Genomic DNA, 56,836 nt, shown 5'->3' with positions numbered 1-56,836 from the left:
GGGGAATGCTTCTGCAGATTCTCCTCGAAATCCTCAAAAATCAATTCATCGTGCACTTGTAACAGCATGCGCACCGGCACTTTTTCGAACACCTCAATCATCGCCTTTTTCACCAGATCACTGGCAGTTCCCTGAATCGGGGCATTAATCGCAGCGCGCTCGCCGAACTTTTTCAAAGCCATGTTCTTGGACTGAAGCTCGTCGATGTAACGACGGCGACCGAACAAAGTTTCAACATAGCCTTTTTCGTGAGCCGTTTTTACCGTGCCATCGATATATTCCCGCACGTTTTTAAAACGGTTGAAATAGCGATCGATAATATCCTTGGCTTCCGTGCGTGAAATGCCCAGGTTTTCTGCCAGACCGAAAGCCCCCTGCCCGTAAGCAATACCAAAGTTCACGGCCTTGGCAGAACGACGGTGTTCAGCAGTCACATCTTTCAAAGCCACCCCAAACACTTCCGCTGCTGTGGCCGCGTGAATATCCAGGTCTTCAGCAAAGGCTTTGCACAAATTCGGGTCTTCAGAAATATGCGCCAGAATACGCAATTCGATCTGGGAATAATCCACCGACAAAAGCTTCATGCGAGGAGCCGCAATGAATGCCTTACGCACCTGCTGGCCGCGCGCGGTACGAATCGGGATGTTCTGAAGATTTGGCTGCGTGCTGGAAAGACGGCCCGTGGTGGTCAGAGCCTGATTAAAGCTTGTGTGCACACGCTCGTCTTTAGGATCAATCATGGTTGGCAAAGCGTCCACGTAAGTGGATTTCAGCTTGGACATCTCACGCCATTGCAAAACCAGCTTTGCGATCGGATGTTCCAGTCCCAACAGAACTTCTTCATCTGTGGAATAACCGGTTTTGGTTTTTTTGCCCGCGGGCAGACCCAGCTTTTCAAACAGGATCACACCCAGCTGCTTCGGACTTCCGACATTGAAGGCCTCGCCAGCGGCTTCATGAATTTGTTTTTCGATTTCTGCGATGTCTTTCGCAAGGTCCTCGCTTTGCTTGGCCAAAAGGTCCTTGTCGATACGAACGCCCAAACGTTCCATGGACAGCAGCACTCTTGCCAATGGCAAATCCAGCTCTTGATAGACCTTTTCACCCTGCACCGTCTGCAACTGGGATTTCAAAGTCGTGGCGAAGTTCAAATGGGCATTGTAAAGCTGTGCGGGTGAAGCCAGATCCGGCAAAACATCTGCCATAAAGCGAGTATAAATCTTGCCAAAGTCGGAGGTGTCCCCGGCTTTCAAAACATAAGCAGCCAACTGGGAATCCCAAGCCGCCACCGGAGCTTTCGCGCCAATCTTGTGCCAGAACGACTTCAGGTCATAGCCATGCCATTGAACCTGGAAAGTATCAGTCAGTTTACCAAGGTACTCGTGATCAGAAACCTGGATGATTTGCGATTCAGTTCCGATGAACACCCCACGCATGTCGCTAAAGCCCCAAAGGCTTTGGTGCTCGGCCAGGAAGTCGGCAAGTTCACGGGTCGTCATGCTCTTTTCGGTGAACTGACGCTCTTCTTTGGCAATCACGATCGTTGGTGCCACGTCATCGGCAATACTTAAAGGCATCGCCGGTGCGGCGGCCTTTATCAGTGGTCCCGCCGGAGCCGCAGGCGCGGAAGCTGAAGGCGCTGCCGGAGTTGTGTCCACCGTTCCGAACAGACTTTTTTCGAAAGATTTGAAATTCAGCTCGTGCAGGAAGGCACGCAGCTCGTCTGCCTTGAAAGGCTTCAACTTGTACGCTTCCAGATCATCCGGCATCGGCACATCGCAAGAAATCGTCACCAGCTTTTTGGACAAAATGGCATTGTCTTTGGAAGCAATCAGTTTTTCGCGAACGCTTTTACTTTCAACTTTGTCGATGTTTTCATAGATGTCTTCGATGTGTTTGAACTGCTCCAGAAGTTTGATGGCGCCCTTTTCTCCGACACCTTTCACACCAGGAACGTTGTCCGAAGTATCCCCTACAATGGCCAGATAATCGATAAACTGATCCGGGCGAACACCCCATTTTTCAAGAACACCTTCGGCATTGTAGCGAACACCCTTCATGGTGTCGTACATAGTGACGTTGTCTTCGATCAACTGGCCAAAGTCTTTATCGCCGCTGACGATGAACACTTCCATGCCATTGCGACGACCCCATTTAGTGACTGTGCCGATAATGTCATCGGCCTCGAAGGATTCGACTTCAAATGCAGGAACTCCCAGAAGATCGGCCAGTCTTTTGATGTAAGGAATTTGTTGAGCCAGTTCATCCGGCATTTCTGTGCGATGAGCTTTATAACCGTCGTACATCGCTTTACGGAAAGAAGGCTCTTTGCGATCGTAACAGAACACCAGATACTCGGGCTTTTCCTCTTTCAAAAGCTTGATCATCATGGAAAGGAAGCCGTAGACGGCGTTGACCGGGACTCCGCTTGGAGACGACAGCGAACGAATCGCGTAGAAAGCGCGAAAGAACATGGCACTGACGTCAATAAGGTAGATTTTCTTCATGAAGGCCTCCGGATGTAAACCAAAGGTCTACACCGCACAGGCCTGATTGTCGATGATTGATGCCTATTTCAATTCGGCTTTCACGCGAGTGAAATCGATTTGTTCCAGGGCATTTTTATCCAGCTCGTTTTCCGCAGCCGGAGTGTATTTGACCTCGTCACTGCAAGCTTCCGCCTGACGAAGAATGATTTCCAAATCACCACGGATGGAAGACTCGACAGAACGGCGTCCTTCTTCCCAAGCTTCGATGTCACCAATTGAACAATGCAAACGACGGGCAAGATCGGATCGGCTCCAGCCCAAACGCAGGCGTAGGTCACGGAGAGATTCTTTATTCCAATCAAGCTGCTGAGTATTATCTAGCATATAAACCCCTGGGATCACTTAAAAAAGTATCCCTTTATAGAGCAGGAATACTATTTGTATTATACCCGGAAAACACCAGATAATGCGATGAGCTATGGACTATTGCTCTGGGAAAACGAAAACCAGGTCGTGTTCGCCCGCCAGATCCAATTTATCGCGAGCCTGGCGCTCAATAAATGAAGGATCCTTAGCCTGCTTAAGTTGGCCGGACAACGCTGCAATGTTTTGACGCGTCTGTTGGATCTCAAATGTTATTCTTTCGAAATCACGGTGCAAACCCCACAGGCGGAAGGCATTCCCATTCACCACAATGGAAATGGAAAAGATCAGCAAACAAACCAGCGCCACCTTCGTGGGACTGTTCAGAAATCGACGTAAACCAACCGCAAACTGTGTGTAAGACATGAATTCATTCTAGCTATATACCCAGACGAAGGCTACAGGACCGAAGCCTAGGTCCAGCCTTCTCTTTATAGTTTTTATTGATAGTTCTCATATTTAATATCGATTCGATTTATACATCAATTTCGCCGATCTTAATGAAAGCAAGAGAGGTGTTATGAGAGCGTGGGCAGACTATCTTAAGACGGCACAAACCGAAAACCCGGTTTTTGAGGCCGTTCGCCACAATGACTATAACGAGGTCATGACTTATCTGAAGAACCTGGGAAATCCCAATCTGAAAAACCACAAGGGTCACTCGCTGCTGATGCTGGCAGCCTATAACGGCCACCTTTCCCTGGTGAGCCTGCTGATCTCTTGTCACGCGGACGTCAATTCGCGCGACCAAAGCGGCAATACCATTTTGATGGGTGTGGCTTTCAAGGGCCATGACAAGGTCGCCCGTCAGTTGCTACGCGCAGGCGCGGATTTGAATGCCCGCAACCCCAAGGGTCAAACGGCCCTGAGCTTTGCCGAGGCCTTTGGGCGCGACGATCTGGTGCGCCTGTTCAACGAACTTCAATCTGAACCACCCGCCCAAGGATCGCGTTTCTGGCGCCGTCTGCAGGCTTTGTCCCAATTCTTCATCCCCGCACGAGGTTAATTTATGAAAAAGACACTAACAACATCCGCAGGCATTCCCGTTTCTGAAAACCAGCATAGCCTTACTTCCGGCCCGCGTGGTCCGGTGGCTTTACAGGATTATCACCTGATTGAAAAGCTTGCCCATTTCAACCGTGAACGCATTCCTGAACGCGTAGTGCACGCCAAGGGTTCTGGCGCCTATGGCACCTTTACGGTCACCCATGACATCACCCGCTTCACCAAAGCCGCGATCTTTGCAAAGATTGGCAAAAAGACGGAAGCCTTCCTGCGCTTTTCAACCGTCGCCGGCGAAAAAGGATCTGCCGACACGGAACGCGATCCCCGTGGCTTTGCTTTGAAGTTTTACACCGAAGAAGGCAACTGGGACATCGTCGGAAACAACACGCCGGTGTTCTTTGAACGTGATCCATTGAAGTTCCCCGACTTTATCCACTCGCAAAAACGCGATCCGCAGACAGGATACAAGAACCCGGCGCGCATGTGGGATTACTGGTCGAAAGCGCCCGAGGCTTTGCACCAGATCACGATCTTGTTCAGTGACCGCGGCATTCCCGATGGCTATCGCTTTATGAATGGATACGGCAGCCACACGTTCAGTTTTATCAACGACAAGAACGAACGCGTTTGGGTGAAATTCCATTTCAAATCCATGCAAGGGATTAAAAATCTTTCCGTCGCCAAAGCTGTCGAACTGGCAGGATCTGATCCGGACTATGCAGGTCGTGACTTGTTTGAAGCCATCGAACGCAAAGAGTTCCCGCGCTGGGCTTTGAAAGTTCAGATCATGACCGAACGCCAGGCGGAACAATTCAAATATGATCCGTTTGACTTAACCAAGGTGTGGCCACACAGCGAGTTCCCTTTGTTGGATGTGGGTGTGCTGGAACTAAACCGCAATCCAGAAAACTACTTTGCGGAAGTCGAACAAGCCGCCTTTTCCCCAAGCAATGTGCCACCAGGCGTGGGTTTTTCACCGGACAAGATGCTGCAAGGAAGACTGTTCGCCTATCCGGATGCTCAACGCTATCGTCTGGGAGTAAACTATCAGTATCTGCCAGTGAATCGCCCGCATTCGGAAGTAAACAGTTATCACCGCGATGGCAGCATGAGATTCGACGGCAACGGAGGACGACAGGACAACTATGAACCCAATGGTTTTGGTGGCCCCGTACAAAACGAAAGCTTCAAAGAGCCTGCCCTGAGTTTATCAGGCACTTTGGATCGCCATGACTCCCACAAGGACAATGACGATTTCACACAAGCCGGAAACCTGTATCGAATGCTCAGCGAAGAAGAAAAAGACCGCTTAACCACAAACATCGCAGGCACCATGAAAACCATCTCAGAGTACCTGCAAACCAAAAACATAGAACACTTCAAAAAATGCGACGCTGACTACGGCGCAAGAATCGCCTCAAAACTAGGCCACACCTAACCCAGCTTGTGAGTCTGCTCAGCAGACTCACAAGCCCCCGCCCCAAAACGCAAAAAAGCCCGCGAAAGCGGGCTTTTGAGCCAGTCCCCCAAAGCACCCCCATAACCAAGGTCGCTCAAAAGGGTTCGAATGCAAGGCGGAGGGTTCTCTCCGAAACGGAGGCGTGCTCCAAGCACGTCGGAGAGAAGGAGAGAGTCCGACAACGAAGTCAGTCGGACCCTTTTCAGCGACCGCGCCTATCGGAAGGCGGCTTTATCCCAGTACATACCCATACCACCCAAGTCTTCTTCGATTCTCAGAAGCTGGTTGTATTTCGCGGTTCTTTCACCACGGCACAAGCTGCCTGTTTTGATCTGATGACAGTTCAGGCCTACAGCCAGATCTGCGATCGTCACGTCTTCAGTTTCACCAGAGCGGTGGGACATGATAGTGCGGAATTTATTACGTTGAGCCAGATTCACAGCTTCGTAAGTTTCAGTCAAAGTACCGATTTGGTTTACTTTCACCAGCAAAGCATTACCCGCTTTTTTCTCAAGACCCATGCGCAGACGTTTTGGATTGGTCACGAACAAGTCATCACCGATCAACTGCATAGTCGAGCCCATTTGAGCTGTGGACTGAACCCAGGAATCCCAGTCGTCTTCCGCGAAGCCGTCTTCGATGGAAACAAGAGGATATTTCTCTGCCCAGGATTTGTAGATGCCAAGAAGTTCGGTTGGGCTGATATGACCACCCTGCCATTCGTATTTGCCTTCTTTGAACATTTCAGTTGCAGCAACGTCCAACGCCAGGAACACGTTCTGACCTGGATCGTAACCAGCGTCCACGATCGCGTTCATCAGCAAATCAAGAGCTTCCTGATTGGAGCCCAATTTCGGAGCGAAGCCACCTTCGTCACCTACTGCCGTGGAAAGACCTTTTTTCGCCAGGATCTTTTTCAGAGTGTGGAAGATCTCAGTACCTGCACGCAGGGACTCAGCGTAAGAGTTGTTCACAGTTGGAACGATCATGAATTCCTGAATGTCCAAACCGTTATTTGCGTGCGCGCCACCGTTCAGAACGTTCATCAATGGAACCGGCAAGCGAGAAGCCTGGGAACCACCAACGTAACGGTAAAGCGGCAAACGACAGTCCTGAGCTGCTGCTTTTGCAACCGCCAAAGACACACCCAGGATCGCATTCGCACCCAGGTTGGATTTGTTTTCAGTGCCATCGATGTCGCGAAGGATTTTATCGATGTAAACCTGTTCAGTTGCCTGAAGGCCCACGATTTCCGGAGCGATTTTTTCACGAACATTGTCGACAGCTTTGTAAACGCCTTTACCCAGGAAACGGTTTTTGTCGCCGTCGCGAAGCTCGCAGGCTTCGTGTGCGCCTGTGGAGGCACCGGATGGAACTGCGGCGCGGCCCATGTTGCCGTCAGCTGTTGTAACTTCAACCTCTACAGTCGGGTTTCCACGGCTGTCCAGGATTTCACGAGAGATGACACTGATGATTTCAGACATGTTGATTTCCTTCTTTGTCGGCGTTTTTATTCATCGTTTTCTTAACCAGATCCATGCTTTCAAAGACCGTGCGCGGGTACTGGGTTTTTACGAACTCCCAGTCAACGCGTCTCATGGCCTCTTTCACCGCCGGGGTCATTTTCCCCTGGGCCGCAAGCATGGTGATCAGCTGCTGGGCGCGCACCATGTAGTCATGCAGGCGCGCCAGATTCTGACTCAAAACATAACCCGGAGTTTCGCTGTCGAAATTCAGGTGGGACAAAGAGCCTTCATGAGGCAGCAGCGAGGACGCTGCATTCTCGGGCGCTTCCGCCTGAACGCCGGTGGCGGACTTCAGATTCTGCTTTTCAATTGTACGGATTCTTTCTTCAAGGTCACCGACATATTTCTGCAGATCTTCACGTTCACGCTGGGTGCGCTGAAGATCATCGATCAGACTTTGGAACAATGCCGGGCTGACCTGGTGGCCGACCGACTCGCTGAAGATCGAACTTTGCTGGGTGGACCAGTTCAGCTGAATGGTGATGCCTTCCCAGTTACAGACTGCCGCAGGCTGACCGACGTAAACCGGCAGGGACTCAAACGCCGCCTTCAGGTAAGTCGTCACCAGCGGGTATTGTTCTGCCGGCAAAGGCAGATCAAACGAGATGCTGGCTTCATCACGGCGAAGATTTTCAATCGGTGGTTTTGGAGAGATAAAGTAAGAAAGGAACTGCTCTGGTTGATTAAAGATTTCCTGAGGATGCGGCATCATGCGCAGGACGCTGTCGAGCACTCCCCACGCACGCAACTCCGGCCCTTCATGTCCCGCACGCTGCAGGATATTTTCTTCGCGCTTCAGCGGAAGGCGCAGGACGGTTTCCAGAAAGTTTTCCATTTCAGGCGCAGTCATCCAATACGACGAGTCCTTGAGCAATTCCATCGGAAGATGGATCTGCTCATACAGCGGGCTGAGGTCTTCGCCTTGCTGCTCCAGAACGGTTAGAACTGCGTTTGAAATCTTACAACTAAAGTGCACGAAGAAGGTCTTAGCCTAGTTTTTCCACTCTTTAAACACAAAAAAACGAACGATTTTAGCGTCCGGATGACGCGGTATAGCCAGAAGAAACAACCAGGCACCTTTTAAGGGGAAGCGGTCAAAACTGGGTGGGCGCAAGGCGGAGGGTGACCCGCACAGCGCAGGCGTGCTCCAAGCACGTCGGAGCGAGCAGGTTGCCCGACAACGCAGTCGAACGCCCGGTTTTCACCGCTTTAGGCTGCTTTTGCGAACTTGGATTTTGGGAATGGGAGGTTGTTGTCGATGATTTCTTCCATAAACGACGGTACGTTGCCTGTGGGCTGGAGCTTTCCTTCCAGGGTTCCATCGGGACGGCGTGTTAGGCGGGACATTTCAAAGATCGGGATCACGTTGTATGAACCATCCGCACTGAATCCGCGCACTTCGCTGATTGCTGCGATACGGCGAGATCCGTCCGAAAAACGTGAGACCTGGATAATAATTTCAATCGCCGAAGACACTTGAGAGCGCAAAGCCTTCTCACTGATCTTCGCATCGCCACCTTGAGCAAGGGCTTCCAAACGCACAATCGCATCTTCCGGCGTGTTGGCGTGGACCGTTCCCATACATCCCTTGTGACCGGTATTCATGGCGTTCAGCAGTTCCATGGCTTCGCTGGAACGAACCTCCCCGACAATAATTCGGTCGGGACGCAAACGCAGAGCGGACTTCAAAAGATCCTTGATCGTGACTTCACCCTTACCCATGGCATCGGCCTGACGGGTTTCAAACATCACCACGTGCTCGTAATCCACCTGCAGCTCGGAGGAGTCTTCAATCACCATCACACGCTGCCCTTTCGGAATGCGCGTGCACAAAAGCGAAAGCAATGTCGTCTTACCGGAACCGGTACCACCGCTGACGATGATGTTTTTCCCCAGGAACATGCAGATGTCCAGGAAACGCGCACCATCCTCGGTGATCGCACCGAAGCGGATATAGTCAGCAAAAGTGATTTTGTTGTTCGTGAATTTACGAATGGAAAGTGTCGTGCCCTTGCGGGACATTGGCGGAATCACCGCCGCAATACGTGAACCATCCGGAAGACGCGCATCCAGACGAGGCGATTCGTCATCGATACGGCGACCCACGCTTTGCGCGATGCTGTTCACCGCTGCACGCAGATCGTCTTCAGACGGGAAGGACTCGGAAACTCTTTCGAGCTTACCCTTTCTTTCCACGAAGATTTCCTTATGGCCATTGATAAGAATTTCGGACACACCCTTGTCTTCCAGGTATTTCGCAACAGGACCGAGATTCTGCTGAATGGTCTGTTTGAAAACGTTCGACTGGTCAGACATGGGTGCCTTTCCTCAGATAAAAAATTACTTGGATGCCGGCATGCGATCAGGCGCTGCCGCATCGGAATAGATGATGAACTTCCCCTGCACTGCCGTTTCCGGGCACTGGTAGGAGAAAATTCCATCTGTCTTTGGTGTCACATGGAAAGTCTTCTGTTCGCCAAACACCGTATTGTGATGCTCAGAGAAAGCATCCAGCACGAAGCTGACGTTTTTTTCCTTGTTGTTCACGTTCACCACATGAATGCGATAGTTGCCACCCTTTTTAAGGCGCACCTGCGCAGGAACGAAACCTTTTTCCGTATTCATGATGACGATATCCTGAGTCGGTTCAACCGAATCAAACACCTTGCTGAGAATATTGACGGACTGATCCTCCTGCACGCTGGCGGGCAGACGATCTTCGTTTTTAACCTTGTTGAACTCTACCTGACGGCGGGAAAAATCCACTTCCCACGCATTCGCGACAGAAGTCAGCAACAACAGGCAAAGAACCTTAGTGCAACTCTGTGCGATCCTGGAACTCACAAAACTCACGGGCCACCTCCATAGCGATATAATTCACGGATCTTGGATCCATCATGTGGAGCTTCTGAACCAGAAGGTCTTTGTTGCCACGGCAGCCGTTGATTGTCTGGAAAGCGTCACTCAGGATTTGTGGGTTTGCCATCATCTCCCGCGTCACTTCGGACCAATCAAGTTTCAATACAGGGTCAATCGCCCCTACTGTGTAGAGAGCATCGAACACTAATTGCAAATCGCCTTGCAGAAACATCGAATCCTCCTAATTGCTCAAGGGCATCCAGCCCACATGGTGTTTCTATCGGTAGGAGTTCATTAGAACTTGAGTCAATTTGAGGCGATTTTTGAAGACTTGAGGAGATCTATCGTTTGACGCTGGCCCAGAGTCGAAACAGACCTGGGCCCGGTCCGGTCGAGGGAAATTACTGTTCGGAGGCGGCAGAATCTGCCGGTTTTTCAGACGGAGTTTCGTTTTTATGGGTCAGAATGCTGCCAGCGATCTCAGAAGGGGATGTCGTGTCCTTCATCATGCGCAGCTTTCTTTCACTGACAGCGTCCTTGGTGACTTCGATTTTTGCGTCACGAATACGTTCAGCAATCTTCCTTTCAAATCCGTCATTTTTCGCATGGGGCTTGATTTCCGCCAGCAGATTCTCGAGGAAAATGACGTACGTCACTTGTACGACCGGCTTAAAAGCACGAGGATTCTTCAGGGCATTGATCGCTTCGTCAGTAAGTTGACTGATCGTTTTTTCCCAGGACTCCAGTTCATCTAGATTTGAACGCAAAGGAGACACAACTTTCTCGATCATCTCGTCATCATTTGGGCGTGCATACACTGCCTGTAGTGCCTCTTTCAGTGGCACAGCTTTGCCGCTGGAAGACTTTTTCGATTCTTTAACCTTCTCACTGACCAGCTGATTCATCTGATCCAGATCCTTCAGTGCCAATTGAGAATAGTTAAACAGCAGGCCAGCATGCGCCGTACCGCCAAGAAACATAACTGCGAACATTGTTAAAAGGAAATTTGATTTATTCATAGAAGTCAGTTTAAAGGGGTCTTAGAGTGAGACAAGTCCTAATTAGCAGGACCTTGGACCGGGATTTTTTCCTTCCCTCTAAACTGAAAATGATGTCAATATAAAGGGGCTCAAAAAATTACAATCATCCATCTTGGAGGAAGACATTGAAAGCACTTAAGTTATTTGGAATTTCAGCACTGGCACTTACATTGGTAAACTGTGCCCCTTCAGCTAAACAACTCAAGGAAGCAGTAGAAAAAGATCCGAGCATCGTGTTCGCGGCGATCGAAAAAGATCCAGAGCAATTCATTGAAGTGGTGAACAAAGCCGCTCAAAACGCTCAACGTAAAGCTCAGGAAAAAGCTGTTGCCGAAGAAGGCAAAAAGCGTGACGACGAATTCAAAAACCCATTGAAACCGGCTATCGAAGAAGGCCGCGTTATCTTTGGCCCTAAAGACGCTAAAGTTACTATCATTGAATACTCTGACTTCGAGTGCCCATACTGCGCTAAAGGTCACGCAACTGTTGATGAAGTGATGAAAGCTTACCCTAAGGACGTTCGCGTTGTTTACAAGCACCTTCCTTTGGATTTCCACCCAATGGCAATGCCTGCAGCTCAGTACTTCGAAGCGATCGCTTTGCAAGACGCTGCTAAAGCTGAAAAGTTCTACAACCTGGTATTCGAAAACCAAGGTGAGTTGAGAACTAAAAAAGAAGGCGCATTGAAAGATGCAGCTAAAAAAGCTGGCGCGGACATGAAGAAGCTTGAAAAAGATCTTAACTCTGAAGTGGTTAAGAAACGTATCGAAGCTGACATGGAAGAAGCTCGTAAATTCAACTTCTCCGGTACTCCAGGCTTCCTGATCAATGGCGTTTCCCTGCGTGGCGCTTATCCGTTCGCTGATTTCAAAGAAATCATCGACCGTCACTTGGCTGAAGCGAAGTAATCTTTTTTAAAGATCGAACTTCAAAAACCCACAGTTTGAAAAAACTGTGGGTTTTTTTATTTGCGCCGTACAGGTCCAGCCACTAAAGTAATCGTAACTACACCAAGGAGCTCCTATGAGCGCACACGCAAAATCAATGATTCTTAAGGCCCAGGACGACCTCGATACGGCCAAGAAACATTTGTCCGACGATACCCAGCACGATTTGGTGGGTTACAATCTGGCGCAAGCCTGCGAAAAGTTTCTGAAAGCTTTGTGTGAAATGCGCGGTCTGGAATACCCTCACGATGATGAGGGCCACGATCTGGATGCCTTGATGCAGGTTCTGGAAGAAGGCAATTTTTCTGCCATTTCATCCCACGCGGACGTCATTGAACTGACCCCTTACAACTCCCCCAGCGCCCACATCCGCAAAGACGAGCGCCTGGACATGGAAGAGTACATGGGTTACGTCGAGAACTTGAAAAAACTGGTTGGCGAACAGCTTCGCCTTCTTTAGCTATTTGCCGACAGCGTTGCCGGAAGGGGCCTTTTCACCAGCCGTGAGAGGCCTTTTAGAGGCGTTGCTGAGCTTCCACATCCCCCGTTCATTTCGCCACAACACCTGAGTTTCCCCCGCACGCTTCAGCTTTACCATATAACAGACTTCATTAGCTTCGGCTCTGCGCGGGCGCTCCATCGGCAGACACAGACGCTGCACTTGCGGACTGCCGCCGTCTTTCAAGTACACGTAAATGTCTTCCCGGGTATTTTTAGACAGATCCACGGCGAAGGAATCCAGCACACAACGCAAACCCGGACACTTAAGCAAAGTGTCCAAAGATTTTTGAGCCTCCAGCAATGACAACAGCTCCATTAGCGTGTCCCCTTTCCGCTTTTGCCCAGCGAGGATTTTCCGGAAGATGATTTTCCGGCACCATACGATCCCACGGGCGCCTTAGCCACTTTACGGCATTCCGGCGAAAGCACATATTCATCAAAGACCGCGTACCGCGTGTTCAACTGGGCACAAGCGCTGGTGTCGGCAGGACAAGTCTGCCCCTGCTTCGCCAGATTGGCGTTGAACTTGGCTTGTGCTTCAGGCGATGCCATCACGCTGCAATTGATGCCTTCGTCCCACCCCGCATCGACATAGTCAGCCCAGCGGAATTCACGAATTTGGGTCCACTTGCCTTCAGAACAGCGGAAGTACGGATTCGGCCCCTCGGCCAGTGCATGATAAAACAAAATACCCTGATAGTTGGCCATGGCATCGGCATAGGAAATGGTGCCCGTGGACCCACCGCCTGAATAACCTTTTTCAGATCCCAGACTGGAATGCAGGGCCGTGGACATGCGATAGCCGCTTTGGCGATAAGGTGTGTAAAACTCAAAACCCTGATCAATGAAGTGGCCGAACTTATCCGTACCCACCAGTTGGCCGTTTACTTTCACCGTGGAGGCCAGCTTCAGACGATTGAAAATCCAGCCGTTGTCCAGTACGCCATCATAGGCCGATTGCTGTGCCGTCAGCTCGCGCTTGGCGACCTGACTGTTGTCTTCCGCCCAGGACTCCAACGAACCGATAAAAAACCGGGCGTCGTTAAGGTCATGAAACAAAATACGCAATTTGCGTGGATCGTTGCAGGAAATGCCTTCAGAGCTTGCTTCGGCCTGCAATTCCTGCAGACGTTTGTTCATCTCGCGATCAAAAATTTCAGTGCTGTCAGCAAGATTCTTGTTTCGTCCGGTCAGATTGTCGGTTTCTTTGGCTTGCGCAGAAACCACAAAGACGAAAAGCAGAGATGGCAGAAGGACTGAATACAGAAAGCTCATAGGACTTCTTATCGGAGGAATGCCGAAGTCCTATGAGCGCAAAACAGAAAACGAACTAAATTCTTATTTGAAGGCGTAAAGCAGACTGCCACCCTTGATCAGGTTGATAACCTTATCGCGGTTGGCCTGGGAAACCGCCGGGCAACCCCAGCTGCGCCCTTGGATCACGTTGGAGTCCTGAACGTAACTTGCCCCATGCACGACAATCGCGCGCGAGCGGGCATTGGAATTCGTCGTGGACAGACCATCCAGGCGCAGGGAATAACCGTTGCTGCCCTGATAGGTCTCTGCCGTTTTATAGAAGCCCAAAGAGGATGCGTTGGAGCCTTCAACGTTGCTGAATTTTTCTGCGAAGCCGTCGTGATTGCTGTCAGAACCTTTTCCGTGGGACACGTGAACGTTCCACACTGCGCCCGTCTTCATATCAATGAAGTACCAGCGTTTCTGTGTGGACTTCTGACTGAAATCCAAAATCGACATCACCGCCTGATTTTTGAACTTCGCCTTGTTTTCGTGGAAGTACAAAACCGCTGTTTCCAAAGCCTTGGTCGGAACAATGTGATTTGGATCCAGATGCTGATACTGACTTAGCACATCGTCGTTCGGGTTGGTCGCCACTGGTGGTGGTGTTTCAGGTTCCACGATTCCTGGCGTTTCTGTGCTTGGAAGCTCAGTGCCGCCTTGTGCGGAGTTCCCTTCACTCGGTTGTTGAGCCGAGGGTTCATTGTTGGGGTCATCTGGCAGAACCGGAATACCAGGTCCGCAGGCTGCCAGCAGAAGTGTTGTGGTAAGTACCGCGAGTGTTTTAGTGCGTAAGAAAGACATCGTGCCGATCCTCCGTTGGTTGTTCACAGAGGAAATCGGTCACTCATATTCAAAACTTTAAAGACTGTTGAATTGGCTGAATATTTATCAGCGTTTCAGAGGGAAAGTGTCAGCTTTATTGACACTTTCCCGACCAAAAAACAGGTCCAGAAAAACTGTCGAACAGATGCTCTGCTGGCCTTACTTCAGCGACGCAATGTCGATGACAAAGCGATAGCGCACATCCCCCTTCAGCATTCTTTCGTAAGCTTCATTGATCTTGTCGATGGCAATCAGTTCAATGTCTGACGTGACACCTTTGGCAGCACAGAAATCCAGCATCTCCTGAGTTTCCGCGATGCCGCCGATCAAAGAACCCGCAAGACTGCGGCGTGCACCAATCAGCGGAAACGCGTGAATCGCTTCCGGCTTGTCTGGCACACCCAATAGCACCATCGTGCCATCACGTTTCAGCAACTGCAGATGCGCGCCCAGATCAATCGGTGCTGACACGGTGTTGATGATCAGATCAAATTTGCGATTGTACTTTTTGAAAGTTTCTTTTTCCGAGGTCGCCGCATAGTCATGCGCTCCCAAACGGTGAGCATCGTCTTTTTTCTTGTTCGAAGAACTAAGTACTGTGACTTCAGCCCCCATCGCAGCCGCCAGCTTGACCGCCATGTGACCAAGGCCGCCCAATCCCATGACCGCGACCTTGCTGCCCGGGCCCACTTTCCAATGGCGAAGTGGTGAATACGTGGTGATCCCTGCGCACAACAAAGGTGCCGCTTTATCCAAAGGAAGTTTTGGTGAAATGCTCAGGACAAAATCCTGATTCACCACGATTTGCGTGGAATACCCGCCTTGCGTGACGGTCTTGCCGTCTTTTTCCAAAGAATTGTACGTACCGACAGAGCCGTTTTCACAGTATTGTTCAAGCCCCTCATCACAAGAGCTGCAGTGACGGCAGGAATCCACCAGACAACCCACACCCACGGCATCACCGACTTTGAATTTCTTCACGTTGCTGCCGACCTTGACAACCTTGCCGACGATTTCATGTCCGGGCACCATCGGGAATTTCGAACCGCCCCACTCGTCACGCACCTGATGCAGATCCGAATGACAGACTCCACAATAGTGGATGTCGATCTGAACATCGTCGACACCGGGATCACGGCGTTCAAATTTAAAAGGTTTCAGTGGTTCTTTGGATTGATAAGCCGCATAGGCATTGACTGGAATCATACGAGTTCTCCTTCACAAGAGATGAGGTTAGGCTCGTATTGAGGTCATGACAACCCATGACCCTGAGATAAAAACTTTGCCCCACAAACAATGTGGGGCTGCAGGAAATTACATTTTCAGGGGCAAAACTGTCTCTGAAAGCTCTACAGATTCTGGAGTCAGATCCACAACGAACGGAGACACGCGCAGGCCTTTTTGATGAGCCTCACGCAGCAAACGCCCGTATTCAGGATCAATGTCATCTGCCGGAGAGAACGTGCCGCAGTCGTGGCGCTGGATGGTGAAAACGATTTCAGCCGTGTGACCTTGTTCCATCAGCGCCATCAGCTCGCGCAAGTGCTTTTGCCCGCGTTCAGTCACGGCATCTGGGAACTTGGCTGTGTTTTCTTCTGCCAGGGTCACGTTTTTAACTTCGATGAAGTGCATTTTGTCGCTGTTGTTTTTCTTCAGGGCGAAATCCAGGCGGGTTTCAGCGCTGATTTTGTATTCCGGCTTCACTTCGTCAAAGGCCGCCCAGTGAGCAAAGCCACCCACCACTTCTTTTTTGTGGCCGACAACATGATGAAGGGTTTCACGTACAACTGTATTTGGAGTCGCTGTGTTCACGCCCACCCAAGAGCCCCCCGGAGACTTGATCATTTCCAGAGTGTATTTCAGTTTTCGTTCCGGATTGGTGCTTTCAGAGAACAGACAGTGCTGTCCTGGATTGTTCACGCTTTTCAAACTGCCGGTGTTGGGAACGTGAGCGGTCACCTGCTGCCCCTGGAACTCGATATCCGCAAAGAAGCGCTTATAACGCTTTAGAAAAATACCTTCTTGCAGCTTGCTGTGAAACTTCATAGGAACCCCAATCTTCAAGTCAAAATCAACACCCTGAAATTAGTCCCTGAAAGGGCCTTTTGTCGACCCCTTTCAAAGCCCCCCTCCCCGACCCGCAACCTATTGGAAACCGTGGAAAAATCACACTGTTACGTGGCATCCTGTGACAGCTGATTTTCAATACCGTTTATGCTGCGTGTTATCCCGTGCAAATGCTCTAGGGTGCGTCTAGAACGAGGTGTTTTAGATTTAGATATGAACAACGAAAGGAACTCTCGCAACATGGCAACTGATGTGAAACTGCCCGAGCTTGGAGAAGGCGTTACTGAAGGTGAATTGGTAAAATGGTTGGTAAAACCAGGCGATGCGGTCAAAGCTGACCAGGCTATCGCAGAAGTATTGACTGACAAAGCAACAGTAGAGGTTCCGTCACCGGTTGCGGGTGTCGTAAAAGATCTTAAATTCAAATCCGGCGACGTAGTAAAAGTCGGCGCGACTATGATCACTCTTGATGGCGCAGGCGCTGCAAAACCAGCAGCAGCTCAACCAGCGGCGGCGGCTCCGGCGCCGGCAGCTTCCACTCCAGCTCCGGCTGCAGGTGGCGGTAAAGTTCAGGATGTTAAACTTCCAGAACTGGGCGAGGGCGTTACTGAAGGCGAACTTGTTAAATGGTTGGTAAAACCAGGTGACTCTGTAAAAGCAGATCAGGCGATTGCTGAAGTTCTGACTGACAAAGCGACTGTGGAAGTTCCGACTCCAGTGGCTGGTGTTGTAAAAGAATTGAAATTCAAATCCGGCGACGTAGTCAAAGTCGGTTCCACCATGATCATCCTTGAGGGTGCAGGTGGCGCGGCAGCTCCGAAAGCGGCTCCAAGTGCTGGTCCAGTGCAGTCTGCGCCTGCACACTCCGCGGCTCCCGCCGCCAAAGCAGCACCAGTGGCGACTGCTTCCAGCGACATCTTCCCACCTGTGGCAGATTCCAAAGTATTGGCGACTCCGGCGACTCGTCGTCTGGCTCGCGAAATGGGCGTTGATATCAACTCCCTTTCCGGAACTGGCCTTGCAGGTCGCGTGACTCGTGAAGACGTTATGTCTTCCGGTGGTGGCGCAGCTCCGGCAGCAGCGAAAGCGGCTCCAGCAGCAACTGGCTCCATCTCTATTCCTAAGCCTTCTTACCAGGGCCCGGCGGGCGCAGCTGAAGAGCGCGTTCCTCTGATCGGTATCCGTAAGAAAATCGCTGAAAACATGCAGCGTTCCAAGCACGTGATCCCGCACTTCACCATCATGGATGAAGCGAAAGTGGATGCGATGGTTGCTCTTCGCGAAAGCCTGAAAGAACACGCAGAGAAAAACGGCACGAAGATCACTTACCTTCCTATCGTTATGAAGGCCTTGATTGCAACGATCCGCGAATTCCCGATGTTCAATGCATCCATCGACGATGCAGCTGGCGAAATCGTTTACAAAAAGTACTTCAACCTGGGCTTCGCAGCCGACACTCCAAACGGCCTTGTCGTTCCAGTGATCAAAAACGCAGACCAGAAATCCATCCTGGAAATCTCCAAAGAGATCCTGGATCTTTCCAAGCGTGCTCGTGACGGCAAGTTGAAACCGGATGAAATGAAGGGTGCAACCATCACTGTGACGAACATCGGTTCTATCGGTGGCACTTATGCGACTCCTGTGATCAACCACCCTGAAGTGGCGATCCTGGGCATGTACAAAATCGACGAAAAAGTGGTTCTGAAAAACGGCCAGGTTTCCGCGATTAAAGTTATGAACTACACAATGACTGCCGATCACCGTTTGATCGACGGCGCTGTGGCTGCAAGATTCCTTGCTGCCTTCATCGGCCGCATCGAAAACCCAGGCAAACTATTGGTGGAGCTGATTTAATATGCAACACTTTGACGTAGTAGTTATTGGTGCGGGTCCGGGCGGTTATGTGGCTGCGATCCGTTCCGCACAACTTGGTTTTAAAACAGCAGTTATCGAACGTGAATTCCTGGGTGGCGTGTGCTTGAACGTGGGTTGTATCCCGTCCAAAGCCATGATCACTGCGACTCACCTTTTGCACAAAGCTCAGCACAATTTCAAAGAAATGGGCTTGAACATCAAAGGTGGCATCGACGTGGACATGAAACAACTTGTGAAATGGAAACAATCCGTTTCTGACAAGATGTCCGGCGGTGTGAACCAGCTTCTTAAAGGTTATGGCGTCACCATCATCAAGGGTGAAGCTGAATTCAAGACCTCCAAAGAAATCTCTGTGAAGTCTTCTGCCGGCACTGAAGCAGTTCAGGCGAAATACTTCATCGTGGCAACAGGTTCCCGTCCGATTGAAATCCCTGGTTTCAAATTCGACGAAAAAGATATCTGTTCTTCCACGGGCGCATTGGCGTTCGACACCATCCCTAAGCGCGTGGCGGTTATCGGTGGTGGTTACATCGGTCTGGAAATCTCTTCTTACCTGCGTAAGTTGGGCACTGAAGTGACTGTGATTGAAGCTCAGACAGCATTGCTAGCGGGCGTGGTTGATCCGGATTGCGCTCAGATCGTGACTCGCAAACTGACTAAAGCGGGCGTGAATGTTCTTTACGGAGCAAAAGCCAAAGGTCAGAAAAAAGTCAAAGACGGTTTTGAGGTAACTGTTGAGATCAACGGCAAAGACGAAGTTGTTAAATGCGACAAAATCCTTGTAACCGTAGGCCGTCGTCCAAATGGCGATCAGGCGAATCTGAAAGCGGCTGGCATTGCTGTTGACGAGCGTGGCTTCGTAAAAGTCGATGCTCAACGCCGCACGAATGTTTCAAACATCTTCGCTATCGGTGATATCTGTGGTCAGCCAATGCTGGCGCACAAAGCATCCCATGAAGGTGTCCTTGTTGCTGAAGTGATCGCGGGCCATAACCGTGTTTACGATGCGAAAACAGTTCCAGCTGTTGTCTTCACGGATCCTGAAATCGCAGCAGCCGGCATGACTGAAGCTGAAGCAAAAGCCAAAGGTCACACAGATCTTCTGATCAGCAAGTTCCCGTTCGCAGCCAACGGCCGCGCGGTGAGCATGATGGAAACAGACGGTTTCGTGAAAATGATCGCTGATAAGAAAACCCACGTATTGTTGGGCGTTCACATCGTCGGTCCGGAAGCTTCCAACCTGATCTCAGAAGCAGTTCTGGCGATCGAAATGGGCGCTCGTATCGAAGACCTGGCTCTTTCCATCCACCCTCACCCAACTCTGGGTGAAACCATGATGGAAGCCGCTGAGGCGACTTTGGGTCACGCGATCCATATCATTCAAAAACCTTTGAAAGCCTAAGCTTTCTGTAAAAAGGCCGGCCGCAAGCCGGCCTTTTTCATTTCTGCCATCGACCAACAGACACCGTACATATGATCGATAATTCCTACAGGCCATCGTGAGCTTTTTGCCTGCTCCCCGCCCATTTGCCTTACAAATCTGTAAGTAAGTTCAAAAGTGCAACCACTTTCAGTCCATATCCGGTATGAAATATACCTAAATACGGATTAGATTATGGAATTAGCTTTAAACACACAGACATCCATCTATCGCTCACACCTGGTGGAGCTTTCCTCCCTGCTTAAATGCCTGGGCATTGAGATGCGCGCCTATGACAACCCTCAGATGCGTTTCTTCACCAAGCTGTCCCCTGCCAAGCAAGCGGCCGTAACCCAAGCCCTGGAAGCCTATGTGGGCGCCCTGCGTTCGGAATATTTGGAAAATAGTTTTTCGAACGAGCGTTTTGTTCTGCAGTTTCTGTTTCGCATGGGCATCGTTCCGCCGTCGGATCTGCACGACACTTTGGACAAGGAAAAGTACATCCAGATCTATAATGCCGATCAATTCCAGATCTTCCGTTCGTTAAGCTGTTATGACCGCTGTTCGTTCACACTGGAGCAACTGACGACCCACACCTGGTTCGACCTTTGGGAGCGCGACAGCCTGTTTTACTACGCATGCTTTGGATTGGCGGCCACCGCTTTGAAGATCGTGCAGTTCACAAAACTGCGTCTAAGCTTCCCGTTTCATCGTGTGACCGAGATCAACTCGGCCAATGAGTTCTCATTTGATTATCGTATCAAATCCCTGAGCGCCTTGACCCGCCAGGGAAAGCTGCAGGCGGCCCTTTTGATCGAAGACTGGAAATTTTAGCCATTCTGACACCGAAAAACGTCGGCACCATTCCTGCATAATTGCGGGGTACAAGATTTTTGTAGTCACAATGACACCTTTTTTGGGGGAACCGATGAAAAACCTATTCTTTGCAATGCTAATTGTCTTTGGCCTGGCACCATGGGCTCAGGCAGATATTTTGGAAAGCCAGTACCAAGACGCAGAAACAAGCTACATCCGCCCAGGACCGCGCCCAGCGCCTTATCCAGGCAATCCACGCCCGGATCCATATCCGCGCCCAAATCCACGTCCTCCGGCTCCGTATCCGAATCCTTACCCACCAGCCGGTCCTCGCGTTGAATACATCACTTGCGAATCCTGGAACTATTACTATCAAGAGTGCTACTTCAGCCCGTACAACGTTCAGTCCGTGCGACTGTACAACGTGATCTCTTACGATGCGTGCCTGTACAACAATACATTCGGTATCTATAACGACCGTGTTTGGGTGAACCGCGGTTGCCGTGCGGTTTTTGAAGTGATTCACTACTAAGACTTCCGCAAATCAATAAAACAAAAAGCCGACCCCTTAACAGGTCGGCTTTTTTATTTTCAAAGCAGGCTTTTTAACGAAGTCGCAGTACCGAACGCTTCTGGTTCAACTGCTGCAAACGTTCGACGACCCGGCTCTGGCGACTCTTTGTGGTGCGATCCAAAAAGCTGACTCCTGCGCTGGAAGTTTTCAGCACCGACGTCACATCAGCAAACACAGCCACCCCGCTTTGTCCCGGCAGCAGGCCGCTGTAAACGCCGCCATAGCCAGTCACACCTTGGGCGTTAAATCCAGTGAACAGATTGGCCACGATGCCAGCACTTAGCGAATCCGTGCCCAGTGCATACCCGAGCACCACCTTGGGAGCCTGCAGATCCAGATTCAGATACAACTTTGAGACACGGCTGTCACTCAGCGGGATCGAATACCATTCTTCCGCCTTCACCCCCATGACCGGAAACAGAGTTCCGTTGGGCAGGCCTTTTTCAGCCTGCAGGGCCGGAATCTTGGTGATTCGGGAAAAGTTCAGTACCAGATCTATATCGGTAATTCCGGGCACCAGAGACGAAACATTGAGCATTCCCAGCATCTCCACTGGGTTTTCTGGATTATAAATCGGCAACTGCACACTCATGATCTGCAGGTTGTTGGAGTCCACCTGGGTTTTTAGCGAAACATACACGTCGCCTTGGGTGATTTTGGTGGATAGGGCGGCGCCCTTGATAAGGCCCTCTTGAGAACAGGCGGCAAGGCTTAGCACCGCCACCGTGGAAAACATCAGTTTTTGTATCGTGGATGAAATCATTGAAACGTTCTCCTGGATGTAGACGTTGACGGACCCCACCAGTTTCGGAAAATGCGACCTAGACTAAAGGGGAGCTTGCCAAATCTTTACAAAACAGACACAGAATTAGATTATTGTTTCAGTGGCTTCTGTCTCAGGTTAAGAATTCAGCCCGGGGGAATTTAATGAAAATCCAAGTCGTTCTAACTGCATTGCTGTTGTTATCCACAAATGCTTTTGCCCAAGAAGCTATTACGTTACAGAAGACCCTGCCCGAGGTGGGCGGCAATCTGTCCGGGATCACATACAACCCCGACAGTGATTCTTATTTTCTGATTCAGAATAATTCCGGAACCATCTTTGAATACAAAGAGGACTTCGCAAAACCTGTGCGCATCATTCGTGTCACCAACCTGCTGGATGACGACACCGAAGACATCGTGTATCTGGGGAAAAACGAATACGCCATCAGCACGGAATCCAATCACGTGTTGATTATTAAGATCAATGAAAGCCAAACAACTGTTGATGCGCGTGAATCACGCGCAGATGTTCAGTTGATGCAACTGCCGGCACCATTAAAAAACAACATGGGCTTGGAAGGCGTTTGTTATTCCAAGAACCGCAACGTGCTTTTCGCGGTTCAGGAAAAGAAACCGAAACGCATCTTTGAATGGAACCGCCCCACTCATGGCAATGACATTCTGGATTCCACTGCACTGGGATTGAAAGAGCCGTTCGATACAGAACGCCTTTTGAAACATGTAATGAGCGATCTTTCCGCCTGTGTCTACGACGACGCCAACGATCAACTGCTATTGCTCAGTCATGAGTCTTCCCGTGTGATGCGCGTGAACCGCCAGGGACAAGCCGTCAGCACATTGGATCTGCCGACGGTGGCCCAGCAATATGAAGGCATGACATTCGCCAAAGACGGAAAACTGATCGTCGTCAGCGAACCTAATATTGTGGTGATCTTGAAATAGAACTAAAAAACACCTGCTGCCTTAAGGTAATCAACCAAACTCAAAATGGCAGCAACTCCAGTACCTAGCGCAAGTCCATAGTGAAGTTTCTTGTTTTCAGCCTTAGTCTTCGCATCATCAGGTTTTCTTATTTTTAAGATCGAATTCCAGTAAACTAAAAGTCGAAAGAGGGGGATTTACTCCAGGTAGTTGCTTTTCAAAGCGGACAGCTTTTCCGGGGTCAGTGAGAATTCCACGGAGAAGTAGCGCTCAAGGCTGCCGTAGCGTGCGTGAATGGCATCCAAGGCTGCGCTCAGGAAATGTTCTTTCACTGACATCAGATAATGCAGGTTTTCAAGGCCTTTGCTGGAAAGTTTATTTTCAACTTTATTCAAGACCTGTTCGCGGAATGGCTGCAATGTCTGCTCTGTACGCAGATAGTCTTCAACAACAGCGTCTCGCGAAACTCCCAAAGACAACAATGTCAGAGCAGATCCGACGCCAGTGCGATCCTTTCCGACGGCACAGTGCTGAACCAGCGCACCTTGCTGCAAAGGCTGCACGCGTTCAAACAGTCTTTGATAGGAGCGATTGGCGAACGGCAGTTGTTTGTACAGAGTTTCCATAAAATCGCTGGGAACCACGCGCAGATTTTCATCCGCCCAGAAATCGTGGTTGTCATTTTTCACAGCGTGAGAATCCGGATTCGCCGGATGACATTCATAGACAGCGCCGTTCCAGACAACGTCCTTATCGGCAGCGGATTCCTTCAGATCACGATAATCATGGATCTCTGTGACCCCTAGGGCTTCCAGCTGAGCACAGTCTTCAGCCGTCAAACGAGACAGGGAGCCGGAACGATAAAGACGGTTTTTTTTAACCCGTCTGCCATCCGTCGTCAGATACCCACCCATGTCTCTGAAATTAATTCCGCCCTGAAGTTTCATTCCACGCCTTTCCGTAAAAACCCATGATAACACGAAGCGCGTTTAATTCATTTTCAATTAGGTCCTTGGCCCGGCGTTTTATGGGAATCTTGTTGAATTGGCGCATCAAAAATGGAAATTTGCGTCGCATGAAAGCCACATTCGCATTTGCCCTTGCCCTGTTTCTGGGTCTTCAGGCCAACGCCGCCTGGGACCTGAATGACGTCTCTTACCTGATGCCTTTGCCGGCCCGTTTTGGCGACGACAATCTGATGGGCATCACCACCCCCGGCCGTGGCGGTCCGCTGCTGAACCCGGCATTTATGGGAACGATTCCTCCGCTGACTCCGGTGATGAGCGAAAACGACGTGGCCGAATCCCTGCGTGTGATCGCCGTGCGCATCGATCCGTGCTTCCCACTGCCAACCCCACAGTCCTGCCAAAAACAAATCCGCCTGGTATGGCAACCGCTGGAACCAGGCTTCCGCAACCGCGTGCAATCCGTCGATGCAGCCCTGCACAGCTTCTATGTGCTAAGCGATGCTGACTTTGATTCCCTGACAAAAGATCTAATGGCGTGGAAACTTCGCAACAAAGTCGAAACCAAAGGTCTGCCTCTGCAAGTGCACCCCGCTTGGGCCGTACAAGCCGACAAATCCCCGGCGTTGTTAGAGTTCAACCAAATCGTGCGCAAATACGCAGGCCCCGCAAACCTGACCCGCATCACCGCGATGGTGGTCCGAGGCGCTGGCGACATGTGGTCTTTCTCGGGCTTTGAAGTGCGCAATGGTCAGCTAAAACTGATGAAGATCCCACGCCTGGACAGATCAGCCCAAGCCTTCGTCAACTTCGCAGTCCCATCAGACCACTTCGAACGCGGCCTTATTTCCCCAGAAGCCACCGGCGAAGATTCATTCAACAAGGTCATCGGCAATTCCGCCCGCATGAAAACAGGCAACGAAGACCTGCTAAGAAAAGAACTGCGCGCCATCCACCGCGCCGAAGACCCGCACAGCTTCAACCCAGAAAACATGGACTGCGCCAGCTGCCACGTAGCCCAGCCAGCAAGAGTATGGCTGGAAAGAAACCGCACAGATCTAAATCTAGAAAGCCTGTGGAACGCTCACGCCTATAAAAACCCAGCTTATGACTTAACAAACGTAAGCCCCGACCAAAAAAACACCCAAATCATCCGCGCCTTCGGCTATTTCATGGAAAACCCAGCCATCAGCCAAAGAGTCATCAACGAATCCGCCGAAGTAGCCAAAGCCCTAAACCGCATCCTACAGAATTAAATTTGTACTCTAGACCAATGGACTGAAAACAAATATAAATTTGCTTACTTTCAAACAAAATAAAAAGATAAGGATCCCAACACAAAGGATCCCTATGAATAGCGCAATTCTTATTTTCGCAATGACTTTGCTTTTCGCCGCTCAAAATTCTTCGGCGCAAGAAGCGGACAAAAACCAAGCAACCTCCACCGAAGCTGCCGAAACTCCTAAAACATCGGCATATACAATAAAGCAGGTAATTCCCTCTCAAAACTTAGTTGTTGCAGAAACTTCCAATTCCCTTGAAACACTGAGCCCCGGCAAAACTTTTCTTGTTACGTTTCCGAACAACAAACAATGCTCTCTTATACTTAAAGGCAAAAAGGATTCATTGCTCACTCTCAGTTCGAAAGAGTGTCTAAATCGCGAAGAAATCACGAAAGATCTTCCTATAGAGTTGGCTCTGATCGAAGAAGAAAGCAATTCTCAACATACTCCATCAACTCCACAGGTAGCTATGGACGAGCTTCCAAGTTCTTTGGAGGAAAGATGGGCATCCGGTCCAAGACTCGGCTTTTCAGTTTACTATGCTTCAGCAAACCAGGCTAATTTTGAAGATGTATATGCCACCACATCAAGTGGGAGCGGTAATCTGAATGCAGAATTTGGTACGGATTCTTCAGTTGGCATTGGACTAACATTCGCCAGAATGAAACCTCAAAACTGGGGAATTTCAACGAGCCTTCTTTTAGAAGTCGGTCGTAAAATCAACACTATTAAATTCACAGGTAGTGGTGGCACAGCTTCTGGTAACTTTACCGGAACTAAGCCGAAACTTTCATTTCTGATTGGAGAGGCTGGGTTAGCTTATCGATGGAATACCTTTTATATTCCGTTCGGCTTAAACCTAAGTATCCCAACCCTAACTGACACAGACGGTTCTTCAGTTGAAATTTATGGTGGATTGGGTGCCTACTTTGGCGCAGGCGTTCTTCTAACTGAAAACTCATCCATCGATTTTATAATCCGATCGGTGGCCTTAAACATGACACAGACATCTGGCACTAGTTCTATTGATTACGGTCGCGGAAGTATGACTGGTTTCAGTCTCGGATATAAATACTGGTTCTAAAACCAAACCAACCCCTAGAAAGGCGGTTGGTCAAAAAGGTCCAGATGCAAGGCGGAGGGCTTTTTGCGAAACGGAGGCGTGCTCCAAGCACGTCGGAGAGAAGCAAAAGGCCCGACAACGAAGTCAGATGGGCCTTTTTCACCAACCGAAGCTTACTTGATACAAGAGTAGTAAACTTCGTAATTCCCCTGAGGCAGCATTTGGTCAAAGACTAGATTAAGCCCTTCCATCTTGCGAGTGCCATCATACACCTGCCCATCTTTCAGAACCAGGATGGATCTCATGGCATCCACAACTGGCGCACAAGAAAGCGTGATGGATTTCAAAGTCTTGCGCACACCTTCGGCGATACCCTGAACTTGGGCCGCATAATCAGATGCACATACGTCACCGATCACACCGCCGGTCAGTTTGGAAATCTGCTCATAGCGGAAACCGGCAGAATAACCTTCGCCTTTCAAGCACGCCTGATCATCAGGGCGGGCGATGATGGAATGGAAACTCATGGCTTTCTGGGAACCGAAGCTGTCAGCCACGAACTTCACAAAGTTCGCAGGATCATTTTTCGCACCGTTGGCAGATTCATCTTCGTCCGAGATCACCACGACAGCCAGCTGGGAATCGTTACGGATGAAGTTCGCGTTGCCACCGGATGCCGTCATCGAGCGTTCAATCGCGCGGTAAGCGGCGAAGACACCTTGCTCACTGCCAGAACCGGTTTCTGATCTTTGCAAAGTGTTGCTCAAAGTTGTGCGGGCTTCGGCGTCGTTCATGGAGGAAGTCAGAATATACTGGCCGGGTTTGTTATAAAGAGGAACCAAGCGGCCATCACCCAGGGTCTTGTGAACTGGATCGGTGGTGGTCACGGCAATCTGCCAGTCCAGACCTTTCACCACATCCAGGAAGTTACGGACCCGGGATGCCATGCTTTTTTGCTCGTATTCCATGGAACCCGAGTTGTCGATCACGAACAGAATATCCACTTTCTGGTATTCGTTCACTTTCACGTTGTTCACCATCTGTTTGTACATGGAGGAAACTTTGAAAGAGATGGATTTTTCAGAAGCATGACCCAGCTTGTCTGTTGCAGAAACTTTCAGGGTGTAATCACCACCGGCAAGTTTGGGCAGAACGATCTTGTTCGTACCGGCAGCGCAGGCTTTGGTGGAAGAACCCATAGAGCAAGTCACAGATGCCACACCCGCACCCGCATCAGTCACAGTGAAGATAAGTTCCACATCCAGGCCTTCTTCAACCGGAGCGGATGGGTATTTTGCGAACACGATGTCCGGACCGATCTGGTCAATATAGATACGGCGAACATAGCAGGAACTGGTGCGACCGTCATGATCGCGGAACTGCACGCTGACTGGCACATTCTGGTTGGTCTTGGAGCTTAGCAAAGTGCCAGAGTCCGCATAGTCCACCCAAGTGCCGCCACCGCAGGATTCATTTTCAGAAACCTTGGTGTAAGCCGTGTGGAACGGAGGATAGAAATCAAGACTGAGGTTTGTGGACGCCGTCAGAACTGCGCCTTTGTTGATATCAAAACCTTCAGGGTCTGATGGAGCCGGCACACTGCCACCGTTGTCACCACCTGAACCGGTGCTGCCTTCTTCGGTACTGCCACCGTTTGAGCCGCCACCAGAGCCCGTTTCCGGCTCAGTGATAACGCTGAAGTCACCGTTATTGAGGTCTTGCTTCACCTCAGTGCCACCGCCGTTGTCCAGACATCCTGTCAGAGCGATCGCGGCGATCAATGTGCTCATCAGTCCTAGATTCTTCATACCCTCTCCCTGCTTCTTTGTGTTCCTGAAACCATTTTGGGGGCATGTTCCGTGGCTTTTCAAACGAATCTCATTTTGAAATTTTTGTGACTAGTGCGTTTACACCTCGAATGAAATTGCTGTCCAAAGGTTGCACACTGCCCTCTGAATTGGACCTTTGAAGAGAAAGAATGACTTGGACTTAAATCGGTGGCACAAACAAATCATGGCTGATCTGATTTTTCAGGATTGGGGACTTATCAACTATGATGAGGCTCTGAAAAAACAAAATGACCTGGTGGAAAAGGTGCACACCGAAGACCTTCCGGGCGTTCTGGTGTTCTGCACACATCCTCCGGTGGTGACTGTGGGTCGCGCCACTCAGGCCGAAGATGTCTTTGCCTGGCAGGGCCCGCTGGTGGAGGTCACTCGCGGGGGACGCGCCACTTATCACGGTCCCAGCCAGCTTGTGATCTATCCAATTTTGAATCTGGCCCACACCCGCAAGGGTCGCAAAGACCGCGAGATCAATCCTTACTTGAAAGTGTTTGAAGACGCCATTGTCGACGTACTGAAAACCTATGGCCTGTCGGGTATCGAGGCACGCTCTTCATCCAAAAGCAGCTTCAACCGCACGGATGCCGATAACACTGGTGTGTGGGTCAATGATCACAAGATTGCCTCTGTCGGCGTGGGTGTGCGCAAATGGGTGGCCTTCCATGGGGCCGCCATCAATCTGACCCATGATGAAAAAGCTTTCCAAGGACTTCGTCCCTGCGGTTTCCCACCGGAAGTGATGATCAGCCTTGAACAACTGACGGGGGCGAAAGTGAATGTCAGTGAATTCAAAGAAAAGCTGAAACGCCGTCTGCTGGACGTTCTATAGAGCCGATTAAAATTTCTGCAGATCCAAATAAAAAAAGGAGCCTTCCGGCTCCTTTTTCATTTTAACGTGTGCAAGGAACTATTTCTTTTTCGTGATCAGGTGATCCACTGACCAGCGGCCAGCTCCGTGCAGAACAAAGAACAAACCGGTGAACAGATACAACAGGCCCATTTCTTTTTGACCAAACGGATCCGCCGCATGAACACCGAACACCGCCACCATCATGGTGAATACCATGAACGCAGCTGCGGGACGGGTCAACAGACCCAACGCCAGCAAAATACCGCCGGCAAATTCAGCCAATCCAGCACACCAAGCAAACAGTTCCGGCGCCGGGAAGCCCATTGAACGCACACCTTCCACCAGCATTTCCGGAGGAGGAATTTTTCCCAACCCATGAGAGAAAGCCATGGTCAGGCCGATGAACACGCGCAAGATCGTCAGCGCAAAGTCATCCATCTTGGTATTGAAATTTCGTGGGGCAATCAGTTTATTCAGCAGGGTTTTCATCAGTGAATCCTTTCTATGATGTTCATCCATAACGCAATGTGGGCCTAAAAAAGAACCGGGAACCTTTTATTTCAATTCGGGGGCGGATGCGCGGAACTTTTTCAGGATCGGCATGATAAGACCACGGCGACTCAGATCGCTGGATACGACCGATTCGAAAAGCTCAATCAGATGGTTGGTTGAGGATGTGGTGATATCACCGTCGTGAAAAGCCATGGACCAATCCGGGAAAAGACGCTCTTCCCCGATGGTTTCAATCAAAACTTTGACGGAATAGTTGCGATCATCCTCGCGGATGGCGTCCAGCACTTTGCGCACGGGAGCTTCTTCACCCTCAAGGAGCTGCACGAAATATCCATCACGGAAAATCAGCAGGCCCGTAATACCCAGACGGGCATTGTTCCGGCGCGAGACTTCGAGGATCTCACGGATGTCCGTGTAGCTTAGATCCTCGGCCGCCTTGCTGAAGTAGACCAGATGGAAGACTCCGCTCATATGCCGGCAGGGCCAGTCGTTGACATCATGATCACGGCATCACCCTTAACCACGACATCACCATTGACCTTCGCCACGTTGGTTTCAACTGTAGCGATGCCTTTTTCTTTTCTCAAACCTGTGATTTTGATGGTGATAACAATTGTATCATCAACGAATACCGGGTTTACGAATTTCATATTTTGAGCAAGGTAAATACCACCCTGACCGATACCATCAACAAGCGCTCTGGAAATCAGAGCGCCAACGATCATACCGTGGGCAATACGGCGACCAAAACGGGTTTTTGATGCGTATTCATCATTCAAATGAATTGGATTGTGATCTCCGGATAGCTCCGCAAATTGCTGGATCATTTTGTCCGTCACTTGCACAGTTACCTTTGCTTCAAATCCTACATCAATCACTTCAGCCATGAAAAAACTCCTAAAAACCTACAAGATATTTGCTGCCAGCTCGGCCAGCTCAGATCTTTCACCTTTGGTCAGAGTCACATGGGCCGCAATTGGATGGCCTTTGAATCTCTCTACCGCATAGGTCAAACCGCTGTTCGCGGAATCCACGTATGGATTATCGATCTGATAGACGTCGCCCGTAAGGACAACCTTCGTCCCTCGACCGGCACGCGTAACAATTGTCTTGATCTCGTGCGGAGTCAAGTTTTGTGCTTCATCGACGATCAGGTACTGCTTCGGAATGCTGCGACCGCGAATGTAAGTCAGAGGTTCAATATTCAACATCCCCTGATTGATCAATTCTTGCGCACGACCGGCAGCTTTTTTGTCCGCACCCATCAAAAACTCTACGTTATCGAAGATAGGCTGCATCCAAGGATTCAATTTCTGCTCGATGTCACCAGGAAGGTAACCAATATCGCGTCCCATAGGGAAAATCGGACGGGAAACCAGCAAACGCTGGAACTGCCCTTGATCCAAAGTTTTATGAAGACCCGCAGCAATCGCCATCAAAGTTTTACCCGTACCGGCTTTACCCACCAGGGATACAAACATGATTTCGTCATTCAGCAAGCAGTCCAATGCGAAGGCTTGCTCGACATTTCGTGCATGAATACCCCAGATAGAATCAGCGGCCTGCATCAAAGGAACGATGGCCTTATCCGCCAGGCTGTAACGACCGATCGCAGAATGATTCGGGTTCGCCGCATCCTTCATGATCACGTACTGATTGCCGTAAAGCTTTACATCGGTGATGAAGCGCTTTTCGCGATAGAAAGCATCGATCTGCTCTGGAGACACCATGATCTCCTGATAACCTTCGTAAAGATCGTCACGGTTGATGTCGTTGGCATCATAGTCATTGGCAACAACGCCGTAAACGTCGGCTTTGATACGTAGATTGATATCTTTGGTGATCAGCTCAACTTTGTAGCGCGGGTGCTGCTTTTGCAAAGCCAAAGCGGTGTTCAGAATACGGTTGTCCGCTTTCTGATGATCCAGCTCTGACGGCATACCTGCCAGCATCAGATCCGTGTTGATGTAAACCATGGTTTCGGAGTTGTCGATCTGAACACCACTGGCCAAAGAGCCCTTGGAGCGCAGCACATCGATAAAGCGGCTGAACTGACGCGCATTTCGACCGTTTTCACCCTGGTCACGTTTGAACTTGTCGACTTCCTCGATCACAGAGATAGGAATATGAACATCGGCCTCACCGAATCTCAGGATCGCCTGGGAGTCGAAAAGGATCACGTTCGTATCGACAACAATTTTTCTGCGCTTAGATTTGCTCAATGGACACCCTCCGTAGTTATAGTCCATGCGATCTGCCCGCTTGTTAGCTGCAGATACTCCACAGCTAAATTGCAACAAATCGCAGGACCAAAGTCCACGCAAAACGGCGTCCCAAAAAATAAAAAGACCCGGCAAAAAAAATCACCGGGCCTTTGCAACTTTCAAAATGTCAGGACAATTTAGGAAATGTGAGAAACAAGAACGTCGCCGGAATCTGTTTTCAGACTGGCACTGACGTTTTCAATGAACTTCACAAAGTGATGAAGCGCTACATCATTCATCGTGCCTTTGACAAAACCAGCACCATGACGAACAACGCCCTCGTCTTCGATAGCACGGCTGTTGGACACAGTGATCGTGAATGGGAAGTACGTGGAGTGATTCAAATACACTCGCATCGCCACTTCGTCGCCGGTCACAAATCCACCTTCAGCCAGCTCCAGATCGAAAGCCAAACCGTTTTCAGAAATGTCGTAAAGTGCGGCCTTCAAAAGACCCTTCTCAGGAAGTACGACAAAAGCTCCCACAAACTCAGTTAAAATTGTTCTTTTTACGTCACGACGGTCACGGCTTAAAATTTCCTGGCGGGCCTCTGTAATGTCGAGAACCTCTGCGCGGACCTCAATTTCTTTGATTTCCAAAGAATTCTGAGCTCTTAGGCGTGGCGTAATATCGAGAACTTTCCCCATTTTTCCCCCTGTTGACTCATTTCTTATCGGCAGAATGTGTTTCAACTTTAGCCGTCTTGCCCAAAGGTCCAGTTTCGGCTTAAAATGAGACAATGGCAGTCCTTAGGGCGATTCTCTGCAGTTTTATGTTCCATTTTTTGGTCATCGTGGGCCTGATCTGGCTTGCGCCCAAACTGCATCTGCCCGAACCCGAAGTGATCGAAGTCACGCTTTCCGAAGAACAAAAGATCTTCAACGCCTTAAAACCCAAAGACCGCTCGGTCGTGCGCCAGGCCGTGGTGCCGGAAAAAATGAAACTGCCCGAAGATGAAACTCTGGCGCGCTTCCTGTCCGAACAAAAACAGCGCGTGAAAGAAGAAACTCAGGCGGCAAAATCCGGTATGACCCAAAATCGCAGCAACCGCGAAAGTGCGGTGAACAAACCAGAGTCGGCGCCGCCAAAAGTGGCTGAACAGAAACAACAGCAGCACAACACCGAAGATGTCGACAAAGACGGCTATCGCAATGTGGATATTTCCAAAGAACTGGCCGAGATGAAACGCTATAATGACGGCTTTTCTTCCGTCGGCGAATCCCTGCCAACAGATGTGAAGGTTGGATCCTTCACGGCGCTGAACACCGATCGCTATTTGTTTTATACTTTCTATGCGCGCGTGGAAGAGTTGATCCGCTACCGCTGGGAAACCCGCGTGCAGCAGGCCATCGATCAGTTCGATCGCATTGACCGCATCAATGCTGGCAACCGCAACTGGGTGACTCAGGCTGAATTTATTCTGGATCGCAACGGCAATCTGCGCTCGGCTTTGATCATGAAAAGTTCAGGAATCAAAAACTTTGATATTGCAGCGGTGAATGCTTTCAAAGAAGCCCGCATCTTCCCGAACCCCCCGCAAGAGATGGTGAAAGAGGACGGCTATATTCACCTCGTCTTTTCTTTCACCGTGCGCTACAGCCCACCAGTCCTGGTGAACCGCAACTAAAAATCACGACTAGGGCTTGTCGCTCATTCCGACCCGACCGACCATCGGCAGCTTCAATGCCGGGCGCATGAAATCAACTCCGAAGTTAAGCCCCAGCAGATTCAGCTCAACCCCCTCACCCAGTCCCACGGTCAGCCCGAGCATTCCAAACAACGAAAACTGCACGCCGGTTTTAGATTCGCTCCAGCCAACGATATCAGCCTGATTGATCCAGTCCTTGCCGATGGCGTGCGGCGGCAGTTCCACCTTCAGCTCGGGCACATTGCGGATGATATGGGAAATGAACGTGTTGCTGTTCGGGCCCGGATAGGCGCGATAGGTGTTCTTGTAAGCATAATCTTTTGCCAGCCTGTCGATCTGGGGGATTGCGGCTTCAGCTTCGGCACCACGCAGATCTTCAATCAACTCGGGCTTCGCACCAAACCAATGACGATCCGGAATGTCCGATTCGATACGCACGGATTCAAGGCCTCGTTTCACACGCCAGCCAATCACGTGGTAGGTCATGTAGTGATCGGCATCTTTGGCCTTGGTCGCAATCCAGGAATGAACTGCGAAGTATCCCCGCCAGCTGACGGTGCGTGCGGCGTACACCTGCACCACCGCGCCTTTTTCTTCCTGTGGAGTCGGCGCCAGATGAGCGCTGTCCCGGGTGGCCGTCCGCCAATCCTGCGCCTGTGATTGAACTCCCAACAACATGAAAGCAATAAAAGATCCGATGAATTTCATTTCACCAGTATGGACTAATTTTTATTTTTTTGCGGGATTAAATGCTGAGGTCTGCTCAGGACTCATCCTTTGCGCGGAATAAATTTCAGCGACGCCGAGTTGATGCAGTAACGCAGCCCCGTGGGTGCCGGCCCATCATCAAACACATGCCCCAAATGAGAATTCGACGAAGACGCCCGCACTTCAACCCGAGTCATCCCGTGAGAATAATCAGCGATCTCAGTCACCGCGTCCGCAGAAATCGGACGGGTGAAACTGGGCCAGCCGGAGCCGGATTCAAACTTGTCGTCACTGGAAAAAAGCGGCACGCCCGAAATAGCATCCACATAGATGCCGTGTTCATGATGATTCCAATACGCATTCTGGAACGGACGCTCGGTGCCGTTTTCGACCATGATGCGATATTGTTCAGGGGTCAGAATCTTTTTAAGCTCCCCTTCGTCTGAGGGCAGCCCGCATTTTAAAACTTTGTCAGCCATACTTTGGTTGTACCCGGTCCAGGAGCTTTAGTCCAGAGTGTGGCCGATTTCATGTTGTTCGCCACTCAACCTTGCTACTATGTGAGAATGAAGAAGTTTTTATCCCTGACCCTACTGGCCGTTCTGATTTCGACCTCTTTGCCCGCTTATGCGATGTTCACAGAACTGGGCCTGTCCTACGGAAGAAAAACCACCACCTTTGACAAAGACAACTCTTTCGATTCTGAATCCATCACAGGGTCGCTGTCCCTATATTTCCTGGAGCGCCTGGCTTTGGAGCTAAGTTACACCGATGCGACAGGCCTGCGCGAAGAAAAAGCCAGCCCCTCGGATGCGCGCCGTACGACGACACAAAAATCTCAAATTCTGGGCGCGGATTTGATTCTGGTTTTCGCGGACAAGACCGCCCTGTTCCAGCCTTACATCAAAGGCGGCGGCGCCCAGATCAGCCGTTACCAGCAGATCAAGATCGAAGGCCAGGACACTTATACTATCGAACCTGAATCCGTCACTGTTCCCAGCTATGGTGTGGGCTTAAAAATCAAAGTCACCGAGTCTTTGGGTATCAAGCTGAGCTATGACGTGTGGAAAACACCGATCGGCGATGGTCTGCAAACTGATGACAGCTCTATCCGTGCCGGCGTGACCTGGGCACTATGAGGCTGAAACCTGGCCTGATACTTCTTGCGGTAGCCACCCTGAACAGCGGATGCCAGATGGGCTATCTGATGAAGTCCGGCTATGGACAGATGAAGCTGCTGAACAGCCGCGTCCCCGTCGACGAAGCGCTGAAAGATCCGGGTCTTGATGAAGGCAAAAAGAAAAAGCTGCTTCTGGCTCAGGAAGCCCGCGCCTTTGCCGAAACCGAACTGCATCTGAAGCCCACCAAAAACTATACCTCGTACGTTGAGCTGGGCCGGCCCTATGTCACCTATGTCGTCAGCGCGGCACCGAAGTGGGAACTGAAGCACCATCAGTGGTCGTATCCGTTCATGGGCAAAATGCCTTACAAAGGTTATTTCAACGAAGACGACGCCAAGACAGAGGAAAAATCCCTGCAACAGGACAACCTTGACACCTACATGCGGGGTGTTTCCGCTTACAGCACGCTGGGCTGGTTCAATGATCCGATTTTAAGCTCCATGCTTCGTTATGATGATTATGACCTTGTGAACACCATCATTCACGAAACCGTGCACGCCACTTTGTATATTAAAAACTCTGCTGACTTCAACGAACGCCTGGCCACTTTTCTGGGCAACAAAGGGGCTGAACTTTTCTATCACAAAAAAGAAGGTGCGGAATCTCCGACACTGAAGCTGATTCAGTCGGAAAATGACGACAGCAAAGTGTTTTCGCAATTCATTTCAACCGAGCTGGATGCACTTGAAAAATGGTACAAAGAGCTTCCTGCCAGTGAAAGATCAGAAGAAAAACGCGCGCAGCGAATTCAGCAGATTCAGAGCAAATTCTCCTCTGAAGTCGTGCCGCGACTGAAAACGGACAGCTACAAAAGATTCGCCGAAGCGAAGCTGAACAATGCAAGATTGCTGGTGTATCGCACGTACATGCAGGACTTGAGTGACTTCGAAAAGCTGTACGAAGCAAGGGACCGCAACTATTTTTCGTTCATTGAAGCCTGTCGCGGTCTTGAAAAAGCTAAAGATCCGTCCGCAGAACTCAAAAAACTGCTTAGTCACCCGTAAGGGTTAACCCCCCAAAAACAGGCCTGTTCCACATTGTTCTGTTTACGCAAAATTCAGCGAAAATTCATGCCGATTTTGTAATGTCCCGCTAAACACGTAAAACCACGGTCAAAATTCAGTTTAGGAAGCAGTGGAGCGCTGTTAAGAAGCTAACAATGCGAAATCACTCAACTAAAGCATAACCCATTCGGGTGATGTTACTATTTGAAATCATTGAAGAATTCTTTACATGCGCAGCGTGTCTGCGCTGGCGAAATCAAAAAAACACGATTAAAACTCGGCCACTCAAAAAAATGCTGTCAGGAAACAACCGAACGTAACTGAACCCTGACAAGCCACAAAAACCGGAGAGAACATGAAATTGAAGTTCCTTAGTGCTGCCCTTGTAGCACTGGCAATGTCCCTGACTGTCCACGCTGACGAATTCGACGGCGGCAGCCCTGACTATGATCCTCGTCCAAATCCACATTACACAGAGGCAGAGATCCAAAGAAAGATTGAAAACGAAATGGCCGTGGCTTGCAGAGGCAACCTTTGCTCTATCGTAGGCACTGACGGTCACGGCGAAGGCTGGACAGTAAGCTTCCAGGTTGGTTACGGCGACAACCCAAACAGCGGCGGCAACAACTTCTACATCGGTGACAGTGGCTCCCGCAACAACAACGGTGGCGACTACTACGCAGGCATCACTGTGACTTACAAAAACTACTCTTGTAACTCCACTCTGCGTGTGACTCCTTCTGTTTATCGTTTCGTGAACACATACATGTACAACATGGTGAACGCGGACGGTTCCACGAAGCGTAACTTCTCCCCTGCAGACCAAACTGTGATTCTGTTCTACACAACGATGTTGAACAAAGTCGATAACTGCAAAGCACTGAACTAAACCCGGTCAACGAAACTCAAGAGGACTCATGAATAAAATCACTTTGGTCACTTTACTGATTGCCCTCACCCTGCCAGCGCTAAGCCGTGCAGAGGTGCCTGCGCATCAGACAAGTCTCCTGAGTCCTCTGAAGTTCACCAACCGCGCTCAGTGCGCGCTGGATTCTGAAAAGCCGACATCTTCCATCATGATCATGATTGATGGTTACAATGCCGGTAAAACCGCGAACTCCGTCGCCAAACTGCGCGGCCTGAACACGGAAGAATACAGCAACAAGGCCATGAAGGAATTCCGTCTTTCTGTGGCCTACATGACCCTGAACATCATGAACAAAATGATCCGTGGGCAGCTTCCGGTGCTGCCTATGAATCTGAAAACTGCAGACCTTCCCAAGTATCTGCAGGCCAACCACAGCTGTGAAGCCAGTGGTGGTAACTGCTCCGAGCTGAACGATTATCTTTCCCAAATCTGGGCCCGCGCCGGAAAACGCGCTGATCTGCTGGCCTTTGACCGTTTCACTCAAGCAAACTTCCCTCTGCATTCTTCCAAAGACCGCCTGGGCTGCTATTACATCAAAAAATTCTCGGCTCTGCAGGGACACCTGCAAAACCCGGAAGTCAACCAAGCCAACCTGCAGGACATCGCCCTGGCTTACCTGAACGAAGCGGACTATCTGACCGGCTGCTTTAATGCCGATGACAGCCTGAACAACCGTTTCGTGACTTTGCAAATTGACTGGGAAACCAATGCAAACTCTTTGGCTCAGCAAGGCTTCGATTTCTGGAACAGTCTGAAAATCTATCTGTCCTGGGCGTGGAGACACACCAACGAAGTTGAACAGCTAAGCCCCAACTTCGGCCGTATCTTCCGCTCTATCGCTCTTGAAGAATCCATCATGTTCACTCCGAACGGTTGCAAGTCCATGACTAAACCTTCCTGTGACAGTGAATACCTTTCTGCCAACAGCATCCGAGAACTGGCTAAAATCAGCGGCCCGACACCAGAACACTTCGACACCGTTCCCGGCGGCACTGACGCGGAAATGCTGGAAAAAGGCGTTCGTGGCGTCAACAATGACTTCCTGGGGACTCAGTCCTTCGACAGTGCTCAGGAATGGCTGGCGAATTTCCGCAAAAACGTGATCCAGTCCCGCGCCCTGATGAAAACCAAGTATCAGGCCGCGATCACCAATCTGAACCTGCTGCAGGATCAACTGGGTTCAGCGGTGTTGAGCACTGTGGTTTCCAAAGACATCAGCGCTCACCGTGGCAATGAAGCCATGATGAACGAACTTTACTACATGTGTACCGAGATCCGCCTGGCCGGTGACGAAACTCTGGATTTCCTGAAAACGGACATCGAGCGCATCGCCCAGCTGAAGAACATGACTCAGATGCAGTATTCTGACCGTCGCTCACTGCAAGAGCACGTGAACTTCTTCAAAGCGGTTTCTTCCCAGGTGCTGCCACTTTGTAACGAACTTGAAAAACAAAATTACTGGAACAAATCCGGTTACACCGTGAACAAGTCCGGCTTTGCTCCCTGGGCGAAAGAGATGATGCAGCTTCAGCCGAACCCGGAAGAAGCCCAGTTCGTTCCAACCGCATTCAACAACCAGCCCCTGCTGTCCTGGAACAATCAGTCTGTTTCCGGCGCTCAGGCGATCTGCTACAGCGCTGTGGATTGCACCCGTTTGATGGTGAAAAGCATGGTGGACCTTTATGCGGTTTCCACTTATGCGGACGCTTTGGTTCCCCTGGCGGGCAAAACGTCAGATCCAAACCTGTTCAATCCTTACTCTGAACTTAAAACCTGCAAAATGTACGATCCCTGGTTCCAAACCCAGCGCATGAACAAAGTGCTGATGGTGGACCTGGCGAATACGGCATTGTTCGGCTGGAATATCCTGCCGATCTATGTGGATGTGAACTTCACCGCTCCGAAAGTGGCTTCTTTCAACCAACTGGTGAAAGAGGGCAAAATCAAGTTCGACCCGCGTGTTGAAAAATCCAAAATGCAAACATCCCTGGTGGCGGATTTCGGTCCTTTGCTGGGTGCGCCGTGCGCGGTTTCCCTGAATAGCAACGGTATCAAGAACTACAACTTCTATTCTTTCTCTGGTTTGACAGTGAATTACTGTGATTCCAAACAGTCCAACGAAGTTGTTTCCAACAATCCAAGTGACTTCGCGACCGGTGCGAAAACCGCCCGTTCTTTCTGCGGTGGTTGCACCCTGAACTTCACTGCGGTGGCTGCCGCCTCCACTTCCACGTTCGGCGTTGTGAATCCGGCGAAATTTGTTGTGTACCTGTTCCGCACCTTCCAGAAGTATTTCTCGGCAAAAAAAGACAAAGTAAATATCCCGAAATCCTGGGAAGTGAACGCAGCTTACGCGGCTGAAGTTTACAAAAAGTACGGACAGATCCCGACCCACTGTGTGGATCAGCTGAGCAAAGGTTTGAAATGTTTCAGAGACAGCTGTGCCGCGAAAGCTGCTGATGTCTTCGAAAAGGCCTACAACACCAAGGTTCACGAAGTTTACATCCGCGAAGACGACGACAGCCAATGGCCACCGTCCGACACAAAAGAAGCGTGGATCAAATCTGATCTGTGCAAAGGTGAAGCGGTCATTCGCTTCACCTGCAGCGAACGCAGAGTTGAAAACTTCAGAACACATTCCATGTACGGATTCCACAAATCCTGCAGAAGAGCGATGGGGAAATAATGAAATCCATTTTGTTGTCCCTGACCCTTTTGCTGAACGTACAAACAGCTATGGCCTGGTCTGTAGAGTCCGCTGTGGGCACCGGCCCGCGTGGTGAGTTCCAGGACACGGTGACGCTTTACTGCCGTCCTGACGAAACTCTGTGCCAGGAAGTGTGCAAGTCCCAGAATTCCTGCTGGAAAGAGCAGGAGCTTTGCTTCAACTGCCTGGGCACGACCAATCCGATCCTGCGCACCGTATTCACAGAGATCGACCGTCTGTACCGCAACAGCCAGCGTGTTTTGCCGGCGGCGGAAGTTGCCAGAGTGTTCACCAAGGATCATATCTTTGTGGCCGCCAAGAGCATCTATAACTTCTATTCCGCCATCGACAATCAGGAAGTGATCGCCAGATTCCAGGGGCTTTGCCCGACAGGAACCGGCCAACCACTGATCGTCCTGGAAAAGAACAAGTTTCAGGAACCTTCCCGGATCAAATTCATAGTTTGCGAAGGGACCGGCCAATACAACCAGGGAATGTACGTTTTAGAGTACAACCCTCAAGTGGAAACCGGAACGAACAACGAAATTAAAGTGAACAGTAAACCTTAAAAACAGAACGTTAGATCAAAAGGAGAAAACAATGACTAACTTGATGAAATTTGCAGCAGTAGCTATGCTATTGATCTCTGCACAAAGCGCGAACGCAATTTCTTTGCGTTTCAAATTCAAAACCTTCAGCTCTGGTCCAGACATCTACGCTTGTAATGCTGGTTTGAAGCACAATGCATCCGCTCACAAAGCGTGCTACTTCGAAGACACTCAGATCGCTTGTACTGCTGGTACTTGTACTGATGCTACCTGCCACACTCGTTGCGTTTGTACTAACGACAACGGTGGTGAGTACCTGATGGACTACATGAAAGGTCAATACAGCTCTTGGAACACTGGTGATTCCAAATGGAACACAAACTGGACAGCGACGACTCGTCAAGCTGGTCAGGGTTCTTTCGCAACTTTGGTTAACCACGAAGACGCTTTCGCTAACCGTATCAAAGAACTTAGCTTCAACCTTGGTTCCGAGCTTTACGGCGCTGAATACTTCGTTGATATCTGCTACCGTGGCCCTCAGATTGAATACTGGGAAGACAACGTAGTTGCTAACTTCAGCTTGTTGGCTCAAGTTTCTGCAACTGACTTCGTTGCTACTGGCGTGAACCCAGGCGACAACAACCCAGACGGTCCAGGTTTCAACCACGGTCGTGATGGTTTGAACATGACTCCAAACATCAAGTACACGACTTTGTCTGGCTTGACTGTTGAGTCTTACACTGTGTGCGACCTTCAAGGTATGAACACATTCAAATACGCTCGCAACAACGCTAACCAGTACAACATGCTGGATAACGAAGCGAAATTCTCTGACTGGAATGCTCCACAAAACGGTGGTGGTGACTTCTTCACTGGTACTAACCAAGCTACTTCTGTTGGCGCGGCTAAAGACCTTTACAACACATGGATCAACCAAAACACAAAAACTCCACGCTTCTGCCGTGTACGTTATGTGTTCAAAGAGACAAACCATGCTGCTGCCATCAAAAACTTGAGAAAATGGCAACGTCACGGTGCTGAAATGTGTACTTACACTAAAATTGAAGAAGGCGCTGCGAACTAATCGCCCCTCTTTGGTCTCTGAAAGGATCGATCTATGAAATTCAAAAATCTTACGGTTCTGGTCCTTTCAGGGGTTGTATTTATGCTGGCAGGCGAAGCTTTCGCCTGCCGCGCTTCTCGCGATATGAAACACAACTTCGCGATCAATTTTGAATCCGCTCCACCGATCCGTATCTATGGCGATGGTGAAGGGTCCACAATTCTTCCGCAAATGATCGACAAGTGCACCGAAAGTGCCGGCAGCTTCCTGATGCTTTCCAAGGGCGTCTATATGCCGAGTGATGTTTCTGACGTGGCTGATATTTCCCTTGATGGTGACCTACCGGATGAAAACATCTGCAAAATTGAAAATCCGATTTTCAGCAAGCCGATGGATCACAATCAAAAGAAATCTCTGGTTAAAAGACAGCACAAATTCCTGCAGCAATGCGCGTTTGTGACGGTGGCTGAAGTCAACGGTCGCCCTCTGCGCTACAAATCCAACCAGGAATACTGCAAAACCACCCCGCAGGGTGCAAGCATGGTTCAGATGGAAGGCGAATACTGCTTCCTGACCATCAACCCAAGCTACAATCTTTCTATCACCATGGGATTGAAGCCTGAGTGCGCAACCCCGGAAAAAATGAAAGAACTGGGACTTGAGTTCGGTGACATCGAAGCCGCTTTGAATTCTTATGTTGCAGGTGATGATTCTGGCCTTAGCCCTGATGTGACGGCCATTGGTTCTTCCCGCTACCGCTTCACGCTGCAAGCCCCGGCCGGAATGATGGAGTTGAGTGAAGACGTCGGCCTGGAAGCACCCCGCTTCCCGACCACTTACAATGCAGAATTCAACATGGGTGACCTTCAGTTCCGCCAAGCCGGCGAGGAACGCGTTGATTTGAACATGTATCTTTCTGTGGACAACCGACAGCCCTTGTTCTGCAACCAGGCGGGACTTTGCACGGCACCGTCTGCTTATAACATCCCGGTGGCCGCCGAAGTTGAAGTCTTTAAAGTCGGCTCGCAAAAATCAGTATTCATCGACGGCTGGACCAGCGGTGGCACCATTCAGGGGAACTGGCAGGGTCTGATGCGCTTCCCGCAACAAAGCATCGATGGCTTGAACTTTGTGAAAGGCGAACGCTACAAAGTCGTCGTCACCATGATCGACCCGTTTGAAGATTTCTATATCTATCTGAACAGAGCCGAACAGTTCCTGATCGATCTGAAAGCAGCCAATGGCGTTGCAGGCTTGGATCAAATCCAGTCCATTCAGCCATTGTCTGACCTGCTGGGCCTGCCACGTTTGACGGGCTTGCCGCATATTTCTTCCGGCGACCTGAATTCAGATCTGGACATGTCACTAAGCTATTTCAAGAAACTGGGCTCCACCCGCCTGTGGCCGACTTACTATGAGCGCCTTTGCGACCCAAGCCATGGTCAGTGCTATCTTTCCGGAAAACAAAAATTCTGGAACCGCTTCTCTGCTGAATTCACCGTGGGTGACGTGGGTAATGGCGGCAACTTCGACCTGAATGATATCCGCGTGATCAAAGAATCCCCGGCAGGCGTGGTAATGAACAAGCAGGTGAAAACCCTGCCTCGCTACAGATGTGAGCCGTAAGAATGAAAGCACTTCTTATCACCCTGCTTGCTGTTTTTTCCTGCCCCGCTTTTGCTCAGGTGGATGTCACGGTTTCATCCAGCTCTGAAAATATTTTTGTCTGCAACCTGACCCGCACAGCTTCACCATTGGCCCCCTCTCCGGGGTCGTTCTCGGGCAGCGTGAACTATGAGGACCTGAGTTCTCCGGTCACTTCACCGTGGCGCAACCGCAGTGTGGGACTGGCGTTGAATGAGGACTCTGACAAGCTGTTCTCTTTTGGCAATCAGTGGTTGTCCCGTATCACCCGCCTGAATATGTCTTTTTCCTATGAAACCATGGGTGTGGGTTACAAAGTTCACGTCTGTTACCTGGGCCCACTGGCTCAGTGCAAGGGCAACAACGGCAATGGCGACGGTCATGGCTATGGCAACTGCAAAAACAATGGCAACAACGGCAACGGTGTTGGTAACGGGAATACCGTGGAAGAAGACTTCAGCGAAAGAATTTATTCTTTGGCGGCCAACGTGCGAAACTCTGCCAACACCTATACCACGGCAGCCAGCCTGTACTATCGCGTGACGACGTCCTGTGATTTACGCTCGGGCCGCACGGACACCCGCCAGGAAAATCAGATCAGCCCCGGCGACAGCATGCAGGTGGACTATTCTTACACCACAAACTGGGCGGCGTTTGACGGCACTTTCCGGGACAATGTGATGGTGCTTAACGCCAACTGGCCCCAGCGTGTTCCGAAGTTCTGCGAAATTGTTTTTGAATTCAAAGAGGCCTCTGCAGCTGCGCGTTCCAATGTTTTGACGGATAATGAAATCGAACTGTCCGTCGATATATTCTAGGTGTGAGCGTGAAGACTCTGATTTTTACTTTGATCATGTCAACCGGACTGATGGCCGAAGCTGCGGTCTGGAATGCCCAGAACGTGTGGTCTCAGGCTCAGGAAGACCGCTATTCCCAGTGGGTGGTTGAAAGCTTCAAGGCGGATATTTTTTCGAATCCCCAGAATCCCTGGTACGGTATTTCCACCGACTGCGCTGACGCGGTCTATGCGGCAAGGATCATCTTTGCTTACGAAAACTCTTTACCGGTGGCCTTCACAAACATCGAAAACATGAAGCGCAGCCTGACCCAATCCATGACCAACTGGGATCGCCTGGCGGAAAAAGACCGCGTTCGCAAATTCATCCAGCTTGTGTCGGACCTGACCAGCACTCAAACGCTGGGACATGATACAATTCCGGTAGCGATCCAACGTGAATTCGTTCGTCCTGGCACAATCTTTCTGAATCCGACCCTGACACCTGAAGAAGAAAACATCGTCGGCACCCGTGGTGGACATGCCGAAATGATCATCGATGTGAACGAAAATGGTTTCATTCGCTCGCTGTATTCCACGACACCTTCCAAAGTGCGCGAACTGATCACCACCCGTAATCCTTACACCTGGCCCATCAGCCGTCTGGGGGGATTCCGTATCTGGAAAACCGCGGTGTCACCGGCTGCGAACAACCAGCAGTTTGAAATGGCGGGATGGACATCTTATGGTCGTCCCACCCGCAAGCAAATCTATCAATGGCATGAAGGCATCAGAAAAGAACTGCGCCTTAGACCTCCGACAATTGACGAGCGTATTGACGTGGTCGTGGAAAGCATCTGCAACCTGTGGCAGGGCCGCGTGGACGCGGTGAATGCCGCATGGAAGGCCGTGCGTGATGCCGGTGGACGCTGCCCATCTGCAGGCCTTCTGGATGAACATTCCACCAACCGCCGCGATGCCCGCCTGCGCGAAGCTTATGGGCAATTGAACGATCTGATGTACTGGCGCAAGAACAACTATGACGTGCCGGACGCCATTGGCGACATCAAGGACGCCAAAGAGGTTCTGATGAGCTGTCATGTGATGACAGGCTTTGCCGCCAACAACGCCTGGGATTTGTTTTTAAAGATGATCGACGGCCATCTGGTCGCTGATGCCCGCTGGAGCCCGGCTGTTCGCTGGGGCGAATCATCCCGCTATGGAGGTCAACAATGTCGCTAGTGACAAGTGCTTTGGTTATGGCTTGTGTGGTTTATGGACCGGCCCAATCCCGTGACAATGTGAACAACTACAAGATCCTGCAGCCGCTGCAGATCCAGGATGGTCGTATCACCACTCTGGCCCGCAACCAGGTTTCTCAGTTTGAAAGCTATGACTTCAAAATTGAACAGTACAATCTGGATCAGTGCCCGAACTCTATCATCGCCCGTGATTCCAAAGGCCGCTATGCTGCCGTCAAGGGTATGTACCGGGCCAACGATGGCACATCTCAAGGGGTGTTTGTCTTTGACGACGGCAATGACGAGCGCTTCAAGGCGCTGATTCATTGTCCTTATCAGTTTCAGCCCTGTGATTCTGGAGTTGACGTCATCTCCGGCTGGGAGATCTTCTAAACGAAAAAAGCCGTCTTCATGACGGCTTTTTTTTATTTTTCTTCGATCAGTTTCGGAGAAGGCAAAGGCTTGGCCGTTTTACCCGGGGCCACTTCGGGATTAGCCAGCATCGTTTTAATCCTGTTGGTCAGATCCTGCTTGATCATCAGGTACTGCACCATGCGCTCAGCTCCCAACAAGGGCTTCAGCTTGTCGAACTCCTCTTCATTCATTCGACCATAGTTTTGCAAAGACCTGCGATAACGAGTCAGTTCTTCGTCCTTCGCTTTAGCTCCGGTCGCCTTGTTCATTTTATCGACAGAGGCCTGCAGCTCCAGGTTGAACTGGGCTTTGCGTTTATTGATGTCCCGGACGATCTCAGTGAATTTCTTTTCGTCAGAGGTGTTCAGCTTTAGCTCGTCGCTCATCTTCCAGATCAGAAGCTCTTCAAGCTGATTGCGTTTCTCCGCAGCCACAGCCACGGAGAAAGCCGAATTTAGACATATTAGGAATATTGGGAACAGAGTCTTCAGCAACACGTTGTCTCACCCGAGTCAGGGTGATCAGCGTCCGCTTTCACCCATGATTTTATTGAATTTATCTACAGATAAATTTTCGAATGATTCGCGAGCTACGTCCATAAAAAAGTCAGATTCGCTCTGCGTGATGATCAAGGTCTGGGAAATCTCCTCTGGGGACAAAAGTGCCTCAGAGACAATACGTTCATGCCCGTCGCTCAGAAGCCCGGCTCTGGTCATCGACTGGTTTACTTTTGACACCTGCGGCATCAAAAGAACAGCGAAGGCCATCAGCGAAGCTACGCCGCTGACGGGATAAAGCCATCCTCGCCAGTGAGAGCGAAGCAGATTTCGCGGCGTCATCAATACCGGAGCCGGTTTGATTTCGACCGTTTCCACCTCTGCCATGATTTTATCATGCAGGCGATCGAAGAAATCATCATTCATGGGCAGTTCCATATCGTCGGCGGCTTTTAGGCCTTTGCGCACTTTATCCATGCGATCCATACGGTCCACGTTGTCCATCGATTCTTATCCTTCTGCTTCCGCAAATCTTTGGTTAACCTCGAGGAAGAAGCCACCTACTTCTTCCGTCCAGTTCTTCAATTCAGCCTGCTGTTCGAATGTCTGACGAAGTTTCATCAGAGCATGTCTGTAGTTCGCCTTCGCCGTATCGTATGGGCATTCCATGATATCAGCGATTTCGTTAAAGCTCAGGTCCTCGTACACACGAAGAACCAGGGCTGTTTTCTGCTTGAACGGCAGCTTCTCTACTTCATTTTTAAGTATGTCAGAAACCGCCGTATGGACGAGTGTAGTTTCGGCCTCCGCATCTACAGCCAATTGCACATCGTCGATATCCACGGTGTCGCGTTTCCACTCACGCAGTTTGTTGCGTGCGGTGTTCACTGCGATCTGGAACAACCAGCTTTTGAAAGAAGAACGACCTTCGAAGGTGTTCAGCTTTTCGTAAGCCTTGATGAACGCTTCTTGCGTCACGTCCTCAGCTGTGTCCATGTCCTTTACGAACCGCAAACTCATACGCAGCACACTTCTCTGATGTCGTTTCACGAGTTCGGAAAAAGAGCGTCTGTCGCCAGACTTTACTTTTTCTACCAGTTCAAGATCCGTTACGTTTAGATCTCTCTCCATACTTTGACTCGTTTCTGTCTAAATTCGGTTAACGTTCTGAATTTTTTTCCCAGAAGAGCCATTCTGCTCCCCCCAGCACCCGGTAAATTCGCCCCCAAACCCGCGATGCTTACTCTCTTTCACTAATGCAACGATGATGCCTGATTTTGAAGAGTCAAAGTGGCCCTAAATATATGAAACAACTTAGGAATTACGCATTTCGTTATGACACCCATAATCATTTCTTATGGGTCAAAACCCCTACTAAATTTAAAGCAGAGCTGACGGCTAACATGAAAATCACATCTATATATAGAGGACTGTAAAAATGGCCAAAGCGGCCCTAGACCATAAGGGTAGGGGCATCTATTACGTCAGCGACGCAGAAAAACAAAAGCCGCACCTATAATATAGATGCGGCTTTTCAAGATTCCCAGGTTTGGAGGTTCTTCAGTAAAGTCTTGTAAGAAGCCAACCCCGGGATAAAAAACTAATATTAAGCTACGATGGTCGTGCGGTTACGGCCACCCTGTTTGGACTGGTACAGCGCCTTATCGGCACGGTCATACACTTGAGTCCATTCGGTTTCATTTGGAAGCTTGGTCGCCACGCCCACAGAAATGGTCACCTGGATCTTCTTGCCTTCAAATGTAAAATCATGAGCTTCAATCGTCTGACGGATACGCTCCCCCACTTCGCCGGCCGTTTTGGATGGAGAACCGGAAAGCAGCAGCACGAACTCTTCACCACCATAACGGGCAAAGAAGTCGTTGGAGCGGATCAGCTTGGTGATCACGATACGGCACAGCTCTTTCAGAACATAGTCACCGCCCGGATGCCCGTAGCTGTCGTTGATCTTTTTAAAATGATCGATATCGAAAGTCACAAGACTGAATGGCTCGTTCAGCACTTCGGCGCGTTTCATCGCCTCAGGGCCCTTGTCCAAAAGCGCCCCTTTGGAATGAGCGCCCGTCAACGCATCCTTCTGCGCACGATCGTACATCGCCGCATTGGTCATGGCTTCAATGCTGCCTTTTTCGAGGAACTTGAAGATCACGTTGCCGGTTTTAATCTGATCATTATTCTTCAAAAGGCACGAAGCCAGTGGTGGGATCACCTGACCATTCACGATGGTTTTATTCGTGGATCCCAGGTCGATCACGGATACTTCACTGCCATTGACAGCAAACTTCGCGTGCGAACGGCTCAAACTTTTATCATCAATGTAAACTTGGCTTTCCACAGAGCGGCCGATGACGATGTCACTGGCCGTGATAGGATATTGTTTGCCGACGTAGCCCGGAGGGCCGATCAAAACAACAATTGCCGGCGGAACATCATCCGCCTCTTTAAGACGACCCTTGAAAGTGTCGCTGGCAACAATACTGGTTTTTTCTAAGTTGTCTGAGTTGTCATCGTTGTGAGCCATAGGGAAAAGTATAAAACTTCCCCCCGTCACCTGACAATCATGCTTTCTTCAATTTCTCTTTCGCTAGTCTCTTGCCCAGCTCGACACCCGGTTGATTGAAGGCGTCGATTTCCAGGTAATCGCCCAAGCCCGCAACCACAAGCTGCCAGAACATGAACATGTAACCCAAGCTGTGTTCGTCTAGGACTTTAGTCTTAAGAGTCATCGTGGAAACACCACTCTGATTCAATGCCTCCTGCGTGGCCAAACCTTCTGCCCGCAGCAGTTCACCCATCGTGCGACCTTCAAGGTCCTGAGTTTCTTTGAACTGAGCTTTCTTGATGCGCAAGGAACCCGCCTCGGATTCTTCCACACGCTGGAACACAACGAACTTGTCTTTGGTTCCTTCCATCACCTGCTGCAAAATCGAATGCTGATCCGAAGCCCCCACCGCAGACATTGGCGTACTCACACGCGGAGCCGGTTTCCCCGCACGAGTTTCAGGTTTCCCCAAAGACTCGGCCCAAAGCTGCTGATACCAAGCCCCGAAAGACTTCATACGAGAATTATAAATCCAAAGCAGAGTGATCCATTCTTCACGCTTATAGCTTTGCGCCACCTGAGCCATCGTCTGAGTCACAACCGCCGTGTCATTCAAAGCACGCATCGCCCCCACACGGAATTTTTCAAGATCCAGACCCAAAAACGCCGCCGGCATCATCCCCACCGGAGAAAGCACCGAGAAGCGCCCCCCAACATCCAAAGGAATTTCACAAGTAGGAATAGAATGCTTGCGAGCCCAAGCCATCAAACTGCTGTCTTTGGTTTCAGAAATAACCACACTGTGCTTGGGAAGATCCAACTTTTCTTCAGTGTAAATCTGATCCACAAGCTCAAGCGCACACAAAGACTCAATCGTAGTTCCACTCTTGGAAATGAAAACCCAGGCAACCTCTTTCAGATCCCCCAGCTCTTCAATCAAAGTCTCAAATTCCAGGGCATCCACGTTGTCGACAAAGAACATATTGCGAGCACAGAAAACTTCCGCAATCACCCGAGTCCCAAGTGAGCTGCCGCCAAGACCCACGATCACAATCTTCTTAAACTTCTCCGCCAGCTCAGTCCCCACTTTATAAGACTGCTGCCACAAAGAAACACGCTCCATCACCTGAGGAAAGCCAATCTCTTTACGTTGCAAAAACAACTTCAAAGACTCCTGACACTTCACCAAAACAGATTCATCAATCCTATGAAACGAATGCGAAATCTCCAACATACGTGCATCTCTTTCTAAGTTAAAAACCGATCCCACCCGCGGCGCTCCCAAAGGGAGCCAGCCCCCACGCGGCGCCCGAAGGGCCAGCCAGAAAACTACCGGGATTTAAAGGGTGATCAAAACGGTCCAGCCGCAAGGCGGAGGACAGCCCTCGCAGCGCAGGCGTGCTCCAAGCACGTCGAAGCGAGAAGGCTGTCCGACAACGCAGTCGGATGGGCCGTTTTCATCGCCCGCTCACGAGATGGCTACGTCTTCTTCGATTTTGTGATAACCCTTCCACTCCTTCAGTCTGCCTCGCGGCCGACCTCCGTCTTCAGGGTATTCGATAAGAACATAGGTTAGTTTCGTGATCTTTCCCAAGGACACAATATCCAAAGAAGTGATCTCAGTCCATGTTCCCGTATTGAAATATTCTTTATTCTCTGACCACTGGCGATACTGATAAACGTGCGTGTGACCAAAGATCACGGTGTGCACGCGGTCATCCCCCAGAATTTTACGCGCTGATTCACTTAAATCCGGAAAGATGGCGCTTTCCGCGATCACCTGGATGATTCGCTTCAAAGGCCAGTGACGGCGCGGATCCTTCACCAGGATGCTTTTCAGGAAGTATCCCATGGCCATAAAGAACGCGCGAATCATTGTTCCGGTTTCGTTCAGGAAAGCCCAGCGGACCATTTTGCCAAAAGGACGGATCTTGTCGACATGGGGATAATGTTGTTTGATTTTCAACACCACTTCCAGGAAGAAATGGGATCCAAACGGCAGATTCAGGATCGGTTCCACCAGATCCTTTTTCAGGAAGAACTTTTTGGGATCCATACGATTGGCGGCTTCATGCATATGGCCGTGCTCGATATGAACTCCATCAAAGAAATAAACGATGTTTTTAAAACGAATCGGTGTCCCGATGACCTGATTCAGATATGCGCGGCAGGCAGGCCACAGCATCCCCTGATCGTGGTTGCCGACGATGTAGGTGATGGTGTTACCGGGTTTTGCGGCGAATTCAGACAGCGCGGTAAAGACGGCTTTATGCCCGTTCACGCAGTCTTTCAGAATCTCCAAAGTCACGGATTCAGTGATCACTGACAGGAAGTGGCCTTTGTAATCACACTGCAGGAAGTTCAGGAAATCGCCGTTGATGATCAGTTCGACTTCATAGTCGCGATAGACACCGGTGGAATAGAAGTGGATGAATTCCACCAGCTTTTCCCCGTAATAGAATTCTTCGAGTGAATTGATTCCGCCTTTTTCCAACAGGCGGCCCTTCCCCAAATGGAGATCACTGACGATGATCTTGATTTTTTTCACGGGAGCAGGTTTCGCAAGGGCGGCGCCTTCGCTACTTTCTACCTGGGAAGCGGACTCCATACTACTCAGCTTTCTTCAACGGAACGAGATTCTCTTCTTTCGCCTCCAGGTTCGTCAAAGCCAAACGCAGTGCGCGCTCGGTTCGTTTGACTTGATCCTGATTGGCCTCGATCGTCTTGTTAAGCTCAAGACATTTCTTACGGTAATTATCGAGTTCCTGAGAGAGCTGATCAATCTTTCTTTTTTGTTCTAAAATATACTCATCTTTGGACCGAACAAGAGCGGATTTTTCTGCACGGAGCAATTCCAGGCGGTTTTCCAGCTCGCGTTCGCGGACACGGATCTTTTTGAAGTCGGATTTTAGTCTAGTTTCAAGTTCTTCAACCTTGATGCGCGCCTTGGCAACCTCGTTCTCTTTGTACTGAAGGTTCCCTTTCAGGATCAGGATCTCGCTTTGTGCGGATTCCTGCATCTCGGTTTTCTCTTTTTCGATTTCAGAAATGCGAACGGTCAGGTCATCGGTGCGGGAACGGATGATTTCACCGGCAGAAGCCAGTTCTTCATTTTCACCACGCAGATGCTCCACTTCCCGCTCAAGCTCCAGGATGCGCTGTTGCGCCAGCTTCAGGTTTTCGGCCTGAGCCAGACTGGCATCCACAGAAGTCATCACATTGGCGGCCCCACGGCTGCCACGGAAGTTTCCGACGCTGACTTTGACATCCACTTCAGGCTGGGATTTGCGCGAACCCACACGGGCATTGGCAAAGCCTTCCACTGCGACAGTTTTATCCGCATCAGTGCCGCCCACAGCTGAACTGGTGGCGTTGAAATCCTGTTGAATGGAAACGGTTTTGTCTTCAGCAACTGGCTGGGAGCTGAAAACCGGACGAGTGGAATCGTCATCCATCGCCGACACTGGCATCGAATCCAGGTCATCCGCCGACTGATAGCCTGCATCCGCGGAAGGACCGTCGTAACGTTCCTCTTCACCCACGGACGGACCCATCATGAAGCGCTCGGAAGGCGGCAAATCGCCAAAGCCCTCGGGCATTTCAAAGTCTTCAGATTCAGAAGCCTCCACCTCTGGAATTGCAGGTGGATTGTAAGAACCATCGTAAGAACTTTCATTGGACTCTGCAGAATATTCTGCGCCACCGACAAACTCTGAAGAGTCGATGTCTTTGGCAGCATCTTTCCCAAGTCCCTGTTCCAGACTGTCCCAGATGTTCCCGCCCACGGCAGTCGCATCCAGACGGTTTTCGTCTGTGGCAAGAGCAGGCAGACCGTCATACTCCTCGCTCGCATCGCTTGCACGATACGAGGACTCGGATTGAATCTCCTTGAGATCATCCATCAATGACTCAATCAGATTCTCTGCGGCTGAAGATTTCTTTTTCTTTTTGCTCATGTCTAAGGGAAATATCGGAATTTTCCGGACTTCCCTTTAAGTATAAAACAAAGCCGGATCAATATCAGGATCTAGGTCCGGGGTGTCTCATTCTGCGACGGCTCCGTGCGCTGACGGGCTTTTCTCTGGCGCCATTCCATAAAGAAAAAGACGGAAACAAAAAATATAAGGGGGATGATGATAACCAAAAGATTCAAAAACTTCTGTGGAAGTTCCATAGGGTCTCCTTAGTGAGGGCGACCCTACCCTCGATAAACTTCCGCAAAAATCGCGGAACCCGATGAAACTATTCAGTTGTTTTCATCGTAAACGAACCCATAAATTTTGTCCACCAAAGCCGGTTGTATGCAGTCCGATATTTGATCAACTCTTGTTAATGGCATTCAAGCAATCCATGCGTCCGACAAATTACAGTTGCGTCCAATTTTTCTGGGCCTGAGACATATTCATGTTTTTCACAAAACTCCGTAATGTAGATATAAACAAAGGATAGTTAAATGACAGCAACAGTGACTTCACTAGAGTTCAGCGAAAGAATGGCTGGCTTTTTTGTCGCAAAAAAATTCACACTGCGCCCTTCCGCACCGCTGCCACAATCGGAATTTCAAAAAGAGTCCGAACGTTTTGACAAACTGCCGTTTGAATTCAATTTGCAGATTCATGTCCCGGATCTGGCAAAGTTTCATGCTGACAACAGCACCCCTTCCAAAGTTTCAGGCACCGTGACCGACATCCGTTTTGGCGATGAACTGCCCATTCTTGAAGGCCACTTTCATTTATTCACCCGACCTGCCGCCAGCCCCAACATGGACACCGCCAAAGAAATGCACTACACGCTTTTCTTTCAGGACCGCGAAGAAAAAAAATGGACCCTGTTTGGCTTTAAGGACGTGATCAAAGAAGACACCTCTGAGATCTGGCAACAGACCACGACGTTGTATTTCTATCTGTGGGAAGGGCATTCCACCTATGAAAACTTTGGTGAAAAAAAGGTCCAGGGTGTCGGGGTTCTGCGAATTTCTTTGAAGGACTTTATCAAGCAGATGGGCACTTTCAAGACCAATGCCGCCAATTCGATGGAGGACAAGGAAGCCATCTTGAAATATTTCAAAGCCTTCCTGGGAAATCTTTGGGAGGTCTATGCCCCATTTATCTTCACCACCTCCTCCGCGCGCTGGAATGAACATATTTATCCACCACACACCACACAAGGGGTGGCTTTGGGGGAAAAGACACTGCACCCGCTTGATACGCGCGACGGCTTAAGTATATCCATTCAAAGATTCCACTGCGCCCCTCAAAAAGATGTCGTACTGCTATTGCACGGGCTGACCACTTCAACTGACATGTTCATCATGCCTGAGCACGAAAATCTGGTGAATCATCTGCACGGCGCCGGGTACACCGATGTGTGGTCGCTGGACTGGCGGGGCAGCGGACGTTTTAATTACAATCTTTCCCCGCATGGCTACACCATTGATGATATCGCCAAATACGATATCCCCCGCGCCGTGGAATTCATTCGCGAGCAATGCGGCAATGACGTGCGCATTCATGTGGTAGCCCACTGTGTGGGTTCACTGGCATTCATGGCATCGCTGGCTGCCGGCTATATCACTGATATCGCCAGTGTCATTTCAAACAGTGTGTCTTTAACTCCGCAAGTGCGCTGGCAGTCGAAGCTGAAAATGATGGTGGGTCCGGAAATCTTTGAAAAAGTTTTTGGTTATGCCTATGTCAGCCCGCGAATCCCCTATATGCCCGGGCGCGCCTTTGGTAAATGGCTGTACTGGATGGAGCGGTCTCTGCGCAGTGAATGCCGCGAACCAGCCTGCCACATGGTCAGCTTCATGTGGGGCTGGGGCTTCCCGGCAGTTTACAATCATCGCAACCTGCATCCAGCGACTCACCGTCGCCTGATGGATCTGTTTGGGGGAACCAGTTTTCACTATCACAAACACATCCGCAAAATGCTGATGGCTCAGCACTCGCTTTCCTTTGATGGCCAGATCAACTATCTGGAGAAAATGAAGCTGCTGGACATGCCGCCGACACTGCTGATTTCCGGCAGCGACAATCATATTTTCCCGGGCTCAAACAAAAAAACCTATGACGAACTGAAAACCACCAAGAACGCGGGCCGGATCCAGTACAAGGAATTTGCCCAGTACGGACATCAGGATGTTTTCATGGGACAATACTGCCACACAGAGGTCTTCCCCCAACTGGTGGAGTTCCTGAAGCAAAACTCTTTGCAACAAACACCGGCTGCCGAAAAGCCGAAACTTCGCATTGCCTGAGGCACTATGAAATTGGACTATGACTATATCGTGATCGGTTCTGGTTTTGGCGGATCGGTCATGACCTGCCGCTTGGTTGAAAAAGGCTATAAAGTCTGCCTGATGGAACGTGGCCGTCAGTGGAAGATAGGTCAATTTCCACGTCGCCCCCACGATGTGCAACAGCGTATGTTCTGGGATCCCGAAGACCAGAAATACGGTCTGATGGAAATGCGGGATACGCCGGAAAGTGATGTCCTGTCGCTGACAGCCAGCGGACTGGGTGGTGGCAGTCTGATTTATGCCAATGTTCTTTACCGAATGCCCGACAGATTCTTCCAGGGCTGGCCGCAGATCTACAACCGTAAAAGTCTTGATCCATTTTACGACCGGGTTCTACATATGATGGAGGCCAAGCCCTACCCTTATGAAACGCAAAACTACTACAAGGCCACTCCAAAAACCGCGCTTTTAAAAAGGTTGGCGGAAGAAATGCCGCCACCGCCGGATTCGGTCGGAAAACCCAGCTTTAATCTGCCGCCCTTGGGGGTACGTTTTGAAGGCAGCTTTCCCGGACATCAAACCCACAACATGCATGGGGCCTTGCAATCCAAGTGCAACAAATGCGGTGATTGCGACATCGGTTGTAACATCAATGCCAAGAACTCTTTGGATTTGAATTATATTTTCCGCGCCCGGAATTTGAAGACATCTGAACATCCTGCCGACATTCGCACTCACGCGGATGTGGTGCGTATCGAGCACTTTGGTGACTATTATAAAGTGACTTATGTCATTCCGGAATTCCCACAACAAGAAACCACTTTTACTGCGAAAAATGTGGTGCTGTCAGCCGGGTCTATCGGATCGACTTCCCTGCTGTTGAAAATGAAAAAACAGGGGCACCTGCCAAAATTGAACATCTGGCTGGGAAAAAAGTGGAGCGGCAATGGTGATTTGCTGGGATTGATTTTTGGATCCCGCGAAAATATCGACGCCACCAATGGTCCGGTTATTACCGGTGCAATTGAATATAACTTCAAGGACTATGACGATGGTTATCACCATGGAATGTACCTGCAGGAGGCCGGATTCCCGGTGGGCTTTGCCTGGTATCTTTCCGGAAAAATCCCTCAGCTGCCGGGCATTCGCGGACTAGGGACGCTGTTTGCCCGCAGTATCAAGAAATACGTCTTTAAGATTCTGAATCTCGAAAGCCGCGACCAGGTCAACGTCGGTGAAGAGTTCGCCCAGGCCATTGATCGCGCGGACTTCACCAAGCGCTGCTTTGTGCTTTTGGGCATGGGTCGTGACAAACCCGACGGAGAAATCCGTCTGCGCTCGGACAATCAGGCCATCATCAAATGGAAAATGGACGGCAGCAAATTGCACTTTGATCGCCTGCGCACGCAAATGAAGAAAATCGCCGAGCGTATTGGTGGAGTTTTTGTCGACAACCCGCTGACTCACTTGAATAAAGTCGTGGCCGTTCACCCTCTGGGCGGTTGCCCGATGGGGGAAACCTCTGACACGGGCTTCGTAAATCCACTGGGCGAAGTGTACGGATATAAAGGTTTGTTCGTCGTAGACGGCAGCATCCTGCCCTCTTCCACTGGCCCCAACCCTTCACTGACCATTGCCGCGGTCGCCGAATACATCGCTGAGCAGATTCCAAACAAAGTAACCACAAAAAGCAAAGAGACCCAGGAAGCCTAGGTCTCTTTGAGATTTTTTAAGTTTAAATTTGAAACTAGTTCCAGTCGATATAATGGTCGATACCACCGCTATCATCGAAGTTTTCATCGGCAATAAAGAGATTAATCTCGTAGAGAGTCTCACCCCAATAGTTGATACACGAAATTCTGTAATCCACAAAAGTATTGGCAACGCGCTCGTTCCTCATCAAACTTGAAGAAACTGACGTCGCTCTTCCCACCGCATCCAGGTTGTTGGTTGTAAGATAGTTTACCCGTGCTCCATCACTGCCATAATAACTGTTCCTGACCCCGATTTGATTTGGACACCCAGCCCAGGGGGTCTTTATGGAAGTAACGTCTAACAGACGGAAATTA

Annotated in this window: 57 protein-coding genes (1 of these 57 cut by a window edge); 25 read left to right on the top strand and 32 right to left on the bottom strand. The window is 50.1% G+C overall.

The annotated features are described in order from the left end of the window. The 3 genes from polA to AC04MQ_RS18015 all read right to left on the bottom strand — a co-directional run. On the bottom strand, nucleotides 1–2,507 hold the 5' portion of the coding sequence (gene polA / locus AC04MQ_RS18025; protein ID WP_015089943.1) for a DNA polymerase I. Its footprint begins 94 nt before the window's first position; the window shows 2,507 of its 2,601 coding nt (coding positions 1–2,507); it begins with the start codon at nucleotides 2,505–2,507; its stop codon lies beyond the left edge, outside the window. 63 nt (nucleotides 2,508–2,570) lie between these two features. After that, nucleotides 2,571–2,873: a helix-turn-helix domain-containing protein gene (locus AC04MQ_RS18020; RefSeq protein ID WP_041576996.1), complete on the bottom strand. Its 303-nt coding sequence runs from the start codon at nucleotides 2,871–2,873 to the stop codon at nucleotides 2,571–2,573. Nucleotides 2,874–2,972: 99 nt separating this feature from the next. Then, entirely contained in the window at nucleotides 2,973–3,278 is a 306-nt protein-coding gene (locus AC04MQ_RS18015; RefSeq protein ID WP_051026260.1) for a septum formation initiator family protein, read from the bottom strand. A 154-nt stretch (nucleotides 3,279–3,432) separates the two neighbouring features. On the opposite strand from AC04MQ_RS18015, the gene AC04MQ_RS18010 reads away from it, so the two are divergent. Then, on the top strand, nucleotides 3,433–3,918 hold the full coding sequence (locus tag AC04MQ_RS18010) for an ankyrin repeat domain-containing protein (protein WP_015089940.1): 486 nt from the start codon (nucleotides 3,433–3,435) through the stop codon (nucleotides 3,916–3,918). Nucleotides 3,919–3,921: 3 nt separating this feature from the next. Beyond that, nucleotides 3,922–5,355, top strand: coding sequence for a catalase (locus AC04MQ_RS18005; RefSeq protein ID WP_015089939.1), 1,434 nt, complete (start codon nucleotides 3,922–3,924; stop codon nucleotides 5,353–5,355). A gap of 236 nt (nucleotides 5,356–5,591) precedes the next feature. Here AC04MQ_RS18005 and eno read toward each other — a convergent pair whose 3' ends face one another. The 6 genes from eno to AC04MQ_RS17975 form a co-directional block, all read right to left on the bottom strand. Then, the gene (eno, locus tag AC04MQ_RS18000) at nucleotides 5,592–6,860 is read right to left on the bottom strand and encodes a phosphopyruvate hydratase (protein WP_015089937.1); all 1,269 of its coding nucleotides are present in this window, start codon (nucleotides 6,858–6,860) and stop codon (nucleotides 5,592–5,594) included. Continuing rightward, complete coding sequence (locus tag AC04MQ_RS17995; protein WP_015089936.1) at nucleotides 6,853–7,878, bottom strand: hypothetical protein; 1,026 nt, start codon at nucleotides 7,876–7,878, stop codon at nucleotides 6,853–6,855. The genes eno and AC04MQ_RS17995 overlap by 8 nt, the downstream gene beginning before the upstream one ends. 233 nt (nucleotides 7,879–8,111) lie before the next feature. Next, entirely contained in the window at nucleotides 8,112–9,218 is a 1,107-nt protein-coding gene (locus AC04MQ_RS17990; protein ID WP_015089935.1) for a TadA family conjugal transfer-associated ATPase, read from the bottom strand. A gap of 24 nt (nucleotides 9,219–9,242) precedes the next feature. Further along, nucleotides 9,243–9,746, bottom strand: coding sequence for a cupredoxin domain-containing protein (locus AC04MQ_RS17985; RefSeq protein ID WP_475392756.1), 504 nt, complete (start codon nucleotides 9,744–9,746; stop codon nucleotides 9,243–9,245). Further along, on the bottom strand, nucleotides 9,715–9,993 hold the full coding sequence (locus AC04MQ_RS17980; RefSeq protein WP_041576993.1) for a cytochrome P450: 279 nt from the start codon (nucleotides 9,991–9,993) through the stop codon (nucleotides 9,715–9,717). Before AC04MQ_RS17980 ends, AC04MQ_RS17985 begins: the two co-directional genes overlap by 32 nt. A 169-nt stretch (nucleotides 9,994–10,162) precedes the next feature. Continuing rightward, the gene (locus AC04MQ_RS17975; RefSeq protein ID WP_041576991.1) at nucleotides 10,163–10,780 is read right to left on the bottom strand and encodes a hypothetical protein; all 618 of its coding nucleotides are present in this window, start codon (nucleotides 10,778–10,780) and stop codon (nucleotides 10,163–10,165) included. 146 nt (nucleotides 10,781–10,926) lie between these two features. Between AC04MQ_RS17975 and AC04MQ_RS17970 the strand changes: the two genes are divergently transcribed. Together AC04MQ_RS17970 and AC04MQ_RS17965 are read left to right on the top strand one after the other, a co-directional pair. Continuing rightward, nucleotides 10,927–11,709, top strand: a complete 783-nt coding sequence (locus AC04MQ_RS17970; protein ID WP_041576989.1) for a DsbA family protein — start codon at nucleotides 10,927–10,929, stop codon at nucleotides 11,707–11,709. Between the two features lie 115 nt (nucleotides 11,710–11,824). Beyond that, nucleotides 11,825–12,208 carry a HEPN domain-containing protein gene (locus tag AC04MQ_RS17965; protein WP_041576987.1) on the top strand — a complete coding sequence of 128 codons (384 nt, stop codon included), beginning with the start codon at nucleotides 11,825–11,827 and terminating at the stop codon, nucleotides 12,206–12,208. Here AC04MQ_RS17965 and AC04MQ_RS17960 read toward each other — a convergent pair whose 3' ends face one another. The 5 genes from AC04MQ_RS17960 to sfsA all read right to left on the bottom strand — a co-directional run bounded on the left by AC04MQ_RS17960 (nucleotide 12,209) and on the right by sfsA (nucleotide 16,416). Then, nucleotides 12,209–12,565, bottom strand: a complete 357-nt coding sequence (locus AC04MQ_RS17960) for a hypothetical protein (RefSeq protein WP_015089929.1) — start codon at nucleotides 12,563–12,565, stop codon at nucleotides 12,209–12,211. Then, entirely contained in the window at nucleotides 12,565–13,524 is a 960-nt protein-coding gene (locus AC04MQ_RS17955) for a hypothetical protein (protein ID WP_015089928.1), read from the bottom strand. Before AC04MQ_RS17955 ends, AC04MQ_RS17960 begins: the two co-directional genes overlap by 1 nt. Before the next feature lie 63 nt (nucleotides 13,525–13,587). Next, on the bottom strand, nucleotides 13,588–14,349 hold the full coding sequence (locus AC04MQ_RS17950; protein ID WP_475392755.1) for a murein L,D-transpeptidase catalytic domain family protein: 762 nt from the start codon (nucleotides 14,347–14,349) through the stop codon (nucleotides 13,588–13,590). A gap of 180 nt (nucleotides 14,350–14,529) precedes the next feature. After that, nucleotides 14,530–15,576, bottom strand: a complete 1,047-nt coding sequence (locus tag AC04MQ_RS17945; protein WP_475392754.1) for an NAD(P)-dependent alcohol dehydrogenase — start codon at nucleotides 15,574–15,576, stop codon at nucleotides 14,530–14,532. 108 nt (nucleotides 15,577–15,684) lie between these two features. Continuing rightward, nucleotides 15,685–16,416, bottom strand: a complete 732-nt coding sequence (gene sfsA, locus AC04MQ_RS17940; RefSeq protein ID WP_015089925.1) for a DNA/RNA nuclease SfsA — start codon at nucleotides 16,414–16,416, stop codon at nucleotides 15,685–15,687. A 234-nt stretch (nucleotides 16,417–16,650) separates the two neighbouring features. Between sfsA and AC04MQ_RS17935 the strand changes: the two genes are divergently transcribed. The 4 genes from AC04MQ_RS17935 (at nucleotide 16,651) to AC04MQ_RS17920 (ending at nucleotide 21,080) form a co-directional block, all read left to right on the top strand. Next, the gene (locus AC04MQ_RS17935) at nucleotides 16,651–18,291 is read left to right on the top strand and encodes a 2-oxo acid dehydrogenase subunit E2 (protein ID WP_475392753.1); all 1,641 of its coding nucleotides are present in this window, start codon (nucleotides 16,651–16,653) and stop codon (nucleotides 18,289–18,291) included. Nucleotide 18,292: 1 nt separating this feature from the next. Further along, entirely contained in the window at nucleotides 18,293–19,714 is a 1,422-nt protein-coding gene (lpdA, locus tag AC04MQ_RS17930) for a dihydrolipoyl dehydrogenase (RefSeq protein ID WP_475392752.1), read from the top strand. A gap of 213 nt (nucleotides 19,715–19,927) precedes the next feature. After that, on the top strand, nucleotides 19,928–20,566 hold the full coding sequence (locus AC04MQ_RS17925; protein ID WP_475392751.1) for a hypothetical protein: 639 nt from the start codon (nucleotides 19,928–19,930) through the stop codon (nucleotides 20,564–20,566). A gap of 94 nt (nucleotides 20,567–20,660) precedes the next feature. Then, on the top strand, nucleotides 20,661–21,080 hold the full coding sequence (locus AC04MQ_RS17920; RefSeq protein WP_235046251.1) for a DUF3011 domain-containing protein: 420 nt from the start codon (nucleotides 20,661–20,663) through the stop codon (nucleotides 21,078–21,080). A 73-nt stretch (nucleotides 21,081–21,153) separates the two neighbouring features. On the opposite strand, the gene AC04MQ_RS17915 is transcribed toward AC04MQ_RS17920, so the two are convergent. Continuing rightward, on the bottom strand, nucleotides 21,154–21,885 hold the full coding sequence (locus tag AC04MQ_RS17915) for a hypothetical protein (protein WP_475392750.1): 732 nt from the start codon (nucleotides 21,883–21,885) through the stop codon (nucleotides 21,154–21,156). Nucleotides 21,886–22,049: 164 nt separating this feature from the next. On the opposite strand from AC04MQ_RS17915, the gene AC04MQ_RS17910 reads away from it, so the two are divergent. Continuing rightward, nucleotides 22,050–22,850 (top strand): SdiA-regulated domain-containing protein, encoded by an 801-nt coding sequence (locus tag AC04MQ_RS17910; protein ID WP_475392749.1) that lies wholly within the window; start codon nucleotides 22,050–22,052, stop codon nucleotides 22,848–22,850. A 176-nt stretch (nucleotides 22,851–23,026) separates the two neighbouring features. On the opposite strand, the gene AC04MQ_RS17905 is transcribed toward AC04MQ_RS17910, so the two are convergent. Beyond that, nucleotides 23,027–23,776, bottom strand: coding sequence for a tyrosine-protein phosphatase (locus AC04MQ_RS17905; protein WP_475392748.1), 750 nt, complete (start codon nucleotides 23,774–23,776; stop codon nucleotides 23,027–23,029). Nucleotides 23,777–23,904: 128 nt separating this feature from the next. On the opposite strand from AC04MQ_RS17905, the gene AC04MQ_RS17900 reads away from it, so the two are divergent. After that, the gene (locus AC04MQ_RS17900) at nucleotides 23,905–25,050 is read left to right on the top strand and encodes a hypothetical protein (protein ID WP_235046250.1); all 1,146 of its coding nucleotides are present in this window, start codon (nucleotides 23,905–23,907) and stop codon (nucleotides 25,048–25,050) included. Between the two features lie 94 nt (nucleotides 25,051–25,144). Beyond that, entirely contained in the window at nucleotides 25,145–26,161 is a 1,017-nt protein-coding gene (locus AC04MQ_RS17895) for a hypothetical protein (protein WP_015089916.1), read from the top strand. A gap of 152 nt (nucleotides 26,162–26,313) precedes the next feature. Here AC04MQ_RS17895 and AC04MQ_RS17890 read toward each other — a convergent pair whose 3' ends face one another. Continuing rightward, a complete protein-coding gene (locus AC04MQ_RS17890) occupies nucleotides 26,314–27,948 on the bottom strand; it encodes a hypothetical protein (RefSeq protein WP_475392747.1) in 1,635 nt (544 codons plus the stop codon). Nucleotides 27,949–28,153: 205 nt separating this feature from the next. Between AC04MQ_RS17890 and lipB the strand changes: the two genes are divergently transcribed. Next, nucleotides 28,154–28,813, top strand: a complete 660-nt coding sequence (gene lipB, locus AC04MQ_RS17885; protein ID WP_475392746.1) for a lipoyl(octanoyl) transferase LipB — start codon at nucleotides 28,154–28,156, stop codon at nucleotides 28,811–28,813. 78 nt (nucleotides 28,814–28,891) lie between these two features. Here lipB and AC04MQ_RS17880 read toward each other — a convergent pair whose 3' ends face one another. From AC04MQ_RS17880 to AC04MQ_RS17860, 5 genes are all read right to left on the bottom strand, one after another. Further along, nucleotides 28,892–29,323, bottom strand: coding sequence for a DoxX family protein (locus AC04MQ_RS17880; RefSeq protein WP_475392745.1), 432 nt, complete (start codon nucleotides 29,321–29,323; stop codon nucleotides 28,892–28,894). Between the two features lie 66 nt (nucleotides 29,324–29,389). After that, entirely contained in the window at nucleotides 29,390–29,818 is a 429-nt protein-coding gene (locus AC04MQ_RS17875; RefSeq protein WP_015089912.1) for a BLUF domain-containing protein, read from the bottom strand. Then, nucleotides 29,815–30,234, bottom strand: coding sequence for a MaoC family dehydratase (locus AC04MQ_RS17870; RefSeq protein WP_015089911.1), 420 nt, complete (start codon nucleotides 30,232–30,234; stop codon nucleotides 29,815–29,817). The genes AC04MQ_RS17875 and AC04MQ_RS17870 overlap by 4 nt, the downstream gene beginning before the upstream one ends. Nucleotides 30,235–30,252: 18 nt before the next feature. Further along, the gene (locus AC04MQ_RS17865) at nucleotides 30,253–31,596 is read right to left on the bottom strand and encodes a PhoH family protein (protein WP_015089910.1); all 1,344 of its coding nucleotides are present in this window, start codon (nucleotides 31,594–31,596) and stop codon (nucleotides 30,253–30,255) included. Between the two features lie 152 nt (nucleotides 31,597–31,748). Further along, nucleotides 31,749–32,258 (bottom strand): PilZ domain-containing protein, encoded by a 510-nt coding sequence (locus AC04MQ_RS17860; protein ID WP_015089909.1) that lies wholly within the window; start codon nucleotides 32,256–32,258, stop codon nucleotides 31,749–31,751. A 92-nt stretch (nucleotides 32,259–32,350) separates the two neighbouring features. Between AC04MQ_RS17860 and AC04MQ_RS17855 the strand changes: the two genes are divergently transcribed. Beyond that, nucleotides 32,351–33,238: an energy transducer TonB family protein gene (locus AC04MQ_RS17855; RefSeq protein WP_475392744.1), complete on the top strand. Its 888-nt coding sequence runs from the start codon at nucleotides 32,351–32,353 to the stop codon at nucleotides 33,236–33,238. A gap of 9 nt (nucleotides 33,239–33,247) precedes the next feature. Here AC04MQ_RS17855 and AC04MQ_RS17850 read toward each other — a convergent pair whose 3' ends face one another. Then, on the bottom strand, nucleotides 33,248–33,967 hold the full coding sequence (locus AC04MQ_RS17850) for a DUF3750 domain-containing protein (protein WP_475392743.1): 720 nt from the start codon (nucleotides 33,965–33,967) through the stop codon (nucleotides 33,248–33,250). A 62-nt stretch (nucleotides 33,968–34,029) separates the two neighbouring features. Next, entirely contained in the window at nucleotides 34,030–34,446 is a 417-nt protein-coding gene (msrB, locus tag AC04MQ_RS17845; RefSeq protein WP_015089906.1) for a peptide-methionine (R)-S-oxide reductase MsrB, read from the bottom strand. 87 nt (nucleotides 34,447–34,533) lie between these two features. On the opposite strand from msrB, the gene AC04MQ_RS17840 reads away from it, so the two are divergent. From AC04MQ_RS17840 to AC04MQ_RS17795, 10 genes are all read left to right on the top strand, one after another. Then, complete coding sequence (locus tag AC04MQ_RS17840) at nucleotides 34,534–35,106, top strand: outer membrane beta-barrel protein (RefSeq protein ID WP_015089905.1); 573 nt, start codon at nucleotides 34,534–34,536, stop codon at nucleotides 35,104–35,106. Continuing rightward, nucleotides 35,103–36,152, top strand: coding sequence for an aminopeptidase (locus AC04MQ_RS17835; protein WP_475392742.1), 1,050 nt, complete (start codon nucleotides 35,103–35,105; stop codon nucleotides 36,150–36,152). Before AC04MQ_RS17840 ends, AC04MQ_RS17835 begins: the two co-directional genes overlap by 4 nt. Before the next feature lie 355 nt (nucleotides 36,153–36,507). Next, nucleotides 36,508–37,041: a hypothetical protein gene (locus AC04MQ_RS17830; protein ID WP_041576976.1), complete on the top strand. Its 534-nt coding sequence runs from the start codon at nucleotides 36,508–36,510 to the stop codon at nucleotides 37,039–37,041. Nucleotides 37,042–37,069: 28 nt separating this feature from the next. Continuing rightward, on the top strand, nucleotides 37,070–39,766 hold the full coding sequence (locus AC04MQ_RS17825) for a hypothetical protein (RefSeq protein ID WP_475392741.1): 2,697 nt from the start codon (nucleotides 37,070–37,072) through the stop codon (nucleotides 39,764–39,766). Next, a complete protein-coding gene (locus AC04MQ_RS17820; protein ID WP_475392740.1) occupies nucleotides 39,766–40,356 on the top strand; it encodes a cation-transporting ATPase in 591 nt (196 codons plus the stop codon). Before AC04MQ_RS17825 ends, AC04MQ_RS17820 begins: the two co-directional genes overlap by 1 nt. Before the next feature lie 31 nt (nucleotides 40,357–40,387). Continuing rightward, nucleotides 40,388–41,419: a hypothetical protein gene (locus AC04MQ_RS17815; protein ID WP_041576974.1), complete on the top strand. Its 1,032-nt coding sequence runs from the start codon at nucleotides 40,388–40,390 to the stop codon at nucleotides 41,417–41,419. Nucleotides 41,420–41,452: 33 nt separating this feature from the next. Next, nucleotides 41,453–43,024, top strand: a complete 1,572-nt coding sequence (locus tag AC04MQ_RS17810) for a hypothetical protein (RefSeq protein ID WP_015089898.1) — start codon at nucleotides 41,453–41,455, stop codon at nucleotides 43,022–43,024. 2 nt (nucleotides 43,025–43,026) lie between these two features. Beyond that, a complete protein-coding gene (locus tag AC04MQ_RS17805; RefSeq protein WP_475392739.1) occupies nucleotides 43,027–43,860 on the top strand; it encodes a pilus assembly protein in 834 nt (277 codons plus the stop codon). Nucleotides 43,861–43,868: 8 nt separating this feature from the next. Beyond that, the gene (locus AC04MQ_RS17800; RefSeq protein ID WP_475392738.1) at nucleotides 43,869–45,059 is read left to right on the top strand and encodes a hypothetical protein; all 1,191 of its coding nucleotides are present in this window, start codon (nucleotides 43,869–43,871) and stop codon (nucleotides 45,057–45,059) included. Continuing rightward, nucleotides 45,050–45,451: a hypothetical protein gene (locus AC04MQ_RS17795; protein WP_235046246.1), complete on the top strand. Its 402-nt coding sequence runs from the start codon at nucleotides 45,050–45,052 to the stop codon at nucleotides 45,449–45,451. Before AC04MQ_RS17800 ends, AC04MQ_RS17795 begins: the two co-directional genes overlap by 10 nt. A gap of 32 nt (nucleotides 45,452–45,483) precedes the next feature. On the opposite strand, the gene AC04MQ_RS17790 is transcribed toward AC04MQ_RS17795, so the two are convergent. The 7 genes from AC04MQ_RS17790 to AC04MQ_RS17760 form a co-directional block, all read right to left on the bottom strand. Then, entirely contained in the window at nucleotides 45,484–45,912 is a 429-nt protein-coding gene (locus tag AC04MQ_RS17790) for a hypothetical protein (RefSeq protein WP_475392737.1), read from the bottom strand. Nucleotides 45,913–45,993: 81 nt separating this feature from the next. Further along, nucleotides 45,994–46,455, bottom strand: a complete 462-nt coding sequence (locus AC04MQ_RS17785) for a hypothetical protein (protein ID WP_475392736.1) — start codon at nucleotides 46,453–46,455, stop codon at nucleotides 45,994–45,996. A 24-nt stretch (nucleotides 46,456–46,479) separates the two neighbouring features. Beyond that, nucleotides 46,480–47,100: an RNA polymerase sigma factor gene (locus AC04MQ_RS17780; protein WP_011163302.1), complete on the bottom strand. Its 621-nt coding sequence runs from the start codon at nucleotides 47,098–47,100 to the stop codon at nucleotides 46,480–46,482. A gap of 475 nt (nucleotides 47,101–47,575) precedes the next feature. Next, a complete protein-coding gene (locus AC04MQ_RS17775) occupies nucleotides 47,576–48,508 on the bottom strand; it encodes a diguanylate cyclase (RefSeq protein ID WP_015089891.1) in 933 nt (310 codons plus the stop codon). A gap of 37 nt (nucleotides 48,509–48,545) precedes the next feature. Further along, nucleotides 48,546–49,763, bottom strand: a complete 1,218-nt coding sequence (locus AC04MQ_RS17770; RefSeq protein ID WP_475392735.1) for a glucose-6-phosphate isomerase — start codon at nucleotides 49,761–49,763, stop codon at nucleotides 48,546–48,548. 234 nt (nucleotides 49,764–49,997) lie between these two features. Continuing rightward, entirely contained in the window at nucleotides 49,998–51,077 is a 1,080-nt protein-coding gene (locus AC04MQ_RS17765; protein WP_015089889.1) for a metallophosphoesterase family protein, read from the bottom strand. 61 nt (nucleotides 51,078–51,138) lie between these two features. Further along, the gene (locus AC04MQ_RS17760; protein WP_015089888.1) at nucleotides 51,139–52,485 is read right to left on the bottom strand and encodes a hypothetical protein; all 1,347 of its coding nucleotides are present in this window, start codon (nucleotides 52,483–52,485) and stop codon (nucleotides 51,139–51,141) included. 497 nt (nucleotides 52,486–52,982) lie between these two features. On the opposite strand from AC04MQ_RS17760, the gene AC04MQ_RS17755 reads away from it, so the two are divergent. Then, nucleotides 52,983–54,785 (top strand): alpha/beta fold hydrolase, encoded by a 1,803-nt coding sequence (locus tag AC04MQ_RS17755; RefSeq protein ID WP_015089886.1) that lies wholly within the window; start codon nucleotides 52,983–52,985, stop codon nucleotides 54,783–54,785. Nucleotides 54,786–54,791: 6 nt separating this feature from the next. Continuing rightward, nucleotides 54,792–56,480: a GMC oxidoreductase gene (locus AC04MQ_RS17750; protein WP_015089885.1), complete on the top strand. Its 1,689-nt coding sequence runs from the start codon at nucleotides 54,792–54,794 to the stop codon at nucleotides 56,478–56,480. A gap of 34 nt (nucleotides 56,481–56,514) precedes the next feature. Here AC04MQ_RS17750 and AC04MQ_RS17745 read toward each other — a convergent pair. After that, nucleotides 56,515–56,836, bottom strand: a 322-nt coding sequence (locus tag AC04MQ_RS17745; protein ID WP_475392734.1) for a hypothetical protein, incomplete at its 5' end; no start/stop codon positions are given.

This window comes from Bdellovibrio sp. MYbb2 (assembly GCF_056175685.1).
This window is presented reverse-complemented; position numbering and strand designations above follow the sequence as displayed.

Bases quoted from the DNA above. Each gene is read 5' to 3' on its own strand.
- AC04MQ_RS17850 (WP_475392743.1), bottom strand. From the start codon at position 33,967: ATGAAATTCATCGGATCTTTTATTGCTTTCATGTTGTTGGGAGTTCAA.
- AC04MQ_RS17890 (WP_475392747.1), bottom strand. From the start codon at position 27,948: ATGAAGAATCTAGGACTGATGAGCACATTGATCGCCGCGATCGCTCTG.
- AC04MQ_RS17830 (WP_041576976.1), top strand. From the start codon at position 36,508: ATGAAATTGAAGTTCCTTAGTGCTGCCCTTGTAGCACTGGCAATGTCC.
- AC04MQ_RS17865 (WP_015089910.1), bottom strand. From the start codon at position 31,596: ATGGACTATAACTACGGAGGGTGTCCATTGAGCAAATCTAAGCGCAGA.
- AC04MQ_RS17905 (WP_475392748.1), bottom strand. From the start codon at position 23,776: ATGAAACTTCAGGGCGGAATTAATTTCAGAGACATGGGTGGGTATCTG.
- AC04MQ_RS17770 (WP_475392735.1), bottom strand. From the start codon at position 49,763: ATGTTGGAGATTTCGCATTCGTTTCATAGGATTGATGAATCTGTTTTG.
- AC04MQ_RS17860 (WP_015089909.1), bottom strand. From the start codon at position 32,258: ATGGGGAAAGTTCTCGATATTACGCCACGCCTAAGAGCTCAGAATTCT.
- sfsA (WP_015089925.1), bottom strand. From the start codon at position 16,416: ATGAAGTTTCACAGCAAGCTGCAAGAAGGTATTTTTCTAAAGCGTTAT.
- AC04MQ_RS17980 (WP_041576993.1), bottom strand. From the start codon at position 9,993: ATGTTTCTGCAAGGCGATTTGCAATTAGTGTTCGATGCTCTCTACACA.
- AC04MQ_RS17795 (WP_235046246.1), top strand. From the start codon at position 45,050: ATGTCGCTAGTGACAAGTGCTTTGGTTATGGCTTGTGTGGTTTATGGA.
- AC04MQ_RS17750 (WP_015089885.1), top strand. From the start codon at position 54,792: ATGAAATTGGACTATGACTATATCGTGATCGGTTCTGGTTTTGGCGGA.
- AC04MQ_RS17755 (WP_015089886.1), top strand. From the start codon at position 52,983: ATGACAGCAACAGTGACTTCACTAGAGTTCAGCGAAAGAATGGCTGGC.
- eno (WP_015089937.1), bottom strand. From the start codon at position 6,860: ATGTCTGAAATCATCAGTGTCATCTCTCGTGAAATCCTGGACAGCCGT.
- AC04MQ_RS17990 (WP_015089935.1), bottom strand. From the start codon at position 9,218: ATGTCTGACCAGTCGAACGTTTTCAAACAGACCATTCAGCAGAATCTC.
- AC04MQ_RS17910 (WP_475392749.1), top strand. From the start codon at position 22,050: ATGAAAATCCAAGTCGTTCTAACTGCATTGCTGTTGTTATCCACAAAT.
- AC04MQ_RS17900 (WP_235046250.1), top strand. From the start codon at position 23,905: ATGAAAGCCACATTCGCATTTGCCCTTGCCCTGTTTCTGGGTCTTCAG.
- AC04MQ_RS17780 (WP_011163302.1), bottom strand. From the start codon at position 47,100: ATGGAGAGAGATCTAAACGTAACGGATCTTGAACTGGTAGAAAAAGTA.
- AC04MQ_RS17875 (WP_015089912.1), bottom strand. From the start codon at position 29,818: ATGAGCGGAGTCTTCCATCTGGTCTACTTCAGCAAGGCGGCCGAGGAT.
- AC04MQ_RS17880 (WP_475392745.1), bottom strand. From the start codon at position 29,323: ATGAAAACCCTGCTGAATAAACTGATTGCCCCACGAAATTTCAATACC.
- AC04MQ_RS17945 (WP_475392754.1), bottom strand. From the start codon at position 15,576: ATGATTCCAGTCAATGCCTATGCGGCTTATCAATCCAAAGAACCACTG.
- AC04MQ_RS17760 (WP_015089888.1), bottom strand. From the start codon at position 52,485: ATGAGCAAAAAGAAAAAGAAATCTTCAGCCGCAGAGAATCTGATTGAG.
- AC04MQ_RS17935 (WP_475392753.1), top strand. From the start codon at position 16,651: ATGAACAACGAAAGGAACTCTCGCAACATGGCAACTGATGTGAAACTG.
- AC04MQ_RS17965 (WP_041576987.1), top strand. From the start codon at position 11,825: ATGAGCGCACACGCAAAATCAATGATTCTTAAGGCCCAGGACGACCTC.
- AC04MQ_RS17820 (WP_475392740.1), top strand. From the start codon at position 39,766: ATGAAATCCATTTTGTTGTCCCTGACCCTTTTGCTGAACGTACAAACA.
- AC04MQ_RS17835 (WP_475392742.1), top strand. From the start codon at position 35,103: ATGAGGCTGAAACCTGGCCTGATACTTCTTGCGGTAGCCACCCTGAAC.
- AC04MQ_RS17825 (WP_475392741.1), top strand. From the start codon at position 37,070: ATGAATAAAATCACTTTGGTCACTTTACTGATTGCCCTCACCCTGCCA.
- AC04MQ_RS17805 (WP_475392739.1), top strand. From the start codon at position 43,027: ATGAAAGCACTTCTTATCACCCTGCTTGCTGTTTTTTCCTGCCCCGCT.
- AC04MQ_RS18015 (WP_051026260.1), bottom strand. From the start codon at position 3,278: ATGTCTTACACACAGTTTGCGGTTGGTTTACGTCGATTTCTGAACAGT.
- msrB (WP_015089906.1), bottom strand. From the start codon at position 34,446: ATGGCTGACAAAGTTTTAAAATGCGGGCTGCCCTCAGACGAAGGGGAG.
- lpdA (WP_475392752.1), top strand. From the start codon at position 18,293: ATGCAACACTTTGACGTAGTAGTTATTGGTGCGGGTCCGGGCGGTTAT.
- AC04MQ_RS17855 (WP_475392744.1), top strand. From the start codon at position 32,351: ATGGCAGTCCTTAGGGCGATTCTCTGCAGTTTTATGTTCCATTTTTTG.
- AC04MQ_RS17950 (WP_475392755.1), bottom strand. From the start codon at position 14,349: ATGTCTTTCTTACGCACTAAAACACTCGCGGTACTTACCACAACACTT.
- AC04MQ_RS17815 (WP_041576974.1), top strand. From the start codon at position 40,388: ATGACTAACTTGATGAAATTTGCAGCAGTAGCTATGCTATTGATCTCT.
- AC04MQ_RS18010 (WP_015089940.1), top strand. From the start codon at position 3,433: ATGAGAGCGTGGGCAGACTATCTTAAGACGGCACAAACCGAAAACCCG.
- AC04MQ_RS17925 (WP_475392751.1), top strand. From the start codon at position 19,928: ATGGAATTAGCTTTAAACACACAGACATCCATCTATCGCTCACACCTG.
- AC04MQ_RS18020 (WP_041576996.1), bottom strand. From the start codon at position 2,873: ATGCTAGATAATACTCAGCAGCTTGATTGGAATAAAGAATCTCTCCGT.
- AC04MQ_RS17870 (WP_015089911.1), bottom strand. From the start codon at position 30,234: ATGGCTGAAGTGATTGATGTAGGATTTGAAGCAAAGGTAACTGTGCAA.
- AC04MQ_RS17810 (WP_015089898.1), top strand. From the start codon at position 41,453: ATGAAATTCAAAAATCTTACGGTTCTGGTCCTTTCAGGGGTTGTATTT.
- AC04MQ_RS17895 (WP_015089916.1), top strand. From the start codon at position 25,145: ATGAATAGCGCAATTCTTATTTTCGCAATGACTTTGCTTTTCGCCGCT.
- AC04MQ_RS17955 (WP_015089928.1), bottom strand. From the start codon at position 13,524: ATGAGCTTTCTGTATTCAGTCCTTCTGCCATCTCTGCTTTTCGTCTTT.
- lipB (WP_475392746.1), top strand. From the start codon at position 28,154: ATGGCTGATCTGATTTTTCAGGATTGGGGACTTATCAACTATGATGAG.
- AC04MQ_RS17920 (WP_235046251.1), top strand. From the start codon at position 20,661: ATGAAAAACCTATTCTTTGCAATGCTAATTGTCTTTGGCCTGGCACCA.
- AC04MQ_RS17775 (WP_015089891.1), bottom strand. From the start codon at position 48,508: ATGGCTCACAACGATGACAACTCAGACAACTTAGAAAAAACCAGTATT.
- AC04MQ_RS18005 (WP_015089939.1), top strand. From the start codon at position 3,922: ATGAAAAAGACACTAACAACATCCGCAGGCATTCCCGTTTCTGAAAAC.
- AC04MQ_RS17785 (WP_475392736.1), bottom strand. From the start codon at position 46,455: ATGGATCGCATGGATAAAGTGCGCAAAGGCCTAAAAGCCGCCGACGAT.
- AC04MQ_RS17975 (WP_041576991.1), bottom strand. From the start codon at position 10,780: ATGAATAAATCAAATTTCCTTTTAACAATGTTCGCAGTTATGTTTCTT.
- AC04MQ_RS17840 (WP_015089905.1), top strand. From the start codon at position 34,534: ATGAAGAAGTTTTTATCCCTGACCCTACTGGCCGTTCTGATTTCGACC.
- AC04MQ_RS17915 (WP_475392750.1), bottom strand. From the start codon at position 21,885: ATGATTTCATCCACGATACAAAAACTGATGTTTTCCACGGTGGCGGTG.
- AC04MQ_RS17960 (WP_015089929.1), bottom strand. From the start codon at position 12,565: ATGGAGCTGTTGTCATTGCTGGAGGCTCAAAAATCTTTGGACACTTTG.